Annotated in this window: 54 protein-coding genes, 1 tRNA gene and 1 pseudogene (1 of these 56 running past the window's edge); 32 read left to right on the forward strand and 24 right to left on the reverse strand. The window is 51.7% G+C overall.

Features of this window, described 5'->3' with window-relative positions:
* Positions 1-204 precede the first annotated feature (204 nt).
* From ABLU88_RS16890 to ABLU88_RS16905, 4 genes are read left to right on the forward strand one after another with little or no spacing between them, the layout of a single operon-like run.
* On the forward strand, positions 205-1,014 hold the full coding sequence (locus ABLU88_RS16890) for an ABC transporter substrate-binding protein (RefSeq protein WP_004099328.1): 810 nt from the start codon (positions 205-207) through the stop codon (positions 1,012-1,014).
* 13 nt (positions 1,015-1,027) lie between these two features.
* Positions 1,028-1,846, forward strand: coding sequence for an amino acid ABC transporter ATP-binding protein (locus ABLU88_RS16895; protein ID WP_014837542.1), 819 nt, complete (start codon positions 1,028-1,030; stop codon positions 1,844-1,846).
* The gene (locus ABLU88_RS16900; RefSeq protein WP_014228108.1) at positions 1,843-2,595 is read left to right on the forward strand and encodes an amino acid ABC transporter permease; all 753 of its coding nucleotides are present in this window, start codon (positions 1,843-1,845) and stop codon (positions 2,593-2,595) included. Before ABLU88_RS16895 ends, ABLU88_RS16900 begins: the two co-directional genes overlap by 4 nt.
* The gene (locus ABLU88_RS16905; protein WP_025107213.1) at positions 2,585-3,268 is read left to right on the forward strand and encodes an amino acid ABC transporter permease; all 684 of its coding nucleotides are present in this window, start codon (positions 2,585-2,587) and stop codon (positions 3,266-3,268) included. Before ABLU88_RS16900 ends, ABLU88_RS16905 begins: the two co-directional genes overlap by 11 nt.
* A gap of 27 nt (positions 3,269-3,295) precedes the next feature.
* Here the strand turns inward: ABLU88_RS16905 and ABLU88_RS16910 are convergent, their stop codons facing one another.
* The 6 genes from ABLU88_RS16910 to ABLU88_RS16935 form a co-directional block, all read right to left on the reverse strand.
* Positions 3,296-4,000: a fimbria/pilus periplasmic chaperone gene (locus ABLU88_RS16910; protein WP_014837540.1), complete on the reverse strand. Its 705-nt coding sequence runs from the start codon at positions 3,998-4,000 to the stop codon at positions 3,296-3,298.
* A complete protein-coding gene (locus ABLU88_RS16915) occupies positions 3,969-5,582 on the reverse strand; it encodes a hypothetical protein (protein ID WP_241010109.1) in 1,614 nt (537 codons plus the stop codon). Before ABLU88_RS16915 ends, ABLU88_RS16910 begins: the two co-directional genes overlap by 32 nt.
* Before the next feature lie 19 nt (positions 5,583-5,601).
* A complete protein-coding gene (locus ABLU88_RS16920) occupies positions 5,602-8,127 on the reverse strand; it encodes a fimbrial biogenesis outer membrane usher protein (RefSeq protein ID WP_032693219.1) in 2,526 nt (841 codons plus the stop codon).
* Positions 8,128-8,152: 25 nt separating this feature from the next.
* Entirely contained in the window at positions 8,153-8,821 is a 669-nt protein-coding gene (locus tag ABLU88_RS16925; protein ID WP_014228103.1) for a hypothetical protein, read from the reverse strand.
* A 59-nt stretch (positions 8,822-8,880) separates the two neighbouring features.
* Positions 8,881-9,468 (reverse strand): common pilus major fimbrillin subunit EcpA, encoded by a 588-nt coding sequence (locus ABLU88_RS16930; protein ID WP_064405131.1) that lies wholly within the window; start codon positions 9,466-9,468, stop codon positions 8,881-8,883.
* A gap of 153 nt (positions 9,469-9,621) precedes the next feature.
* Positions 9,622-10,164 (reverse strand): helix-turn-helix transcriptional regulator, encoded by a 543-nt coding sequence (locus ABLU88_RS16935; protein ID WP_014228101.1) that lies wholly within the window; start codon positions 10,162-10,164, stop codon positions 9,622-9,624.
* 926 nt (positions 10,165-11,090) lie between these two features.
* On the opposite strand from ABLU88_RS16935, the gene phnC reads away from it, so the two are divergent.
* The 4 genes from phnC to phnE (ABLU88_RS16955) all read left to right on the forward strand — a co-directional run bounded on the left by phnC (position 11,091) and on the right by phnE (ABLU88_RS16955) (position 14,717).
* Positions 11,091-11,933 carry a phosphonate ABC transporter ATP-binding protein gene (gene phnC / locus ABLU88_RS16940; protein ID WP_014228100.1) on the forward strand — a complete coding sequence of 281 codons (843 nt, stop codon included), beginning with the start codon at positions 11,091-11,093 and terminating at the stop codon, positions 11,931-11,933.
* Positions 11,934-11,956: 23 nt separating this feature from the next.
* Positions 11,957-12,898, forward strand: coding sequence for a phosphonate ABC transporter substrate-binding protein (gene phnD / locus ABLU88_RS16945; protein WP_009654530.1), 942 nt, complete (start codon positions 11,957-11,959; stop codon positions 12,896-12,898).
* A gap of 68 nt (positions 12,899-12,966) precedes the next feature.
* The gene (gene phnE / locus ABLU88_RS16950) at positions 12,967-13,839 is read left to right on the forward strand and encodes a phosphonate ABC transporter, permease protein PhnE (RefSeq protein ID WP_064358636.1); all 873 of its coding nucleotides are present in this window, start codon (positions 12,967-12,969) and stop codon (positions 13,837-13,839) included.
* Positions 13,836-14,717 (forward strand): phosphonate ABC transporter, permease protein PhnE, encoded by an 882-nt coding sequence (gene phnE, locus ABLU88_RS16955; protein ID WP_032748154.1) that lies wholly within the window; start codon positions 13,836-13,838, stop codon positions 14,715-14,717. The genes phnE (ABLU88_RS16950) and phnE (ABLU88_RS16955) overlap by 4 nt, the downstream gene beginning before the upstream one ends.
* 100 nt (positions 14,718-14,817) lie before the next feature.
* On the opposite strand, the gene ABLU88_RS16960 is transcribed toward phnE (ABLU88_RS16955), so the two are convergent.
* On the reverse strand, positions 14,818-15,480 hold the full coding sequence (locus ABLU88_RS16960; RefSeq protein ID WP_348837221.1) for an HAD family hydrolase: 663 nt from the start codon (positions 15,478-15,480) through the stop codon (positions 14,818-14,820).
* Positions 15,481-15,590: 110 nt separating this feature from the next.
* On the reverse strand, positions 15,591-16,400 hold the full coding sequence (locus ABLU88_RS16965) for a sulfite exporter TauE/SafE family protein (RefSeq protein WP_047724339.1): 810 nt from the start codon (positions 16,398-16,400) through the stop codon (positions 15,591-15,593).
* A gap of 100 nt (positions 16,401-16,500) precedes the next feature.
* Between ABLU88_RS16965 and ABLU88_RS16970 the strand changes: the two genes are divergently transcribed.
* Positions 16,501-17,298 (forward strand): helix-turn-helix transcriptional regulator, encoded by a 798-nt coding sequence (locus ABLU88_RS16970; RefSeq protein ID WP_348837224.1) that lies wholly within the window; start codon positions 16,501-16,503, stop codon positions 17,296-17,298.
* Between the two features lie 7 nt (positions 17,299-17,305).
* Here ABLU88_RS16970 and ABLU88_RS16975 read toward each other — a convergent pair whose 3' ends face one another.
* From ABLU88_RS16975 to ABLU88_RS16985, 3 genes are read right to left on the reverse strand one after another with little or no spacing between them, the layout of a single operon-like run.
* A complete protein-coding gene (locus ABLU88_RS16975; protein WP_348837227.1) occupies positions 17,306-19,093 on the reverse strand; it encodes an aryl-sulfate sulfotransferase in 1,788 nt (595 codons plus the stop codon).
* Positions 19,094-19,116: 23 nt separating this feature from the next.
* A complete protein-coding gene (locus tag ABLU88_RS16980; protein ID WP_047724342.1) occupies positions 19,117-19,860 on the reverse strand; it encodes an ABC transporter ATP-binding protein in 744 nt (247 codons plus the stop codon).
* Positions 19,857-21,425: an ABC transporter permease gene (locus ABLU88_RS16985; protein ID WP_014837529.1), complete on the reverse strand. Its 1,569-nt coding sequence runs from the start codon at positions 21,423-21,425 to the stop codon at positions 19,857-19,859. Before ABLU88_RS16985 ends, ABLU88_RS16980 begins: the two co-directional genes overlap by 4 nt.
* A 222-nt stretch (positions 21,426-21,647) precedes the next feature.
* On the opposite strand from ABLU88_RS16985, the gene ABLU88_RS16990 reads away from it, so the two are divergent.
* Positions 21,648-22,715 carry an ABC transporter substrate-binding protein gene (locus tag ABLU88_RS16990; protein WP_348837230.1) on the forward strand — a complete coding sequence of 356 codons (1,068 nt, stop codon included), beginning with the start codon at positions 21,648-21,650 and terminating at the stop codon, positions 22,713-22,715.
* Here ABLU88_RS16990 and ABLU88_RS16995 read toward each other — a convergent pair.
* Positions 22,712-23,656 (reverse strand): LysR family transcriptional regulator, encoded by a 945-nt coding sequence (locus tag ABLU88_RS16995; protein WP_348837233.1) that lies wholly within the window; start codon positions 23,654-23,656, stop codon positions 22,712-22,714. The two genes, ABLU88_RS16990 and ABLU88_RS16995, sit on opposite strands and share 4 nt — an antisense overlap.
* A 330-nt stretch (positions 23,657-23,986) precedes the next feature.
* Here ABLU88_RS16995 and ABLU88_RS17000 point away from each other — a divergent pair, with 330 nt between their 5' ends.
* Positions 23,987-24,550: an NlpC/P60 family protein gene (locus ABLU88_RS17000; RefSeq protein WP_025107227.1), complete on the forward strand. Its 564-nt coding sequence runs from the start codon at positions 23,987-23,989 to the stop codon at positions 24,548-24,550.
* 61 nt (positions 24,551-24,611) lie between these two features.
* On the opposite strand, the gene phoE is transcribed toward ABLU88_RS17000, so the two are convergent.
* A complete protein-coding gene (phoE, locus tag ABLU88_RS17005) occupies positions 24,612-25,664 on the reverse strand; it encodes a phosphoporin PhoE (RefSeq protein ID WP_046877031.1) in 1,053 nt (350 codons plus the stop codon).
* A 290-nt stretch (positions 25,665-25,954) separates the two neighbouring features.
* Between phoE and proB the strand changes: the two genes are divergently transcribed.
* The 12 genes from proB (at position 25,955) to ABLU88_RS17065 (ending at position 35,429) form a co-directional block, all read left to right on the forward strand.
* Positions 25,955-27,058, forward strand: coding sequence for a glutamate 5-kinase (gene proB, locus ABLU88_RS17010; protein WP_004848066.1), 1,104 nt, complete (start codon positions 25,955-25,957; stop codon positions 27,056-27,058).
* Between the two features lie 10 nt (positions 27,059-27,068).
* Positions 27,069-28,322 (forward strand): glutamate-5-semialdehyde dehydrogenase, encoded by a 1,254-nt coding sequence (gene proA / locus ABLU88_RS17015; protein ID WP_348837237.1) that lies wholly within the window; start codon positions 27,069-27,071, stop codon positions 28,320-28,322.
* Positions 28,323-28,434: 112 nt separating this feature from the next.
* Positions 28,435-28,510: transfer RNA gene (locus ABLU88_RS17020), tRNA-Thr, on the forward strand.
* Between the two features lie 175 nt (positions 28,511-28,685).
* Positions 28,686-29,900: an integrase arm-type DNA-binding domain-containing protein gene (locus ABLU88_RS17025; protein WP_348837239.1), complete on the forward strand. Its 1,215-nt coding sequence runs from the start codon at positions 28,686-28,688 to the stop codon at positions 29,898-29,900.
* A gap of 326 nt (positions 29,901-30,226) precedes the next feature.
* Positions 30,227-30,427 (forward strand): AlpA family transcriptional regulator, encoded by a 201-nt coding sequence (locus ABLU88_RS17030; protein ID WP_000213227.1) that lies wholly within the window; start codon positions 30,227-30,229, stop codon positions 30,425-30,427.
* A 122-nt stretch (positions 30,428-30,549) separates the two neighbouring features.
* A complete protein-coding gene (locus ABLU88_RS17035) occupies positions 30,550-30,825 on the forward strand; it encodes a hypothetical protein (protein ID WP_348837243.1) in 276 nt (91 codons plus the stop codon).
* A gap of 1,286 nt (positions 30,826-32,111) precedes the next feature.
* Positions 32,112-32,399 carry a hypothetical protein gene (locus ABLU88_RS17040; RefSeq protein ID WP_112074898.1) on the forward strand — a complete coding sequence of 96 codons (288 nt, stop codon included), beginning with the start codon at positions 32,112-32,114 and terminating at the stop codon, positions 32,397-32,399.
* A gap of 11 nt (positions 32,400-32,410) precedes the next feature.
* Positions 32,411-32,686 (forward strand): hypothetical protein, encoded by a 276-nt coding sequence (locus ABLU88_RS17045; protein ID WP_348837246.1) that lies wholly within the window; start codon positions 32,411-32,413, stop codon positions 32,684-32,686.
* Between the two features lie 474 nt (positions 32,687-33,160).
* Complete coding sequence (locus tag ABLU88_RS17050) at positions 33,161-33,337, forward strand: hypothetical protein (protein WP_348837249.1); 177 nt, start codon at positions 33,161-33,163, stop codon at positions 33,335-33,337.
* On the forward strand, positions 33,334-33,594 hold the full coding sequence (locus ABLU88_RS17055; protein ID WP_348837252.1) for a hypothetical protein: 261 nt from the start codon (positions 33,334-33,336) through the stop codon (positions 33,592-33,594). The genes ABLU88_RS17050 and ABLU88_RS17055 overlap by 4 nt, the downstream gene beginning before the upstream one ends.
* A 6-nt stretch (positions 33,595-33,600) precedes the next feature.
* Entirely contained in the window at positions 33,601-33,969 is a 369-nt protein-coding gene (gene mobC / locus ABLU88_RS17060; protein ID WP_348837255.1) for a plasmid mobilization relaxosome protein MobC, read from the forward strand.
* A complete protein-coding gene (locus ABLU88_RS17065) occupies positions 33,966-35,429 on the forward strand; it encodes a relaxase/mobilization nuclease domain-containing protein (RefSeq protein WP_348837257.1) in 1,464 nt (487 codons plus the stop codon). Before mobC ends, ABLU88_RS17065 begins: the two co-directional genes overlap by 4 nt.
* 204 nt (positions 35,430-35,633) lie before the next feature.
* Here the strand turns inward: ABLU88_RS17065 and ABLU88_RS17070 are convergent, their stop codons facing one another.
* Both ABLU88_RS17070 and ABLU88_RS17075 read right to left on the reverse strand, forming a co-directional pair.
* A complete protein-coding gene (locus ABLU88_RS17070; protein WP_348837260.1) occupies positions 35,634-36,263 on the reverse strand; it encodes a hypothetical protein in 630 nt (209 codons plus the stop codon).
* Positions 36,264-36,541: 278 nt separating this feature from the next.
* A complete protein-coding gene (locus ABLU88_RS17075; protein WP_348837262.1) occupies positions 36,542-38,362 on the reverse strand; it encodes a DUF4365 domain-containing protein in 1,821 nt (606 codons plus the stop codon).
* A gap of 1,180 nt (positions 38,363-39,542) precedes the next feature.
* On the opposite strand from ABLU88_RS17075, the gene ABLU88_RS17080 reads away from it, so the two are divergent.
* Both ABLU88_RS17080 and ABLU88_RS17085 read left to right on the forward strand, forming a co-directional pair.
* On the forward strand, positions 39,543-40,181 hold the full coding sequence (locus tag ABLU88_RS17080; protein WP_049071843.1) for a DUF4145 domain-containing protein: 639 nt from the start codon (positions 39,543-39,545) through the stop codon (positions 40,179-40,181).
* A gap of 41 nt (positions 40,182-40,222) precedes the next feature.
* On the forward strand, positions 40,223-40,495 hold the full coding sequence (locus ABLU88_RS17085) for a hypothetical protein (RefSeq protein ID WP_049071841.1): 273 nt from the start codon (positions 40,223-40,225) through the stop codon (positions 40,493-40,495).
* A gap of 35 nt (positions 40,496-40,530) precedes the next feature.
* Here the strand turns inward: ABLU88_RS17085 and ABLU88_RS17090 are convergent, their stop codons facing one another.
* Both ABLU88_RS17090 and ABLU88_RS17095 read right to left on the reverse strand, forming a co-directional pair.
* Complete coding sequence (locus ABLU88_RS17090) at positions 40,531-41,325, reverse strand: hypothetical protein (RefSeq protein WP_348837266.1); 795 nt, start codon at positions 41,323-41,325, stop codon at positions 40,531-40,533.
* A gap of 148 nt (positions 41,326-41,473) precedes the next feature.
* Positions 41,474-41,686: pseudogene (locus tag ABLU88_RS17095) on the reverse strand (IS3 family transposase); the annotation flags it as partial.
* 581 nt (positions 41,687-42,267) lie between these two features.
* Between ABLU88_RS17095 and ABLU88_RS17100 the strand changes: the two are divergent.
* Complete coding sequence (locus ABLU88_RS17100) at positions 42,268-42,831, forward strand: SLATT domain-containing protein (protein ID WP_134899154.1); 564 nt, start codon at positions 42,268-42,270, stop codon at positions 42,829-42,831.
* Positions 42,828-44,168 carry a reverse transcriptase domain-containing protein gene (locus tag ABLU88_RS17105; protein WP_348837268.1) on the forward strand — a complete coding sequence of 447 codons (1,341 nt, stop codon included), beginning with the start codon at positions 42,828-42,830 and terminating at the stop codon, positions 44,166-44,168. Before ABLU88_RS17100 ends, ABLU88_RS17105 begins: the two co-directional genes overlap by 4 nt.
* 396 nt (positions 44,169-44,564) lie before the next feature.
* Here the strand turns inward: ABLU88_RS17105 and ABLU88_RS17110 are convergent, their stop codons facing one another.
* From ABLU88_RS17110 to hutU, 6 genes are all read right to left on the reverse strand, one after another.
* Positions 44,565-45,467, reverse strand: a complete 903-nt coding sequence (locus tag ABLU88_RS17110; protein ID WP_049070918.1) for a DapH/DapD/GlmU-related protein — start codon at positions 45,465-45,467, stop codon at positions 44,565-44,567.
* Positions 45,464-45,733, reverse strand: a complete 270-nt coding sequence (locus ABLU88_RS17115; protein WP_348837272.1) for a hypothetical protein — start codon at positions 45,731-45,733, stop codon at positions 45,464-45,466. The genes ABLU88_RS17110 and ABLU88_RS17115 overlap by 4 nt, the downstream gene beginning before the upstream one ends.
* A gap of 531 nt (positions 45,734-46,264) precedes the next feature.
* A complete protein-coding gene (gene hutG, locus ABLU88_RS17120) occupies positions 46,265-47,074 on the reverse strand; it encodes an N-formylglutamate deformylase (protein ID WP_025107233.1) in 810 nt (269 codons plus the stop codon).
* Positions 47,067-48,275 carry an imidazolonepropionase gene (gene hutI / locus ABLU88_RS17125; RefSeq protein WP_348837275.1) on the reverse strand — a complete coding sequence of 403 codons (1,209 nt, stop codon included), beginning with the start codon at positions 48,273-48,275 and terminating at the stop codon, positions 47,067-47,069. The genes hutG and hutI overlap by 8 nt, the downstream gene beginning before the upstream one ends.
* A gap of 11 nt (positions 48,276-48,286) precedes the next feature.
* Positions 48,287-49,681 carry a cytosine permease gene (locus ABLU88_RS17130; protein ID WP_348837278.1) on the reverse strand — a complete coding sequence of 465 codons (1,395 nt, stop codon included), beginning with the start codon at positions 49,679-49,681 and terminating at the stop codon, positions 48,287-48,289.
* A gap of 52 nt (positions 49,682-49,733) precedes the next feature.
* Entirely contained in the window at positions 49,734-51,410 is a 1,677-nt protein-coding gene (hutU, locus tag ABLU88_RS17135; protein ID WP_348837280.1) for a urocanate hydratase, read from the reverse strand.
* Between the two features lie 507 nt (positions 51,411-51,917).
* On the opposite strand from hutU, the gene ABLU88_RS17140 reads away from it, so the two are divergent.
* Genes ABLU88_RS17140 through ABLU88_RS17160 form a run of 5 tightly spaced genes read left to right on the forward strand, consistent with a single transcriptional unit; the run spans position 51,918 to position 56,788 of the window.
* On the forward strand, positions 51,918-53,015 hold the full coding sequence (locus ABLU88_RS17140) for an ATP-binding cassette domain-containing protein (protein WP_109241007.1): 1,098 nt from the start codon (positions 51,918-51,920) through the stop codon (positions 53,013-53,015).
* Positions 53,012-53,656, forward strand: coding sequence for an ABC transporter permease subunit (locus ABLU88_RS17145; RefSeq protein WP_004848024.1), 645 nt, complete (start codon positions 53,012-53,014; stop codon positions 53,654-53,656). Before ABLU88_RS17140 ends, ABLU88_RS17145 begins: the two co-directional genes overlap by 4 nt.
* Positions 53,657-53,658: 2 nt before the next feature.
* Positions 53,659-54,339 carry an ABC transporter permease gene (locus tag ABLU88_RS17150; protein ID WP_064405198.1) on the forward strand — a complete coding sequence of 227 codons (681 nt, stop codon included), beginning with the start codon at positions 53,659-53,661 and terminating at the stop codon, positions 54,337-54,339.
* A 30-nt stretch (positions 54,340-54,369) separates the two neighbouring features.
* The gene (locus tag ABLU88_RS17155; RefSeq protein ID WP_023329014.1) at positions 54,370-55,245 is read left to right on the forward strand and encodes an ABC transporter substrate-binding protein; all 876 of its coding nucleotides are present in this window, start codon (positions 54,370-54,372) and stop codon (positions 55,243-55,245) included.
* A gap of 10 nt (positions 55,246-55,255) precedes the next feature.
* Complete coding sequence (locus ABLU88_RS17160; RefSeq protein ID WP_049080080.1) at positions 55,256-56,788, forward strand: aromatic amino acid ammonia-lyase; 1,533 nt, start codon at positions 55,256-55,258, stop codon at positions 56,786-56,788.
* 33 nt (positions 56,789-56,821) lie between these two features.
* Here ABLU88_RS17160 and ABLU88_RS17165 read toward each other — a convergent pair whose 3' ends face one another.
* Positions 56,822-56,981 carry the end of a HutD family protein gene (locus tag ABLU88_RS17165; RefSeq protein ID WP_348837286.1) on the reverse strand. It continues 398 nt past the right edge of the window, so the window shows 160 of its 558 coding nt (coding positions 399-558); the start codon falls outside the window, past its right edge; the stop codon is at positions 56,822-56,824.

Raw genomic sequence — 56,981 nt, forward strand, 5'->3', positions numbered from 1 at the left:
CTGCGAGTCTTGTGATTTCAGAAAGATACCAATAGCTGACGGAATGTCTCCCCAGTTTGGTAGCACAGAGCCGGGTAAACAATATCCACAACTTTGTTAAGTTCTTTTTCGTTATAGATAAGAACTTTTTCTTCTTTGCCGCCGACGGGCGATTTGTGGGAGCGTGATAAACACAAAACAAAACAGGGATTCAGGGGAATAACAATGCGCATTGCAAAAACAAAAATCGCGCTGGCGCTGGGCATGCTGGTGCTCGCCGCGCAGGCTCAGGCCGATCAATTAGCCGATATCAAAGCCGCCGGTGTGGTCAAAGTCGCCACCTTCGACGCCAACCCGCCGTTCGGCTCGGTAGACCCGAAAACGCATAAAATCGTCGGCTACGACGTGGACTTCGCCGAAGCGCTGGCAAAATCGCTCGGCGTCAAGCTGGAGCTGGTCGCCACCAACCCGGCCAACCGCATTCCGCTGCTGCAATCCGGTAAGGCCGACCTGATCGTCGCCGATATTACCATCACCCCGGAACGCGCCCAGGTGATTGATTTCTCAACGCCTTACTTCGTGACCGGCCAGCAGTTCCTCGTCCCGGCAAAATCGCCGGATAAGCTCGATGATTACAGCAAAGCGCGCATCGGCGCGGTAAAAGGCACCACCGGCGAACAGGCGCTGCATCAGCGTTTCCCGCAGTCGCGCGTGCTCTCTTATGACGATATTCCGCTGGCGCTGACCGCCCTGCGCAACGGCAACGTGCAGGCCATCACTCAGGACAGCACCATCCTCGCCGGACTGCTGGCGGAAGCGCCGGACAAGGCGAACTTCAAAATCATCCCCGACCTGCTGAGCAAAGAAGAGATTGGCGTCGGCGTGAAGAAAGGCGAACCGGCCCTGCTGAAAGCGGTCAATGACGAGCTGGTCAAGCTGGAGAAATCCGGTGAAGCGGCCAAAATTTACGACGTCTGGTTTGGCCCGAGCACCAAAACCCCGCAGCCGCGCGCCTTTACTATCGAAGCGAAATAAGCAGAGAAAGATGATGTTATCGGCTCTATTTTCACGCTCCGCGGCATCGTCCGCGGATTTTTCGCATCTGCAGCGCGCCAGCATTGAGTTTCGCGATGTCGCCAAAAGCTACGGCGACCATCGGGTGCTGAACGGCGTAAATTTACAGGTTGAACCCGGCGAAGTAGTGGCGATCCTCGGCCCTTCGGGATCGGGCAAATCAACCCTGATCCGCCTGATCAATCAGCTGGAATCCCTTAGCGGCGGCGAGATTCTGATCGACGGCAAACCGACGCGCCAGCTTACCGGCAGCGCCCTGCGCCAGCTGCGCAGCCGGGTCGGCTTCGTTTTTCAGCAGTTTAATCTCTACGCCCACCTGACGGCGCAGGAGAATATTACCCTCGCGCTGGAACGCGTTCACGGCTGGAGCAAAAGCGCCGCCCGCGAGCGCTCGCTGGCGCTGCTCAGCCAGGTTGGCCTGGCGGATAAAGCCCGGCAGATGCCTGCCCAGCTCTCGGGCGGTCAGCAGCAGCGGGTGGCGATCGCCCGCGCCCTCGCCTCCTCGCCGCAAATCATTCTGTTCGATGAACCCACGTCGGCGCTGGACCCGGAGATGATCGGCGAAGTGCTGCAGGTCATGAAAACCCTCGCCCACAGCGGGATCACCATGGTGGTGGTGACCCACGAGATGCAGTTCGCCCGCGAGATTGCCGATCGGGTGGTGTTTATCGATGGCGGCGATATTCTCGAAGTCGCGCCGCCGGCCGAGTTTTTCGCCCGGCCGCAGCACGCCCGCACCCGCCGTTTCCTGCAGAAGGTGCTCGATCCGCTGCACCAGGAGAGTGAGGCGTGATCCCACATCTCGACTGGCATGGCGTGCTGAGCGGGCAGCCGCTGCAGTGGATCATCTCCGGTTTTCTCACCACCGTCTGGGTCAGCGTCGCGGGGATGATTCTGGCGACCGTGCTGGCCGTCCTGCTGCTGGCGCTGCGTCTCGGGGGCGGAAGGCCCGGCCGCTGGCTGGTGGCGGCCTGGGTTTCACTGTTCCGCAATACGCCGCTGCTGGTCCAGCTGCTGTTCTGGTATTTTGCCGCCTGGAATCTGCTGCCGCTGGGGGCGCGAGATTTTATCAACGACGACCACAGCTGGTCGATTCTGCCGGGCAACGTCTGGTGGCTGACGCCGGAGTTTCTCTGCTCAATGTGGGGACTCGGGGTCTTTACTTCGGCGTTTCTGATCGAAGAGATCGCCTCCGGGCTGCGCGCCGTTAGCCACGGCCAGCGGGAAGCGGCGCTGTCGCAGGGGTTTACGCCGTGGCAGGAGCTGCGCCACATTCTGCTGCCGCAGGGGCTGGCTAACGCCTGGCAGCCGATTATCGGCCAGTATCTGAACCTGATGAAGCTCTCCTCGCTGGCGAGCGGTATCGGCTTCGCCGAACTGACCTATCAGGTGCGGCAAATCGAGAGCTACAACGCGCATGCGCTGGAGGCGTTTGCCGTCGGCACCGCGCTGTATCTGGCGCTTGGGGTGCTCATGGGCGTGGCGCTGACGCGTCTCGGTCCGGGAAGGGATCAGCAAAGGAGAGCCGGCTATGAACGCTAACCTGGCGGTTATCGTTGATAACCTCGATTATCTGCTGTGGGGACGGCTGGCGGACGGTATTCCCGGCGGCGTGGTGCTGACGCTGCTGATGGCAGTCGGCGCCGCCGCGCTGGCGCTGCCGGGGGGCGTGCTGCTGGCGGCCATCGCCTGGCGCTACGACGGGATCGTGCGGCGGCTGCTCTTCCTGTGGGCGGAGATTATTCGCGGCATCCCGCTGATCTTCGTCATTTTCTGGCTGTGGTATCTGCTCCCCATGCTCACCGGCAGCGACCTGCCGGGCGCGGTCACCGTCACGGTGGCGCTGGCGTGGTTTACCGCCGCGTCGGTGATGCACTCGGTGCTGGCGGGCCTGCAATCGCTGCCCCGCGGGCAGTACGAAGCGGCGCTGACCCAGGGTTTTGCCCCCGGACAGACGCTGCGCCTTATTCTGCTGCCGCAGGCTCTGCGCAACGTTCAGCCCTCGCTGGTAGGGATATTTATCGGGCTGCTCAAAGACACGTCGCTGGCGTTTATCGTCAACGTGCCGGAACTGACCACCGTCGCCGGGCAGGTCAATAACCGGGTGCAGATTTACCCGCTGGCGATATTTGTCTTTACCGGCGCGGTTTATTATCTGCTGTGCTGCGGCCTGAGCCTGCTGGCGAACCGCCGCTATGCCGGGCGTACGGTTTAGCGACGAAGCGCGAAAAAAGCTGCCCGGTTAGTTCACCGGGCAGTCTTTGGTCATTTTTATAAATTTATCGTTATAGATGATGTAGTGGTTCCCCGGTTGGCGCAGCGAGGCCTGGCGAACAACGTCCCCGGGCCGTAAATACCATGCATCCCCTTCCTCTTCCGTCGTATCGCACCCGGGCTTGATCAGCAGCTTAAACCAGGTATTCCCGGTATTGCTGACGGTGCCCGCCGCCCGATCGTAGGCCCACTTGAACCGTACCTCGCGCGGGCGCACAACCAGAATCGTGTCCATCACCACCACCGGATCCATACTCACCTCGGTACCGCTTTTATTGCGCATCACGTAATTGCGGGTGGGTATTTCACGAAAGGAGACCCGGTAATAGCGCTCACGGTCATCTTTCGGGCCGTGGTAGTAAAACTTAAAATACTCGCTCTCCCCCGCCTGCAGGGTAAGCTGACGCGGGGCAAACAGCAGCTCGCCGTCCGCCGGGCGAGAACGCACCTCTTTGCCGCCGGGGCGGTCGATAGCGACAATAGAAACCCGATACAGTCGGGCGCTTTTATTGTTATTAATCACCCGTTTAGACGCGAAGTTATCTTCCGCCGCCAGCGAGAAAGTTAAATTACCCACCGAGATGGCCTGCGCCGCGGTCGCGAAGCCGAGCGACAGCAGGCAGATAAGCATCCGCAGCAAATTAGTTAATGTTACGCCACGTCGCCTGAACATGAATTTCTCCTGAAGCACTCACTTCACCAAACCAGCCGTTATCTTCCACCGTGCGCAGCGATATCGGGTTATCCATCGGAATGGAAAACGTCACCGTCGTTTTGTCCATCTGACCGACGTCGCCGGAAATATCCGTCCACGGCGTGGTTAACCACAGGGCGTCGGTCATATCGCGCCAGGTATCATCGCATCCGGCATCGTAGGTTTTGATGGTCCCGGTCTGGGTGGTAAACGCCAGCGTCGCCGGGAACGGTACTCTCGACGTGCCGTCGGGTGAACTAAAAATACAGTATGAACGTCCGCCGATCGCCTGCGTTGGCCCGGTCACTTTAATGAGCACTTCATCGGCGGCGGTTTTGCCGCTGGTGGTGACAATATAGCCAAAGTCCAGCGACGGCTCGCCGCTGCCCACGTAGCCTTCGCGCATCGGCGCCGAAATGTACTCATCGGAAATAATGCTGATGCTGAAGTCGCGCGGTTTAATAATCAGCGTGTTGGAGGTCGAAAACTCGTACCAGCCTGACTCCGGCGAGGTGGTGTTATAGAAACGGAAATTAAACAGATCTTTAGTGTTCACGTCGCTGATGCCCAGCGTGACCATCTGCTTAAAAAAGTTGCTCGAGAAAAAGACGTAAACCGAGTCAGATGATTTCATCTCATTAAACGTATAGTACTGGGAGATGCCGCTCACCGGCTTCCATGAATTCCCATCCAGGCTGAACTGCATATCATAACTTCCGACCGCGGAAGCCAGCGCCGAGTTGCTGATTGCCGGAAAAATATGAATTGAGGTATTACTCAGGCCATTATGCTGCAAATTGTAGTTCACCATTTTGCAGCTCAGACCGGAACGGGAGCCGATAGTCTGGGTGCGGCAGTCGGCGTTCCCCTCGCCCAGCGTCGGGACCCCGTCGCTGTTGATAAAGACTTCCGCCAGCGCATGGGTGTTAATCAGCTTAAGGTTTGCCGCTTTAGTATGGGTGACTTTGCGCACGTACCAGTAACCCGAAGCCTGATCTTTACAGCGCGCGCCGCTGCTGGCGTCGTAGCTCACCGACGTCATGCAGGAGTTGATGGTCATCGAGAAGCTGCTGCCCACCGACATCTGCTGCAGATACTGGTAGAAAGCGTCGGACATCATGCCGTGCATCCACTTTTGTCCGCCGGAGGTCACCGTCGCGCCGTAGAAGCCGCTGGCATCGCTGGTTTGCGGCAGAATCAGGCTGGTGGCCATATCGCAGCCCGCATACCAGTTGATACAGCGCAGCCCCTGTAACGGATGAGATGCGGGAGAGTTATCCAGCCACATATCGAAGAACCAGTTGGCGTACAGACCGGTGTTATAGCCATTGTCGATATAGCCCAGGCTCTGCTGATAAATGGTGCCCGAGCCGTTATATTTCAGCCCGGTCCAGCGGTTAGCCCCGGTCATTCGCGGGTCCAGCGCGCCGCCCGGGGTGACAAAGAAGTTATCGTCCGAGTTGTTTTCCACGAAAACAAACTGCATGGCCGCCGCATCCGGCCAGGTGGTTTTGGTGACCGCGGCGTTGACCCGCGTCACGCACAGCGCCGCCGTGAACATCACTAAACATGCCAGCCATTTAGCTTTCATTACCTTCTCCTGTCTGCTGCGTGCGGGCATAGGTGGAGAGGCCGCTACAGACCACATCGCCCACCCACACCGCGCCGCGCGCCTGGCTCAGCTCCAGCGCCACTTCGCAGCTCTGGTTTTTACCGTAACTGAAATCGATGGTGGGATATTTTTTATCCACGTCCATCACAAACTCACCGTTCTCATCGGTGCGGGTACGACCGATATGGTTATTAATCCGCGCGTTAGCCAGCAGCGTGCCGTCTTCCGCGCGGATACGCCCGGAGACCGTCACCATCTGCTTCACTTCCGGCTCAATCACCGCCACGTTGCCCGGATAAAGGGTCAACTGACTCTTACGCCCGGTCACGATATCGTAGCTATCGAGCGAGTTTTTACTGTTCTGCAGCTCCACTTCATAACGGCTGTACGGCGACAGCGGCAGGTAATTACGGTTGCCGGAGAGCTGTACAATACGGCCGTTAACCTTGGCGCTGAGCTTGCCGTCATCCTCAAGGCCGGTTTTGAAAATCACGCCGGCGTTGCCGTCGGTGCGGCCGCTGGCGGCGATATTTTTCCCCTGCCAGCCCACGCTGCCGTTGGCGGTCAGGTTGGTGTTCACATAGCCATCCACGCCGCTGTTCACATTCAGCGTGCCGGTGGAGTAGCGGGTATCAAACTGGGCATATGCGCCGCCGCTGAGGGTTTTGTCATCGCCGGTATCGCCGGAAATGGCGCGCGAAACGTTCGCGCCGATGGTGCGAATACTGCCTTCATCAAACTGTTTACGCGCCGACAGGTTGGCCATGGTGTAACCGTTCTGGTGCGTCATCCCGGCGCTGAACCAGTTGCCGAGCGGCAGCGAGAAATCGAGCGCAATATATTTCCCGGTGCTGGCGCTGCTGTCGCCGTTATTAAAGCGCTGTACGCCCGCGCGCAGGCCCAGCGATCCCCATGAGCCGGTGTAAAGCGTCTGGTAGTAATCCGCCGTGTAGTAATGGCTGTTATAGCGGCGGTCGTCGTTATAGCTGATGCTGAAGGTACCCAGCTTTGACCAGAGTGAATTGAGGTTCAGCGTGCCGCCGATGGCCCGGTTGTCGGCATTACTGCGCCGTATCCGGTCGCCAATCTGCGTTTTTTCCTGGTTGACCCACACCGAACTAAAGCCGCCGGGCAGCGTGGCGCTGATGCTGCCGATGCTGCTCCAGGAGCTGTCGCTGGCCAGCATATTCTGCAGGTTCACGTTAATGGACTCGGTGATCGGCAGGGTCAGGCGCGTCTCGGCGACGGCGTTGTTATCATAGCCGTAGCCGGTGGCCGCCCAGCTTAAGGTACTGAACGACCCGGAGGCCGAGGCCCCCGCCAGCCAGCTATCTTTTGCCGGAAGCGTTTTTTTACCGCTTTCGGACCAGCGATCCATATGGAAGCTGCCGCCCCAGAATTGCCAGGCCAGCGGCGCGCCAGCGCCGCGTCCGCGGCTGAACAATTTATTGACCCGCTGGGTGCGTTTGCTGACCACCCGGCCGTTCACAATCACTTCAACATCGACATCATAAATCCCGTACGGCAGGCCGCGGGTGTCGACCTCATGGTTACCCATGGCAAAGTTCTGCACGCTCATCAGGCGTCCGTCGCGGGTCAGATGGACTTCCCCAGCGGCGGGTAAAAAGGCGACCACCGGGGTGGCCGACTGGGTGTTATCGAACACCGTCGAACTGGCCTGGTTGCCCCAGGAAGCGCCGTAGATCTTCCCTGCCGAAACGGCGGTCATCGGGCCAAGGGACTGTAAATTCCAGGTATCCAGCATCCCGCCCGCAAAGCGGTGACCGGCAAAGTCGCGTTCATACATCGCTTTATAGACGTCGCTGTCCTGATTGCCGGAGCCAATACCGTAAAGCGAGCCGTCCAGCACCACGTGGTGCTCGCGCAGCGCGGTAACGTTGTTCAGCGACAGATAGCTGGAGGTATTATTGCCGCCGTTGCGCATCTGGTTGTTATAGACCCCGAGGTTATAGTTCAGGGTGCTGCTAAGGGTGTTGACGCTGGACTGACCGATATCTTCGCTGCGCGAGCGCAGCACCGTACCCAGCGCCTCTTTTTTTACCACCAGCTGCAGAAGCAGCTGGCGCAGGCTGAGCTGTAGCCGGGCGTCATCCGTCAGGCTAATGTTAAGATCTTTGCTGAAAGCTTCATTGGCCAGCGCGGTCAGCTGTTTGCGGGTCTGCTCGCTGACGGTGGCGTTATTATCGTTTTCTTCCAGCTGAATCTGCCGAACGCGCAGAACGCCATTATCCAGCCAGATAAAGGCATTGCCGATCCGCTGATCGTCCTGGGTACCGGTGCTGCCTTCAAGATGAATAAACAGTGGGATGCTCATTCCGTCCTGCAGCGCCTGGCTGAAGGCCTGAGGGATAATCACGCCGCCGATTTGCTGTACTTTATCGGTGGCGGCAGTGACGCTAAACGGAACCAGCAAAATGACCATGCCGGAGGCAAGGAGTGTTTTTAATCCTGGAGCGTTCCCTGGTAGAGCCATAATGTTGATCCGTCAGAAGAAATGTCTATTTCACGGGAACAAACTGCTCGCCCTGCCAGAGCGCGACCCGTCCTTTTTTATCCGCCACATTCACGCGCGTGAAGCGCCGTTCTTTTCCCGGCATCAGGAAATAATTTTCCTTGCACTCTTTACCGTCAGCCGGCTTCAGACACGGGCCGTAGGCAAGAATACGTAACGTCGCGTTACCGGTATTGACCAGCGTGCCGTTGGCGTACTGATAGCGGAAGTTGGCTTTTCTTGGCGCGACCACCAGGATGGTGCCGATACGCGCCGAGGCCGTCGCTACCGCGCTGCGGGTCGAGCCATTGCGCTGAGCATCGCTGAGCGCCTGATCGAACCAGACAATGCGGTAATAGCGTTCTTTATCGTCCGCCGGGCCTTTGTAGAAAAAGCGGATCACGTCGCTGGCTTTCGCGGGCAGCAGCAGACTGGCGGGGGTCAGTAAAATCTCGTCCTGCTTATCCATCGGGATCACCTTGCCACCGTCCAGCGGCGAAGAGAGGCGTTCCATATGGATGTTAATTAAGCGACCGCTGTCGGTCGTGTTCTTGATCTCTTTGCTCAGCGTGCTGCTGCCGCTGTTCATAAATGAAGAGATATCGCCCACATCCAGCGCCAGGGCTGGCGTCATTGTGCTGAGCAACAGGCCGATGGCCAGAATGTGTTTTTTCATATGAATTCAATCCGTGAAATAAGGCAGGGGGAGCCCCCCTGCCTGGTGCTACGAGAGGATCAGCTGGTCCAGGTCGCGTCGAACTGTACGCTGACGTCACCGCTCCAGATACCTTCCGGCAGAGCGCTGTAGTCGGTCACATCTGTCGTGCCATCAGCGGTGCCGCTGATGATGGAGAACGTGAAGCCGTCCTGAGCGGTAGTACGACCCGCGACGTTATAGCCGTTAGACAGCGCGCTGAGGTTGCCGCCCAGGATGCCCGCCGCGGTGTCGATCATGGTGGTGTCAGCCGTTTTTTCGACCGCAGCGCCGTTGTAGTCAACGCCCACGCTCAGGGTGGAACCAGAGGTATCCAGCTGAGTCAGGGTGTTGGTGATCAGACGAGAGGTCAGTTTGAATGCGGTCGCGGTGGCGTCGCCTTCGATAGCCACATCAAACAGGCCTTTCTGTGAGTTAAAGCCTTTAATCCCTTCGGCATACTGGAAAGCCAGGCTGCCCAGCGGAGTCACCACCAGCTTGCTGGTAGTGTCTTTTTTGGCGGTTGCGGACCAGGTAGCGACTGCCTGAGCAGTAACGTCAGCTGCCTGAGCGACACCCATACCGGCAAACGCGGTTACCAGAGCAATTGCAAGAACCTTTTTTTTCATAGCTTTTTCATCCTGAGTTTATTAAGGGACCTGATGTCCCACGTCTGTGTGCATTCCCGCCATAGTTCAGGCCGCATCATTATTATCTGCGACGCAAATTATTTTGGGCGTTACGACCTGGTGCACAATTTTAAAAACAACGTTTATTACTAATTACAGCGCTAACTTATATATCTTTGAATACAGTTTGGCCTCGGCATTTCGCCGATGGGTATAAACCGTTTTCACACTACAATTTTCAATCTTGGCAATAGATTTCGGGTGCATTCCCTGTGCCGTCATCCGAATTATTTGCATTTCCCTGTTGGTAATTTTGTCTTTCTTTATATCTTTACGTAGAAAACGGCCGTTGATAACGTATGCCAGCTCCTGACGAATATCCTTGGCTAAGTCCACATAGACCACGCCACGAATAGCACCATTGTAATACCAGTAGTTGGCCAGCGCTTCCGAGCGCCTCGCGGCAATTAATACAATTTGCTTGCCTTTCATTTCAGCCAGCCACTCGCTATCGCGGCGGATAAAATAATTCAGCGAACTGGCGCTAAGATTAATAAATACAAACTCCCGGCGTACCTTTTCAAGCGACAGGTAAATCAGGTCATCAATATCAATAATTAGCTCAGCGAGTCCTTTTAAAAAATAGCTGTCATGCGCTGGCCAGATACACTGGTCCAAAGAATATTTATAATCCATATAAAGTTAAACCCCATAGTCCTGGAAATCTTGAACGTATCACAACACTGCTGATAGCCCAGGCCTGCAAAGTCTAAGTCAGCAAATTCCCTCTTTAATATATTCAATCAAAATTCAAAATAGTATTGCTAGAGATAAAGAGCACTAAATGACTTGCTTGTTTCTTGTGTTACCAAATTTAGGATTTTTCTCCATGTGTGTCAATAAGTGCGCAAAGGGCTAATTACCGACCAGGTCAATTTAAGTCAGAAGAATAAAAATAAGGATATTGAGTTAAACACAAAAATCATTGGTTTTCATACGGTTATTGGTGGGATATGCGTAGATTCTTAAGTGAATATTATATGTTCCAGGATCTTAGCCATTAGTTGTTAAGACTATTCTTAACCTCACTTTTATTTAAAAAAGCGAAAAAACCGAATAAATTCAAAAAATAAGAACATAAAACCAATAAACAACACAAAATCAGTGGTTAATTTCATTAATTAGCGTAAATAATGGAATTACACGCCGCACAAAAGGGATAGTCACCGACTAAAAATTTTCCGCCGCGAATCGTAATCCAGTACCTGAAGATTATCCACTCGGTTAAACCGACTCAGATATAAGAATTGCACGAGCGTCCAAAGTCGTCCCGTTGTACCCGCGGCGATAGCATTCCCCGGCTAATGTCGCATAAAACGCGTCATCTTTATCAGATGAAATACGTATCATTATTAATCTCATGCGCTATCGCGTATTAAAGGTAGGCAGAGTATTCTCAGATGCCCGATTGCTGATGCAAAAGTGTGATCTATGACGAACTTTTTTCCAACAAATAGGCCAGCTTTCGCATCCGTTCACTATTTGTTCGCCTTACTGTCATCCGGCAGTCATATAAAACACCATTAATAGTGCCCAGTTTACTGACGAACCTGGACGCATTTATGAACAGTTCCCTGGCTGCGGTGGCAGAAACCGATTATCAACCGTTTACGCCGCCCTTTATCGACCGGCAGCGTAAGGTCCTGAGCGTACGCAACCTGAGCAAATCCTACAGCGCGCAGCAAACCGTACTGGACGGCATCAGTTTCGATCTTCATGCGGGCGAGCTGGTTGGCGTCATTGGCCGCTCCGGCGCCGGAAAGTCAACGCTTCTGCACGTACTGAACGGTACCCACAGCGCCAGCGGCGGCGAGATCCTCAGCTATCCGGAAGTGGGTACGCCGCAGGACGTATCAAAGCTGTCGGGCCGCGCGCTAAACGCCTGGCGCAGCCAGTGCGGCATGATCTTTCAGGATTTCTGCCTGGTCCCGCGTCTCGACGTTTTGACCAACGTGCTGCTGGGTCGCCTGAGCCAGACCTCCACCCTGAAATCATTATTCAAAGTTTTCCCCGACGCGGACCGCGCCCGCGCCATCTCCCTGCTGGAATGGATGAATATGCTGCCGCATGCGCTACAGCGGGCGGAAAACCTCTCCGGCGGCCAGATGCAGCGCGTGGCGATTTGCCGGGCGCTGATGCAAAACCCGGGTATTTTGCTGGCCGATGAACCGGTCGCTTCCCTCGACCCGAAAAATACGCAGCGGATTATGAATGTCCTGCGCGAAATTAGCGAACAGGGTATCAGCGTGATGGTAAACCTGCATTCGGTGGAGCTGGTGCGTGAATATTGCACGCGGGTCATCGGCGTAGCCAAGGGCAAGATTATTTTTGACGATCATCCCACGCAGCTGAATCAGGATATTCTGCATCGGCTGTACGGCGATGAAATTAGCCAATTGCATTAAATTTCACTCACACGGGCAAAATAATGAAAAAGTACATCACTGGCGCAGTTCGTTTATCCGCAGCGGTTGCAGGCATTATGATGGCGTGGCAGGCAAGCGCTGCTGAACAACCGAAGGAATTAAATCTTGGCATCCTTGGCGGTCAGAACGCAACCCAACAAATTGGTGATAACCAGTGCGTTAAACAGTTTCTTGATAAGGAGCTGAAGGTCGATACAAAATTACGTAACTCTTCCGACTATTCCGGCGTGATTCAGGGATTGCTGGGCGGAAAAGTTGACGTGGTCTTAAGTATGTCGCCGTCATCATACGCTTCCGTTTATATTAACAACCCTAAAGCCGTCGATATTGTCGGGATTGCCGTAGATGATAAAGATCAATCCCGCGGCTATCACTCGGTGGTGATTGTCAAAGCCGACAGTCCATATAAAAAGTTAGAAGATCTGAAAGGCAAAGCGTTTGGCTTCGCCGATCCGGACTCCACTTCCGGCTTTTTAATTCCCAACCACGCCTTTAAACAGCAGTTCGGCGGCACGTCGGATAATAAATATAATAACTTCTTCTCCAGCGTGACCTTCTCCGGCGGCCATGAGCAGGATATTCTGGGCGTGCTGAACGGTCAGTTTGCCGGCGCGGTGACCTGGACCTCGATGGTGGGTGATTATAATAGCGGCTACAGCGTCGGCGCCTTCAACCGACTGATTCGCATGGATCACCCGGATTTGATGAAGCAAATCCGCATTATATGGCAATCGCCGCTGATCCCGAACGGCCCAATCCTGGTCAGCAATTCCCTGCCTGCTGACTTTAAGGCCAAAGTCGTCACCGCGATTAAAAAGCTGGATACCGACGATCACGCCTGCTTTATCAAAGCGATGGGCGGCACGCAGCATATCGGCCCGGGCAGCGTAGCCGATTTCCAGCAGATCATTGATATGAAACGCGAACTGGTTACCGCGCGTTAATCCCGCCCTGGCGCCGTCGCCCGGCCAGTCTCGCGGGCGGCGGCGACTCGTTGAAGACACAGCGACGCATGAATAATACCCATACCGAATTCGAACGCTATTACCAGCAGATCCGCTCGCGGCAAAAGCGCGACACCTTTAGCTGGTCACTGCTGCTGCTGGCGCTCTATTTTGCCGCCGGCAGTATGGCCGAGTTTAATCTCTTTACTATCTGGCACTCGCTGCCCAATTTTCTCGATTACATGTTTGAGACGCTGCCGACACTGCACGTCGCCGACCTGTTTGCCGATTCGCACACTAAAGGCTCTCTGGCTTACTGGGGCTATCGTCTGCCCATTCAGCTGCCCCTTATCTGGGAAACGCTGCAGCTGGCGCTGGCGTCCACGCTGGTGGCGGTGGCGATTGCCACCCTGCTGGCGTTCGTTGCGGCCAACAATGCATGGTCCCCTGCCCCGCTGCGTTTTGCCGTCCGCGTGCTGGTGGCTTTTCTGCGCACCATGCCGGAGCTGGCGTGGGCGGTGATTTTCGTGATGGCTTTTGGTATCGGGGCGATCCCCGGCTTTCTGGCATTAATGCTCCACACCATCGGCAGCCTGACCAAGCTGTTCTATGAAGCGGTAGAGAGCGCCCAGGATAAACCGGTACGCGGCCTGGCCGCCTGCGGCGCGTCGCATCTGCAGCGTATCCGCTTTGCCCTGTGGCCGCAGGTGAAACCCATCTTTCTCTCCTACGGCTTTATGCGCCTCGAAATTAACTTCCGCTCCTCAACGATCCTCGGGCTGGTGGGCGCGGGCGGCATCGGCCAGGAGCTGATGACCAATATCAAACTGGACCGGTACGATCAGGTCAGCATCACGCTGCTGTTGATTATTATCGTGGTATCGCTGCTGGATATGCTATCCGGCCGCCTGCGGCAGTGGGTTCTGGAGGGGAAAAAATGAGTCAGTGGCAAAATCAACCGGATATCGCCGCCAGCCGTCGCCAGCATCGGCATTTATACCAGGCCCAGGGGCGCTATTTGCGCTACGTCGGCCTGCTGACGCTGGCCAGCGCCCTCTACTATGTCTGGTTCTTTATGCAGTTCGGCATCAGCGGCGAGCAGCTCGCCACGGGGCTGCAGCAAATCAGCCGCTATCTGCTACGGATGTTCGTCTGGCACGATTTTTTCAACTGGCCGTTTCGCTATTACTTCACGCAAATCGCCATTACCCTGGCGATTGTTTTCGCCGGGACGCTTACCGCGACGGTCATCGCCCTGCTGCTCTCGTTTCTGGCGGCGCGGAATATTATGCGCGGCGTGATTCCGGGAACGATCGCCCTGCTGATGCGCCGGTTGTTCGACGTGCTGCGCGGTATCGATATGGCTATCTGGGGGCTGATTTTTGTCCGCGCCGTGGGGCTCGGGCCGCTGGCCGGGGTGCTGGCGATAATAATGCAGGATACCGGGCTGCTGGGCCGACTGTACGCAGAGGGACACGAGGCGGTTGATCGCTCGCCGGGACGCGGCCTGACGGCGGTGGGGGCGAACGGTTTGCAGAAGCACCGTTTCAGCATTTTTACCCAGTCTTTCCCGACGTTCCTGGCGCTGAGCCTGTATCAGATTGAATCGAATACCCGTTCCGCCGCGGTGCTCGGCTTTGTCGGCGCGGGAGGCATTGGCCTGATTTATGCGGAAAATATGCGTCTGTGGAACTGGGACGTAGTGATGTTTATTACCCTGCTGCTGGTGGCGGTGGTGATGGCGATGGATACGCTGTCCGCCTGGCTGCGCCGCCGCTATATCGGCGGCAGCGCGGTGCCGCTGTTTAAAGCTGATTAGTTTTTCCCGGGAGGCGGTGCTGTGCACCTGTCCGGGGCTACCCAAACGGCACGAAAAAGTAGCCCGGGTAAGGCGTTTACGCCGCGACCCGGGGGAAAAATCACAGCCGCCACGCCAGCACCGGCCACTGGTGCTGCGCGTTCGCCGCCGCCAGCTGCGGGCACGGATTGACCAGCCGTACGCGATCGGCATGCAGGCACAGCGGCAGGTCGTTGATCGAGTCGGTGTAGAAGGTCACCTCCCCCGAGTATTCAGGATGCGCCTGTTGCCACTGCGCCAGGCGCACCACCTTCCCCTGCTGATAGCTCGACGTACCGGCAATCACGCCGCTATAGCCGCCGTCGGCCATCTCAACGTCAATCCCCAGCGCCTGTTCGATACCCAGCTGCGCCGCCACCGCCTGCACCAGCAGGCTGACCGAGGCCGAAATCACCAGCATCTGCTCGCCTTTAGCCTGTAAAGTCCGAATCAGATCCCACGCCTGGGGATACACGCGCGGCATAATTTCGTCGCGCACGCAGCGCGCCAGCAGCGCATCCACGTCCCGCTTTGCGACGCCAATCAGCGGCGCCTGAATCAGAGCCACATAATCGGCGATATTCATTTCGCCGCGGTCGTAGTCGTCCATCAGCATCGCTTCCCGCGCCAGGTAATCGGGATCGTTTACCCAGCCTTCGCGCACCATAAAGCGGCTCCACAGCGTACTGCTGTCGCCCTTAATTAACGTATTATCCAGATCGAAAATGGTCAGCGTTTTACCCATCGTTTATTTTCCTTTATCGGCCACGGCGTCTCGCGAGAGCATGCGCAAGAAAAATGACAGCAGAATGACCCGGACTACTCTCGGATGGATGCGCAGCGCCGCGTCCCTCATTATCCCCACACGCTCATCACCAGCAGCACGGCAATCAGCAATAGCGGATAAATTCGCACATGCCAGCGGTCCGGTAAACGCGCCAGCCAGCGGGAGGCGATTTTTAACCCCAGCCAGCTTCCCGCCACCAGCTGCGCCGCCGCCGACAGCCAGATGTTGCCGACAAACCCATTCGGTAACGCCACCGGCGAGAGCCAGGCCATCAACAGCCAGGTTAGCGTCGCCGTTGCCGCCAGCGGCAGCGTTAGCACGTTGGCCATCCCCGCCGCTTCAGCCATCAGCACGCCGCGACGGCGCATCAGAGGGACGGTCATCACGCTTCCACCCACGCCGAGAAAAGAGGCGATCAGGCCAATGATCCCCCCTACCGTTAGCTCATGCGGCACCGTCGGTATCACCCGGCGGGATGGCGGGGTCATAAATCCGGCGCGAAGGTAGCAATCGGCAACGGTTGCCAGCAGATAGATAACGAACAGCCAGCGGATCCACGCCCCGCTCGCCTCAAGCGCCAGCAGCGCGCCGGCCGTTCCACCAACGGCAATGCCGGTGAGCATGGCCCATAAGCGGCGCCAGCGGAGGGTACCGGTACGCGCGTGTCGCCAGCTCGCCAGCAGCGCGGAGCAAAGCATGACCAGCGCCGAGGTGGCGACGGCGATGTGCATCGCCTGTTGCCCGACGACGCTTTGCGCGCCCCACGCGCCGGTCACCAGGAAATAAAGCAGCGGGACGGTGACGAAACCGCCGCCGAAGCCAAAGAGCCAGGTGGTCACGCCGGAAAGTATGCCGCACAGAAAAAGCCAGTCGCTCATTCGCACTCCTTCACAAAAGGAGGTAACGATATAGAATAACGCCGTGGCCGGCTTACGCTTTAAAGCCAATCTATTACGAATTTCAGCCAGGGCTATCTTCATGCGCAACGTTGCGATTAATGACGTCGACCATCTTCCTCGCCGGGTGCTGGCGCTGGGCAGCGACTATCCGCCCAACACGCTTCTGGAGCGACATAGCCACCGCCGGGCGCAGTTTCTGTACGCCATGCACGGATTAATGAAGGTCGAAACGGATGACGGCCAGTGGCTGGTGCCGCCGTTCAGCGGGGTCTGGATCCCGGCGACGAAACCGCATCGCGTCTGGATGCCCGGCGTCAGCACCCACAGCCTGTATATTGACGCGCGGGACGCCCCGCGTGATAGCGAGCGCTGCGAAGTCCTACAGGTTTCTCCGCTGACCCATCAGCTGCTGCTGGCCGCCTGTCAGCTACCGCTGCTGTATGACGAGAGCGGGCGCGATGCCGCCCTGATTGCGCTGCTGCTCCATGAACTGCGCGCCGCCGCGCCGCTGCCGATGTTTACGCCGCTTCCGCAGAACAGCCACCTCGCGGCGCTATGCGGCGATTTTCAGCGCCAGCCGAGCATCCGCAGTACGCCGCAGCAGTGGGCGCAAAAACTGAGTAAAAGCGTACGCACGTTTAATCGTCTGTTTCGCCGGGAGACCGGGATGGCGTTTTGCGACTGGCGCCAGCAGGCATGCCTGATGTACGCCATGACGGCGCTGCGTGAGGGGCGTTCGGTTACCGAAGTCGCGCTCAGTCTGGGCTATGAGTATCCGGCCGCCTTTACCGCGATGTTCCGCAAAGCGATGGGCTATTCGCCGATGGCGTTTATCCGCCAGATAAACGGCGGACCGGCACACGCCAGCCCGCCGTAGTCGCGGATTACCCGGCTGCGCGATGCAGCCAGTCGAGCAGCGCGTCCACCGAGAGCTGCGCAGGCGCGCGCGATGCTGGCTGCCCCGGTTTAATCAGCAGCAGCGTCGGCAGGCCGCGCACGCCGAGGTCGCTCGCCAGATCCTGATGCCGGTCGGCATCCAGATAGCGCGTATCCAGCTGAGCAAGCCGCGGGCTGAGCTTTTCATGCGCCAGCAGCTGCCAGAGCTTGCGGCAGTGCACGCAGCGTTCCGCGCCGACGAACAGCAGCACGGGCCGTTCGCTCTCCAGCTCGCCCGCCGCGCTTATCGGCGTGAACGCGCTTTCCGCGACGCGGAACAGCTTCGGACTGCGGCGCAGGGTATCGTTATCGGTCGCCACGCACAGCGCATCAGCGCTTTTACTGTACGGCTGTACGCCCGCCACCCGCACCACGCTCTGCGCCGGACCGGCCGCCGCCGCGCCGGGCTGGCGCAGAGTACGCACGTCCACCGCCGCAATCGGCGTCTCCTGCGGCTGCGCCAGCTGCGGGATCCAGCCGTAGGGAATGCGGTAGGCGCGATAGACCATATTGTTGTTCAGGGTCTTGCCCCAGAACGGCGAAATATATTCCCAGACAATTTCGTGGTCGCGGGTCACTTCAAAAATGCGCCCGTTCGATCCTTCGTTAATCAGGGTATTGCCGTTTTCCAGGCGCTGCATATTGCTGATGTAGGGGCTGTAAAAGCGGTACGAATCGGTTGGCTGCGGCAGATCCGCTTCATAGGGCGAGTAGCGCCATTCGATATCGAGGGTCAGCGGGTTGATCTCCAGGATCCGTGAATAATCGCGCCATGCGTTTTTCACCCCATCCGCCGACGCCGGATTCGGCGCGCCGTATCCGGCCCAGCCGCCGTTATCGAAAATCAGGATATTGCCCGCGCCCGGCAGCCCCTGCGGGATCATATGCGCATGGTGCTGGCCGATGATCCAGCCGATGTGCTTCAGCTCCGGTTTGCTGTAGTCCGGGCCCAGCTGCCAGACGATCTTGCCGCTCTGTTTGTCGATAATGGCAATAATGTTGGATTCGCGGGCGTCCCAGATAATGTTGTCGGGATGAAAACGCGTATCGCCGGCGTCGTACCACTTATTCGGCCCCAGCGCCGACATCGAGTTGATATGCATCCAGTCGCCCATTCCGCCGCCGCTGGCGCGCATATTCGGTTTTTTGTAGAGCGCGGTGCGCGCCGCATCGTCGAAGCCCAGCTCGTGAAAATGGTCGCTGCAGCGCCACTCCCATACCACGTTACCTTGCCAGTCGACTTCAATAATGGTGTCGTCCAGCAGCAGCTTGTCGGAGATCGCTTCATTCACCAGATTGGTGTGGGCAAGGATCAGGGTATTGCCGCCATCCACCTGCGGCTCCAGCCCCGGCGCGTAATAGCCCACCGGGTTGCCCGCCCGCTGATAGTCATGATGCGCGCGCGCCATCCAGCGCGTGGCGTTGCCGGGATCGCTCACCTGCTCGTAGCGGTCGAATTTCCAGGTGACGTTGCCTTCCCAGTCCACCTGGATCAGATCGAGCATATCCTGCATGCCGTAGCGCGGGTCGCGCTCGCCGCTGTGGCCAAGGATGGCGCCGCCGGGCAGGATTTTATTGGGAAACCCGTGCAGTTCAGGCCATTCGCGCACCACGCGGCCGTTCATGTCCACCAGCACCGCGCCGTGTTCGGTGGCCTGGAAAAGGGTATAGCCGCTCCAGGCGCGCTGCGGATCGTAGAGGGTGGCGCCGGTCGGGTAGACGGAAGGATGTCCCATATGTTGCTCCTTAAATAATAGAATCAGGCAGAAGTAATCAGGTTGCGAATCTGGCGGCAGGCTGCGATAAACGCGGCATCATCGCGCTGGCGCGAATGGGGCAGCGCCAGGCTTACCACTTCCCGTATCCGCCCCGGACGCGGCGAAAGCACGACGACGCGATCGGCCAGGGCGACGGCTTCTTCCACATCGTGCGTCACCAGCAGCGTGGTGGTTCCCGCGCGCTGGTGGATCTGTAAAAGTTCCTGCTGCAGGGTGTGGCGCGTCAGGGCATCCAGCGCGCCGAAAGGCTCGTCGAGCATCAGGATCTGCGGACGGGCCACCAGGCCGCGGGCAATAGCCACCCGCTGGGCCATGCCGCCGGAGAGCTGCGAGGGCAGCGCGTTGACGAATTCGCTGAGCTGCACGCGCTCCAGCATTTCCAGCGCCCGCTGGCGCTTCGCCGCCCGGCTGAGCTTTTCATCCGCCAGGCCGAGCATCACGTTGTCGAGCACGTTAAGCCAGGGAAACAGGCGCGGCTCCTGAAACACAATGCCGCGCTCTTTGCCCACGCCGGTGACCGGCTCGCCGTTAATGCAAATATCGCCCTGGGTCGCTGATTCAAGGCCTACCAGCATCCGCAGCAGCGTCGATTTACCGCAGCCGCTGCTGCCCACCAGCGCCACCAGTTCACCGGCGGCGATATCCAGGCTGAAATTCTGTAGCGCCGTCACCTGTTGCCAGGATTTACGCACGTGGCGAAAAGAGACCAGGGTTGAAGAGGTCATAGCTGCTCCTGTTGACGCCAGCGGGTGGCGCGCATTTCCAGTAAACGTCCGGCTTTATCCAGCGCCGCGCCGGTAATACCGACCAGCACCATGCCGCAGAGAATGGTGGGCATATCCAGCAGCTGCTGGGCATTGATCATCAGGCTGCCGATGCCGACGCCGGAGGACATGAAATATTCCGCGCCGATATTGCCAAGCCAGGCGTAAATCAGCGCCAGCCGCAGACCGGCGAAGATCCCCGGCGCCGCGCCGGGAAGAATAACCCTGCGCAGGCGCGCTAACTCGCCCAGGCGCAGTACCCTGGCGACTTCGTCGAGCTGCGGGTTACGCTGAAGCACGGCCTGCAGGGTGCTGAAGAACATCGGAAAGAACGACGCCAGCGCGATAAAAACGATTTTGCCGCCGTTATCGTTGCCCACCCATGCGGTCAGCAGCGGCAGCCAGGCAAACAGGGCGATATGGCGCAGCACGTTGAGCGTGGGCGTGAAGATTTGCCCGGCGCGCGGGCGCAGCGCCAGCAGCAGTCCGCAGAGCAGGCCCCCCGCAATCCCCAGCGCGCCGCCGACAAAGGCTCGCCCGAGGCTTGCCAGCATCGCCGCGGTCAGCTCCCCGCTCAGGGCGCCCTGAATAAAACGCGTCGCCACCGCCAGCGGCGAAGAGAACAGCGCACCATCGATCCAGCCCCACGAGCTTGCCAGCTGCCACAGCGCCAGCAGGACCAGCGGCAGCTGCAGCGCCCGCCAGCTGGCCTGCGGTTTCCACGCCAGGCGTCCGGCGGCAGGCTGCGGCCAGAACACCAGACGGGCACAGGCGCGGTTCGCCGCCCACTCCATCAGCATGCCGCTCAGCCCCACGACCGCAATGGTGACGAAGACGATATCCAGCTGAAACAGCTGGCGGCCCCAGACCATCAGGTAGCCAATGCCTTCTGAAGAGGCCAGCAGTTCGACGACGATAAGCGACACCCAGGCCTGCGATAGCGCCAGACGCAGGCCGGTAAACCAGCCCGGCAGGCTTGCGGGGATCACCAGCCAGCGCAGCCGCTGCCAGCGGGAAAAGTTCATCACCTTTGCGGCTTCACTCAGGGTCAGCGGCACGCCGGCCACCGCCTGCTGCGTGTTAATGGTCATCGGCACTACGGTGGTTTTGATGATAACCGCCAGCTTGAGGCCGTTATCAATCCCGAACAGCACCATAAACAGCGGGATCCAGCCGAGCGTCGGGATTTGCGCCAGCGCGTAGAACAGCGGTTCCACCCGCTGCGCGGCGGCCGGCACCAGGCCGAACAGCGCGCCGAGCAGCGTCCCAGCAATGGCGCCCAGCAGCAGGCCAAGCGCCAGATGCTGAAGGCTGAATCCCCACTGCGCCAGCAGATCCCCGCTCAGCAGCGATAGCGCGGTATCGGCAACCACCGACGGCGCGGGCAAAATTTGCTCCGGCATCCATCGTTCGCGGGCGGCGATGTACCACAGCAGCAGCAGTAGCGCAGGCAGCAGCCACGGCCAGCCGTTAAGCCTGAAGCCCGGCCTGCCTGGGGCATCGGTTCTTAAGATCATCTGCGACATATCGGTCCACTTTTCGGCAAGTTATGCCGCTATCAAAACGTGACTTCTCCTTCGCCGCCATTGCGTAAGGCGAATAATCCCGATGCATCAAATGCATTTCAGCCTGGCAGGCACGCGGCTTCTGATTTAGCTTTTTTTCGGCAATGCTTGGCGAATAAAAGCATTTAACACGTTACCCGTCGGCTCTTTAGGGTGAGAAAAAACTCAAGGGAGCAACACGTTATGATGAAAGCAATATTCAACCGCACCGTGCTGGCGCTGGTGGCGGTTATCGGCCTGGCGGCCAACGTCCAGGCCGAAACGCTACGCACTATCCGCATCGGCGTGCCGGACCAGAGCGCGGGGAGCAAGCCGTTTATTGAGGGGCCGGTCGGCATGGCGTTTATCCGCCATCAGCTGGAAGAGGCGTTTAAACCGCAGGGTGTGGAAGTGCAGTGGCAGTTTTTCAAAGGCGCGGGCCCGGCGGTAAATGAAGCCTTAGCCAACCGCCAGCTGGATTTTGTCTACCTCGGCGATCTGGCGGCGATCATCGGTAAAGCCAACGGGCTGCCGACGCGCCTGCTGCTGGGCAGCCGCGGCTCGGAATCCTGGCTCGCGGTAACCAAAGCCTCGGGGATTAAAACGCTGGCCGATCTGAAAGGCAAACGGGTCGCGGTATATCGCGGCACGGCGGACCAGCTGGCCTTTGACCGGGCGCTGCAAACCGTCGGCCTCAATGAGCGCAGTTTGCAGACGATCAACCTTGACTGGAACGCCGGCAAAGCGGCGCTGGCGGCCGGTCGCGTCGATGCGGTGTGGGGCGGCGTTTCGCTGCTGGCGCTGCGCGGCGATAAGATTGATGTGGTCGTCAAAAGCGGTGACTCCGGCCGCCAGAACACGACTCAGGCGGGGTTCCTCGGCACGCAGGCGTTTATTGACGCCTGGCCGCAGGCGACCCAGCAGATCGTTAACGTGCTGGTGAAGAACGCCGCGGAAATCAGCGACCCGGCCAATCGCGACGCCTGGTCCGCCGAGATGGCGCAGCAGAGCCAGATCCCGCAGGCGCTGTTTCTCGAAGAGATGCAGCCGCAGGATCTGAACTTTACCACCTCGCCGCGTATCGACCCGTTCCTGACCGACAGCTTTAGCAATAGCGTCGAACAGGCTAAATCCGGGCGGCTAATCCGCAGCGCTTTTGACGTCAGCCAGTGGGTAGACGGCCAGTTTGTCGAGCAGGCGCTGAAAGCCCAGGGGCTGGAAAACCGCTGGCCGCAGTACGATGCCAAAGGCCAGGCGAAAAACGCCGGTTAACCCCTCTCCTCCTGCGCCAGCAGCTGAAGCTGATGCTGACGATCGGTATGAAGGATAATCTCAATCAGCTTCTCCACCAGCGGCGGCTGGGCCGCGTGAACCGGAGAGATAATGGCAAACCGGGTCTGCATCAGCCGCCACTCCTCAGGCAGATCGCTGAGCTCCAGCTTAACCAGCCGATGGCTGTGCTGGCATAGCACGAAGCCGTCCTCGCTGGCGAAGCTAATCGCGTTGGTCTGCGCGAGGGTGGCAAGCAGCGCGTAGATATGATCGCACTGAATCGCCGGGGTAAAGTCCTGCTGCTGGCTGAGGGTCGCCAGCACCTTGCGCACGCCCGGCGGCAGATAGGGGGCGGCAAAGGGGTAGCGCAGCATCGCCTGGATAGAGACCGGCCCCTGTTTGGCCAGCGGATGATCGGCATGGCAGACGAAAAAGCAGCGCTGCGGGCTGAGCGGCTGCACGCGCAGCTGCGGGTCGAGCTCGGCCTGCCAGCTGTCGGCGACCACAAAAGGGTAGAGCTGAGAGGTCAGCGCCTGATGCAGCGCCAGCCAGTTATCAATCTGAAAGCGCACCCTCGCCTGCGGCAAAAGGCGATGAAACTCGCCGACGGCGGCCGGAATCAGCCTTGCGGCAGGGGCCGGGCCGCAGCCAAAAGCGACCTCGCCGTTTTGCGCATCGTCCGCTTCGCGCAGCTGGCTGCTGAGCTCCACGTTCAGCTCCTGAAAGCGGCGGGCGTAGGGCAGCAGCTTTTGCCCGTGCAGGGTGAGCGTCGGTAGCTTGCTCTGGCGATCGAATAACGGATGGCCGACGCTCTGCTCCAGCGCCTGAATGCTGCGGCTGAACGCCGACTGCGACAGGCACACCGCCTCCGCCGCGCGATTAAAACTGCCGTATTCAACTAACGCGACAAAGTTGCGCAGTTGGCGAAAATCCAGATGCATTAGCCCGCCCCACTCTCTCTTTTAGTCTACAAAAGTACTGGAGGGCAGCGTGGCGGCGCAATGGCGGGATGATGAGGATCTTTCACCTTGCGCTGAAGCGGAACAGACGCACGACATGTGGATATTTGTGAAATATTGTTTCACGGAGAAAAAATTTATTAATGAAAAATGAGGCGCTCCCGGCGAAAATAAAGACCGCCGATGTTCACCGCGTATCCGACCTATATTATTTACGTAAGGTTTCGTAAATTTTGCTTTTGGTCATTCTGAGGCCGTAGCGAATCGGCTATAAAATATCACGGCCCGTTTTCAGTGACGAAAAACAATGATATGAAGCCCAGACTCTCTCACGCGCTATTATTTGTTCCTTTTTTGCTTTTGGCAGGATGTTCATCCTCATCGAAACCGCATAAAACCGCCGCCCAGAGTAGCCACGCGACCATCGACGGAGGTTCTGACGATCTGATCCCGGTGATCGCCGCGCTGCACGATCAGATGCATACCTGGGAGGGAACGCCCTACGAATGGGGCGGGACGGAGCAAAGCGGGGTCGACTGCTCCGGGTTTGTCTGGCGTACGCTCAAAGATCGCTTCAACCTGCCGATGGAGCGCATCACCACCCGCGAACTGCTGCATATGGGAGAACGCGTGAGCCCGCGGCAGCTGCGGCCGGGAGATTTGGTTTTCTTCCGCATTAAAGGCGGCATGCACGTCGGCTTCTATGATACCGACCGTAATTTCCTCCATGCCTCCACCAGCCAGGGCGTGATGCGCTCTTCGCTGGATAATCCGTACTGGCAATCGGTATTTTATCAGGCGCGCCGCCTGCCGAAGGAATATAACGCGCAGATCACGATGAATAACGATAATCTGCATCTGGCGAAAAACCGTTAATCAGCAAAAATAAAGCCGCCCTGTCACCACGGCGGCTTTATTGTTTTTTACCGGCGACGGCTTAGAACTGGTAGGTCATACCGACAGCGACGATATCGTCATCGTTGATCCCGAGCTTATTATCGCTCTTCAGCTGGTTGATTTTGTAATCCACAAAGGCGTTCATGTTTTTGTTGAAGTAATAGGTCACGCCAACGTCAATGTAGTTGACCAGGTCTTCGCTCCCCACGCCCTCAATATCCTTGCCTTTTGACAGCACGTAGCCCAGGGACGGACGCAGGCCGAAATCGAACTGGTACTGCGCCACGGCTTCAAAGTTCTGCGCTTTATTGGCAAAACCGCCGCTGATTGGCGTCATTTTGCGGGTTTCTGAGTACATGGTCGCCAGGTAGATATTATTGGCGTCATATTTCAGGCCGGTCGCCCAGGCTTCCGCTTTTTTACCCGTGCCGCGGGCCAGCAGGTTCTGATCGTTCGTGCGATCGGAGCTGGTGTAGGCCGCGCTGATGGCGAAGTCGCTGCCGCCGAAGTCGTAGCTTAAGGCGGTACCGAAGCCGTCGCCGTTCTGTTTCTTGGCTTCACGGCCTTCGTTTTTCCCCTGATATTGCAGGGTCAGGTCCAGGCCATCCACCACGCCGAAGAAGTCGGTATTGCGGTAGGTTGCCAGGCCGCTGGCGCGTTTGGTCATAAAGTTATCGGTCTGCGCGGAAGAGTCGCCGCCGAATTCCGGGAACATATCGGTCCAGGCTTCAACGTCGTACAGCGCGCCGAGGTTACGACCATAGTCAAATGAACCGTAGTTTTTGACTTTCACGCCGGCGAACGCCAGACGCGTTTTCTGCGAAGAGTCGCTTTCAGTTTTGTTGCCGGAGAACTCCGATTCCCAGCGGCCGTAGCCGGTCAGATCGTCGTTAATCTGCGTTTCGCCTTTGATGCCGAAACGAACGTAGGTCTGGTCGCCATCTTTGCTGTCATAGTCGCTCATATAGTGCATCGCTTTGACTTTGCCGTAGACGTCCAGTTTATTGCCGTTTTTATTATAAACTTCTGCCGCCTGCGTAGCCGAAGAAGCAATAAGACCCATCATCATTAATGCCAGTGAGCTCTTTTTCATTATTCAGTCCTGGTGATTTATTTATACGCGCTAATCAATTCCGGGCGGAAGCCCCGTCAAAAACTGCAGGTTTTTTAACGCTCTAATATTAAAAATTTATGACAATATGGAACTTTTTCTAAAAAAGGGTATTAAATTATTTCCGTCATGAATGTGTCACACTTCCCCGCCAGAATGCCCGATCCGCGCAATGAAGTGGTTCGTCCACCACGCCAGGTGTTGGCAAGCGGGCTGACTCCTGTTACAACATCAACTCGATATCGAAACTCCTTTTTGAACGGCAGAGAATCATGAGTGATAGCCAGACGCTGGTGGTAAAACTGGGCACCAGTGTTTTAACGGGCGGATCCCGCCGCCTGAACCGCGCCCATATCGTTGAATTAGTGCGCCAGTGCGCGCAGCTGCACGCGATGGGTCATCGAATTGTGATAGTCACCTCCGGGGCGATCGCCGCCGGACGTGAGCACCTCGGCTACCCGGAACTGCCTGCGACCATTGCGTCGAAACAGCTGCTGGCGGCGGTCGGCCAGAGCCGTCTTATCCAGCTGTGGGAACAGCTGTTTTCTATTTATGGTATTCACGTCGGCCAGATGCTGCTGACCCGCGCCGATATGGAAGACCGCGAGCGTTTTCTCAACGCCCGCGATACCCTGCGCGCGCTGCTGGATAACAATATCGTGCCGGTCATTAATGAAAATGACGCCGTGGCGACCGCTGAAATTAAAGTCGGCGATAACGATAATCTTTCGGCGCTGGCGGCAATCCTCGCCGGCGCCGATAAACTGCTGCTGCTGACCGATCAGCAGGGCCTGTTTACCGCCGACCCGCGCAACAACCCGCAGGCCGAGCTAATTAAAGACGTTTACGGCATCGATGACGCCCTGCGCGCCGTCGCGGGCGATAGCGTGTCCGGTTTAGGTACCGGCGGTATGGGCACCAAGCTGCAGGCCGCCGACGTTGCCTGCCGCGCGGGCATCGACACTATCATCGCCGCCGGTAGCCGTCCGGGGGTGATTGGCGACGTGATGGAGGGCATCTCCGTCGGGACCCGCTTCCACGCCCAGGAATCGCCGCTGGAAAACCGTAAGCGCTGGATTTTCGGCGCGCCGCCGGCGGGCGAAATTACCGTGGACGCCGGCGCGACCCAGGCAATTCTCGAACGCGGCAGCTCCCTGCTGCCGAAAGGGATTAAAACCATCACCGGCAACTTCTCGCGCGGTGAAGTGATCCGCATTCGCAGCCTTGAAGGCCGCGATATCGCCCACGGCGTCAGCCGCTATAACAGCGATGCGCTGCGCCGCATCGCCGGGCAGCACTCGCAGCAGATCGATGCCATTCTGGGCTATGAATACGGCCCGGTCGCCGTCCACCGTGACGACATGATTATCCGTTAAGGAGCTGAAAATGCTGGAACAAATGGGCATTGCTGCCAAAGCGGCCTCGTACAAACTCGCGCAGCTTTCCAGCCGCGAAAAGAACCGGGTGCTGGAAAAGATTGCCGACTATCTTGAAGCGCAGACCGACGCGATCCTGCGGGCTAACGCTGAGGATCTGGCGGAAGCGCGCGCCAACGGTTTGAGCGAGGCGCTACTTGACCGCCTGGCGCTCAACCCGACGCGCCTGAGCGGAATTGCTAACGATGTTCGTCAGGTCTGCAGCCTGGCGGACCCGGTCGGTCAGATAATCGACGGCGGTCTGCTGGACAGCGGCCTGCGCATTGAGCGTCGCCGCGTGCCGCTGGGCGTGGTGGGCGTAATTTATGAAGCCCGTCCGAACGTGACCGTCGACGTCGCCTCTTTGTGCCTGAAAACCGGCAACGCGGCGATTCTGCGCGGCGGTAAAGAGACCTGGCGCACCAACGCCGCCACGGTGAAAGTGATTCAGCAGGCGCTGCAGGAGTGCGGCTTACCGGCGGCCACCGTGCAGGCGATTGAGAGCCCGGATCGCGCGCTGGTCGGCGAGATGCTGAAGATGGATAAGTATATCGATATGCTGATCCCGCGCGGCGGCGCAGGTTTGCATAAGCTGTGCCGCGAGCAGTCGACGATCCCGGTGATCACCGGCGGTATCGGCGTCTGCCATATTTATATCGACCACTCCGCCGACGTTGCCGAAGCGCTGAAGGTTATCGTTAACGCCAAAGTGCAGCGCCCGAGCGCCTGTAACTCGGTCGAAACGCTGCTGGTGCATCAGGATATCGCCGAACGCTTCCTGCCCGCGCTGAGCAAGCAGATGGCGGAAAGCGGCGTCAGCCTGCACGCCGATGCGGCCTCCCTGCCCGCGCTGCAAAACGGCCCGGCCAGCGTAGAGCCGGTGAAAGCGGAGCAGTATGACAATGAGTATCTGTCGCTGGATCTGAACGTGAAGGTGGTGGCCGATCAGGATGAAGCGGTAGCGCATATTCGCGAGCATGGCACCCAGCATTCTGACGCCATCCTGACGCGCACCCTGGGCAACGCCAACCGCTTTATCAACGAGGTGGATTCCTCGGCGGTGTACGTCAACGCCTCTACCCGCTTTACCGACGGCGGCCAGTTTGGCCTCGGCGCGGAAGTGGCGGTCAGCACCCAGAAGCTGCACGCGCGCGGCCCGATGGGCCTGGAAGCCCTGACGACCTATAAGTGGATTGGCTTCGGCGACGATACCATTCGTGCTTAATGCTAATTGGGTGATGCAAAAGTAGCCGTTTGATTCGCAAGGGCATTGACGCATCACCCACTTAGTTTTAACCTTCTATCCCGTGCTTACGCTCGTCAGCACGTCTTGCAGGGCCGATATAGCTCAGTTGGTAGAGCAGCGCATTCGTAATGCGAAGGTCGTAGGTTCGACTCCTATTATCGGCACCATCCTACCTATTTTAACGTCTCCCTAAGTCTACTCAAACACCCTTTAAACCCTTATAATACGCGGTTTCACGGCCCTTATTGTCTCTGCTCGTCTACTCACGTTCACAGAAATCTACGGTGAGTTGGGGGTATCAATGGGGGTATTCGCTGTTCGGTCTAAAGGAGATACCCCCAGATGAAGCTCAATGCCAGACAGGTCGAGACTGCCAAGCCCAAAGATAAACCCTACAAGATGGCTGATGGTGGTGGCCTCTACTTATTGGTTAAAACTAACGGGTCACGCTACTGGCGTTTAAAGTATCGTATCGATGGAAAGGAAAAGTTATTGGCGCTGGGGGTATATCCCGATGTGTCTTTGGCTGATGCCAGAGCAAAACGTGATGAAGCTCGAAAAGGTATCGCTGGGGGTATCGATCCTTTAGAACTTAAGAAAGAACATAAAGCTGAGCGTGAAGCGCAGGTCAAAAACACCTTTCAGCAAATTGCGCTCGAATGGCACAGCATGAAAGTGAAAAAATGGTCAGTTGGGTATGCCTCTGACATTCTCGAAGCTTTTAATAAAGATATTTTTCCTTTTCTTGGTCAACGGCCTGTTGCGGACATTAAGCCATTAGAGCTTCTTAATGTGCTTAAAAAAATCGAAGCCAGAGGTGCAACAGAGAAAGCAAAGAAAGTGCGCCAACGATGTGGTGAAGTGTTTCGCTATGCCATCGTGACAGGCAGAGCCGAGTATAATCCTGCGCCTGATCTCACAAGTGCCATGCAGGGGCATGAATCTACACATTACCCGTTCCTGACCACCGAAGAGCTTCCTGCCTTCTTTAAAGCCCTTGCTGGCTACTCTGGTAGTGAATTGATGGTGTTGGCAGCGAGATTGTTGATCCTTACTGGCCTAAGAACAGGTGAATTGCGTGGTGCCTTATGGTCGGAAATCGATTCCGAGAAAGCGCTATGGGAAATTTCTGCTGAACGCATGAAAATGCGCCGTCCTCATATCATCCCGCTATCCACCCAAGCGTTAGCCATTATCGAACAGATCAGAGCAATGACGGGACAATTCCCTTTGCTGTTTCCGGGCCGCAATGATCCAAGTAAGACCATGAGCGAAGCCAGTATCAATCAGGTATTTAAGCGAATCGGCTATACAGGACGGGTTACGGGTCACGGCTTCCGTCATACCATGAGCACCGTTCTTCATGAACAGGGCTACAACACTGCATGGATTGAAACCCAACTAGCCCATGTTGATAAGAATGCTATCCGTGGCACCTACAACCATGCGCAATATCTCGATGGCAGACGCGAGATGCTGCAATGGTATGCCAACTACATGGTAAGCCTTGAGAAAGGCGGTAATGTAGTACAGGGAACGTTTAATCGGCGTGGGTAAGGATAACTGCTGATGAATGAAGGGTTATGTCTTAACGGACATAGCCCTTTTTCTTGGCTAATGCAGATAAGAATTAAGTCAGAATTTAAACTGATGTTTGTTAACTAATTGATTAATATAAAAATTATAAAATATCTTAAAACAGGAAAATAAATAGCACTTATTGCTAAATCGCTCTACACCCCGCCCAGTGACAGCTCTTCCGCCATTTCATCTGTTTTTGTATGAAAAACACTCAATCCGAGTTCAATTCTGATTTTCCGAGGGTTGAACGTCATAAGCGATCTGCAGATACTACATTCATCAAAACAACAACGGAGAAATATATGACAACAAGAAAACTTATTCGCTTGCCAGAAGTGATGAATAAAACAGGATTTAGCAAAGCATGGATCTATAGACTTATTAGTAAGGGTGATTTTCCTAAGCCGATTAAGATTGGAATAAGAGCCTGTGCCTTTGTTGAAAGTGAGATTGATGAATGGATTGAACAACTGATCTATTCATCACGCAATACAGCAGCATAATAATATATGGGTAGTATGTGAAAGCAATATAAACATATATTTATAAAATACAACAATCCCTTTTAAATAATACATGAAAGTGTAGGGGGATATTTACTTAACGATTAAATAAGGAACCAAAAATGAAAAAAGAAAATAAGTGTAATAGTCAGAACTCAGCAGAACTTACAGCATTGTTAGAATACTCTCGCTTTACCAAGAAAGTGCTTGCGAAGCCTGCTAATGAAATATTCGATCTATTTACTGACAAGTATTATATGGAAACTGTTTACGATGATATTATTGATAAAACGAAGAAAAGTATTGATCAAAGTCAGCATAGATTCATAGATTTTGAAGAGGTTAGAATAAATATAATGTGCATGCATACAGAAGCCATTATGATTTGTTATATGTGAAAATAAAATAGCTCAAAATGGATTGTTTAGCGTTTAGAGATTTTATATGAGTAATATAGATATCATAAGCAAAAGGTCAGAGATATATCTGACCTTTATTAGGCTTGCTATCATTAATCAATAATGATTTTGTGAAATATTTTCTTTATTTCTATTGACTATTAAAATATAAGTTTTATAAAAAGTAAAGATACAAAAAAAGCCAGATGATAAATCTGACTTTTTAAGGACTAAAAAAGTTTTCGCTGACTTTTTTAAGTCTTGTAATCAGTTAGAGGAATAACGCGATTACAAATATAATAAAGTATTAAATAATCTTTTCATATTTGTCAAATCTAAATCTGAGCTTTTTACAAGTCTTTTAAATACCACTACCAGAATCTTTAATGTCCTCGAAAGCAATCAAATTATAAACCTTTGTATCAGGTCTGCATATGTGGAGCAATTGAGCGCGAGTCGCTAATAAGAGATGTCCGTATGTTTTGTTGGTTGTAGGTATAGAAGGGGAAGCGACGTAATACCAACCCGAAGCGAAGTTCTAAACAGATAAGTGAAGTTGTATATGGAATAGCTATGAGAAAGCCCTACCTTTGTTGACAGCATAAATAGGGGATAACAATACATTAATCTGCATGAACGAATCTGGGGGTGTCGTAGGGTGTCCTACATTGGAAACGATGTAGAGCTTTAAGCCAGATCAACTTGGGTGAAGTCATATTTTTCATCTTGGTTTTCGCCAATCTTGATACATTTTCAACAAAATAAGTTGAAAATTTCAGGAGGCGAAGCCTTGGATGAAGTCCCCTTTTCGGGGGCGAACACAAGGCAGTATATAACTCTCAGTAAGGTTGTTTATGTTTATAGCAAAGGTGCCTTGTTTTATGGCACCAATAAAATATAAAGTAGAACTAGATCTAAAAAATATATAGGGCGAAGCCTAATAAAGTAAAAAAAACCATATCTAAAAAAATAAAAACCAGTCTCGCGCCAGATATCCCACTATAGAACTTTTCCCGCTGTTGTCCGTTCAAGATCCAAATCCTTAACAGGAATAGATCGGTATAAAAGATCGATATGTAAATATTGATAGGTTTTAACAATCAAAAAGCATTAAATCGATCGTTATTAATTGATTTAAACGATCGGTTGTTTGATTTCGATAGTTTTTATCTATCGCAATTTGTTTTTTCGATCGGTACAAACGATATGACTAGACATGAAAATAATTGAATCCTAAGGCGTTTACAGGTCAATCGTAGATCTGTGCTATTGGTGAAGGAAAAGGTATGCGGAAATTTATGTCAGTAGCAGGTCTTGCCGTCCTGCTAGCAGGGTGTGGCGATGATGGCATCTATGGCAACTATGTTAATCAACAGTTCGGCGTCAGGCTTGATATTCAGAAAGATGTGATCAAGTTTCGCGATGGTGTTTTTACCGTTAAAAGCTGGGATGAAAGCAAGAAACCCATATATATCGCCAAAACGCAAAACAAAAATCTCGGATCTTGGACTTTTAAAATCGAAAAAGTCAAAGATGGAGTTGTTTACCAAGGTGCGGTTTTTAAGAAAGATTAGAGGAGTAGGAAATGGAAAATAATACCATTCAATGCCCATACTGTCTAAAAGAAAGCCCGAAAGGGGTTCACGTATGCACTGGATGTCAAGCAACTGTTTTATACGGTGCTCCGCCGGGTTGGTGTGTATTTTTAATAGTATTCAGCACCTTAATATTATCAGTTTTGATCGGTATGAGTTCAGGAATAATGGCTGGTAATATTAGTTTGTTTGTCATTGCGATTGTTGGGTTTATTATTAGCAAGTTGGCTTTTTCTGACAGGATTTCTTTCAGAAGGAGAATGTAAAATACGTCTTCCAAGGTGATGGCTCGAAGTGTCGAACCATCACCCATATAAATTTTATTTCCTCATCTATATCATCAAGCACTAAATCGGAACCCGCAAGCGGGACCCCACGATTTAGCCCTTGACGATTTCCCCCCAAAGTTGCCATAAAGACAATATATTATTTACCCTATCTTTTATTTGCATTTTATTTATCGTGCAGTGTAATTATTTATGTAGCCGCTATTGACTAGTTTTTTAGATCGGTTATTTATTTAAATATAAGTTGGGTTCAGCTTTTATTTTTTAGCTTTCGGAAACTGAGGCAAGGTGTAATAGCGTATCCGCTATTTACCCAATCCTTCGGATTGCCCTATCTCGCTTTGCTCGTAGGGTTGAAAAAGATCTACCCTTCCGCCTATTCCCCTTGTCAAAGTGGAGGCGGTAAAAACTGATGGTTTTACATTTAGTATTATAAGTATAGGAGAAGAAAATATGATGGTCGTATCAGTTGGAATTATGCTTCTTTGTATTATTTTGGGCGCTTTTATGATTAGAAGTTGCACAGCAAAAACAAACTCTTCAAGCGAAGCAAAACAAGCAATATCAGATGTTAGGAAAATGATAGATAAAAAAGCCCTTATAAAATACAAAAGGAGCAATAGAATATGATTGATGATGACATAGAAAAGCAAATGAGTTTAAAAATGAAGTTTGAGTTATTAGCAAGGTTTTTTTATTACATAGAACAAGATAAAGATATACCATTTTGTGAAATAAATAGTGATGAACAAAGATTATGTTATTTCGTTTCTCATAGATATATACAAGAAAATAAAGCTGATGTTCTTCTAAAATCGTTGATTGATGAAAATGATGAAGACTATATAAAATCTATAAGGGATTATATGTTTACTACAGGGGGATAATAAAATATGGATACAGACAGAAAAAGAGGTCGTATAGAATTAAATCACGAAGAACGCAGAGATATATCTATACAGTTTAGAGTAAACAAAGCAGAGTTTGAATATTTAAAATCATTAGTGGAAGCCTCCGGCCTTGAAAGAGGCCATTACATTAGAAAAGAAATTTTAAAGGCCGAACCAGTGATAAAAAGAAAAATGCCTGAGTTTGAGCAATCATTATATAGAGAAATACAGCATCAAGGTAATAATGTAAATCAGATTGCTAAAAGACTACATACAAACGAAGACTTTAAACAGTCTGTAGCCTCAGAAGCTAACTTTGCTATAAAGCAACTTATGAAAAGAATATTAAAAGCTTGTGAGGTTTATGTATGAAAGGCAATGTGGCTAAAGCAGGTAGATCATTTAAAAACAGAGTTAAGTATATATTAAAAGATGATCACGATTTCATATGTAGCAATATGGCAAGTGATTTTAATAATGTTAGTGATTTAACTGATGAGTTTAAGACTGTAAGCAGCTTTAGACAAGATATAAAAAAACCTGTTTTTCATGCGTTTTTATCTCTTCCAAAAGATGAGAAGCTAACAGATGAAAAATGGCAAGAGATAGCAAAAGACTATTTGAAAGAAATGAATATAGACAAACACCAATATATTTGTGTGCGCCATAAAGATACTGATAAAGACCATATCCATATTGTAGCAAATCGCATTGGTTTGGACGGTTCAGTCTGGCATGGTCAGCACTCAGCATTTAATACAATAGCGGCTTGTGAGCGTTTAGAAGTGAAGCACAATCTAACGATTACTAAAGGCTTACAAGGTCAAAAATCAGAGGTATCAGCACCAACCAAGAATGAGATCGAGATGGCATTGAGGACAGGAGAAAAGCCAGCTCGTTTAGTGCTTCAAGCCTCTCTACAAGCAGCTATGACAGGAAAACCAGACCTTGAGACGTTCGTAGAACGTCTGCAGGCCGTAGGCATTGAACCAATGTTCAATGTTGCCAGCAGCACTGGCAACGTGGCGGGGGTTTCATTCAGTGTGAATGACATAACATTTAAGGGATCTTCATTAGGTAAAAAATTTAGTTGGAACACTATTAAAGGTAAGGTGAAATATGACAAAGATAGAGATGATGAAATCATTAGAAGATTCTCAGCAAGAAAAACAGATGACGAAAATCGTTTTGGACGATCACTTGTTGAACCAGATTTCAACAGTGATAGAGCCTCTGACAGAATCGATGATGATATTATCAGAATCAGTCAGTACAGCATTAAATCAGACGCAGCTAGTATTAGAGAGGACAGAGAGAACAGCCTCAGCAACATCATCAATACTAAATTTATCGAGAAACACGATAGACAAACAAATCGACGACTTAGAAATACAAAACAGAAAAATACACAAAATCTCAATAGACTTAAAAAACAATACAATCAACAACCAAACAAAATTAATATTCAAGGTCGCTTCAATCGTTGGCATGGTAAATCTGATAGCAGTTCTATCAGTAGGATACTTGATCATGCAGAAACAGCTACCACAGCCACAGATAAATTTAGACTCAAAAAGCGTGGCAACATCAATAGTAGAGCAACTAAGATCGAAGAAATGAGAAAACGCTTAGGAATCAGCAAACCCATTTTAGCCGTTAAATATAAAGAGAAAATAATTCATGATAATATAAAGAAAAAACTAGCTAATTTGGCTGGAAATGAAAGTAGATTTAAATCGAAATTGAAAGAAAGGATGGGAGTTGAAAGATTAAAATCATCACAACAAGAAGATGAAAAGATTATTGAACGCCAAGTTTTCAAACCAAGATAAAAGATATGTCATTTGATTCTTATGAGTATTAGAGTAGATAAATTGTATTAGCTCAGACTTAAACTGAAAATTTTATCTGGCAGCAGACTATCAAATCTGACAGTCTGCTTTGAGCGAGAAGTCGACTCTTATCTTGCGAACATAATGCAGAACATCCTACTTTTTAGAATAAAAGTCTATGGGACATCCGGCCTTATGGAAGGTTTATTTTTTGATGAATGCGAAATCTGTCTTCCCGGCAATACCGCCGAGCCTTAGTTGCTCCTCTAAATCCGGATTGCACAACTTTTCATATTCAATATCCATTGCTAATATAAGTTCCTCAAGAAATGAAATTCCACTTTTGATTATTTTCGTCATATAAATAAGAAAGCGTTTATTGTCTGGGGGGTAATCCAGTGCCGTTTCACTACCAAATATTTTATGTTTCCCATTCGAATCAACGTAACTATTTATAGCTGTTTCAAGAATCCACATATTATAAAAACCCATCACGTGGATATCTGATGTTTTATTCAGGAAGAAACGTATCTCTGGGCGCCACTCTAGGGCTTTCTCTAAGAGTTCTGGCTTAATATGTCCAACAAATTTGTTGCGAAGATATTTGGCGAAATCAAATTCGGCTGAGAACTGACGGTAATACTGAGAGAGTTCCGGATGTTCTTTGTACACCATTCTAATGGTGTGTTCAAAATCGACAAGATTGGCAATCGATATTAGCGCCTGTTTAAACAATACCATCGTAAAAAGGCTGCCAAAGCCTTTTTCTTCGAACTCTCGGTCAATTTCTTTCAGATCGGCCTGAATAAGTCGAGCTTTGATTAGATTAATCACGTTGTTCTATACCAGTTAAAATCATTCCGTCATTGCAAAACAGAGTATTGCATACAAATTTGCAGGTTTACTAGATCTTTTTAAGGTTTTACCGAATTCATTAAGATAATGTAAGCAAATTATTAATGTCCGCTTCTGGCGCAGGGTGGACTGTCAGCTTAGGTTAAGCTTTCTGCAGTAAAAGTGCCAGATCAAGTTTGAGCTAATACAGATAAATACATTTTAAGTGGCCTATACCCGGTAGCCACTTAATCTGAAATATAAACAATGGTAGGTAATTAAAATCTATACTTCTTAAGAAGATCTTTATGACGTTCTACTTCTTTTGAATACCATTTGAGACTCCATGACCAGCCATCCTCTCTGGGTTTACAATCCGTGCATTTATCACAATTTGATTGTTTGAAACTATTACCGAAATCATAGCTGCCAGTACTATCATATAATTGACTTAATAAATTTCCGGTTCCTTGTGCATGTCTGTGCTTTAAGCAGATCAAAAGATGCATGCCACCTAGAGAGTGCATTCTCAATGATTGGGCAAATATTCCTCCGGGACGATAATGAACAAATAAATGCTCACAATTTTTCATTATATTTGTGGGGTCATAATTAGCAAATCCAATTTTAAGGAATTCATGATGTTCTCCTTGTGGGTCATCAGGATCCATTCCTAGATTTTTAGCCATACTCAAGAAGTATTCTTTTTGCTCTTCAGTTGTAAGGTCATAAAAATCTTTTTGACTGTCAAGACTGATAACATGATTCTCTATTTCTGTTAGGGCTTCCTCAAAATCAGGAAAAGTTGAAAGAATCATCTTCCGATGGGGTTGGGTTGCTTTAGGATTTTCTTTTAGCAAGGTGGCAGTAAGGAAGTATAATTTTTCAATTTTTTCAATATCTTTTGATAATACACAATATGTCATTACTAATAATGACATTCTTTCATACCAATCATCTAGAAAATCAATTGTTTCCTTCGAACCCCGTGCTTCATGGATTCCTTTGAATATTAAAATCGACGCATAGATATCAACAAAAAAATCTGCAAGTATGTGATATTGCTCGTTTCTTGTCATCCTATTACATAACTCAATGATCTTTTGTAGGGATATGCAGCAATCTCTATACATTATTTGAGTTTGATCATTGAAAATATAACGCTCTAAAGATTCTTCTTCAAAGTGATTGACGGAATGATGGGTCGCATGAAGCTGATCCAACTGAGCCTTAAATTTTGCTTTCCGTGATTTACCAAAAGCAATTAATCTGTGAATCCGGCTTTTTTGCTCTCTAGCTAATAATATTAAATGTTGGCAAATATAAAAATTTTCTCTGTAAACTTCTCTTTTAATATTAGTATAAGGAGAGATTTGGAATGCTTGTAAGTAATATAAAACTGCTATAAATCTATCTTTTGCAGGAACTATTGGTGAATGGCTTATTTCGTTAGATCGTTCAAAAACAGCATCATATTTTCTTTCAGATAAAAGATTATCCAACTGCTGATGATACGCTTTATATAATGCTTCACCTATATCTTCAATTTTCTTATCGAGAGTTGAAGGGCTAATTATTGGATATCTGACAACAGAATCTTTAAGCCCCTTAATGTTCAAGTAATCCCAACAATCTATGGCAGCGTCTAATATTTTATTTGCTGATGCTATGTCTTTTCTGATCAGTGTATTTTCAATTGGGATATGAACTTGAACTGTATCATTTTGATTAGATTTTGATGCCTTTTCTCTTAATGTTTCATTGTTTGTTATTGGGAGCCAAAATATTTTCTCTGATGTGATCTCTACCACAACTAAAATAACAGGTACTTTAAATTCAAAGTAATATCTCAAACGCTCTGTTTTGAGAGTAAATGATAATAAGCTATTGTCATGAATATAGGTTGATTTCTCTTCACCCTTAATCTGAACTTTGAAAACACTCTCTTTCCCAAGAGCTTTGCCACTACCATCTTTGAGTTCAATTTCTCCATCAATACCAAAATCATTTTGATCCTCTTGACTTCGGAAAATCCAATGGCTTGGTAAGTTGTATTCAAAAATACGCCCGGCTTCAGTTCCAATCTCTCCTGCGTTCATCAGGCCCCTCAATCTTGTTTTTTTCTTGTGGTCTTATAATACCATGCTCATACAATAAAACAGTATCTCAACTGTAGCCATTGCTCTTACCTCCACTAAGACAATGCGGATGGTAGCAATATCAATCCAGTGTTAGGCTCATGCTTCTGTTGGGCACGCCACTGCTAGACACAATCCGCTATTGTGCGGCGTGTTCAAAAGGAGCTCTCGGCAAGTAATAATCTCCCACTACGAACACAAAAAATCCATTGGGGGTATCTTTGGGGGTATCAACAAAGCTGAAACAGTTAATTCTTATTAGTAATCAATAAAATAGTGTATAGGTATTGTTCCTATTATCGCACTCTCTAATAAAATCAATGAATTATGTTAAAATACCCAAGAAATTGTATCTTCTTAAATCACATCCTAACGCCTGTGTGTTGTACTGGCTTTGGTATCGTACAACATATGGGCAGGTAGTTACCAGGCTCAACCCTGTACAGATTTTCCTTTGAAGCCAGAAGACGCCGCCAGCGTCTCTAATCCTCATACCGAAACCCTTAGCAAAGTTCCGTGCTTCATGCGGCGCATCAATGATGCAACACGTCGAGATGACGTTGCAGAGAATAAACAGGCATAATTGTTGGGAAGACTAACCGGATCGGGAGAGAATCCGGCTCTGCCACGGTTTCGATCATCGGAGTATAACGATCACCTGATAAGAAAACGTGCTAAGGCTTTATCCTCCCTGTGAAGGGAGCATATTACCTGCGGATGTCGCTCCGCCCTTTCTTATGTGCCCAACACGGCACGTAATGGTCACATATTACCTTTTGATGTCGAACCCGTTGTATCTTTACTTGTAACTTGGATGTTTCTTAATCTGCCTTTGTAACCCACAGGAGGCGCAATCATGAACAAATCAGCGTCAACTAAGCGCAACAATCGCAAGATCCATGCTCGTAAGCTTCTGGCAACACCACAGGGCAAAGCATTGCTCGAACGCAAGAGAGGCTGAGTTGAAACTTGTTTCTGGTGCAAGAAAATTTATCTAACGGGGCTTTATGGCTTGTATTGTCCAAAATCTGTTAGTTGCATAAAAGATGGGCGAAAGATAACCTTAGTAGCATTCAGTTTACTCTTCCTGTTGTGATCAGAAACATCACAAAATGACAATACTTTTAAGGGGTTGAAATAAATGGCTGAGTATTATCCTGCAGAATACGGAAAAAAAGAGTTTAACTGCCCTTGTTGTAATGTATTTGCTCATCAAGATTTTTTTCCATTGGTTTATAAACCCTACAGTTACTCTAACGAAACGAGATCTGGAAATGTGGTTGTATCACTGTGTAGCCACTGTAACAAACTAGCACATTGGTATAATGAATCTTTGATTATTCCTGCATCTGGTACTGTAGAGATGCCAAACCCCGATATGCCAGAGGACTGTAAGTCTGACTATATGGAAGCCAGAAGTATCGTCAATTTATCTCCTAAGGGGGCTGCTGCACTTCTGCGCTTGAGTCTTCAGAAGTTAATGGTCCACCTAGGTGAACCAGGAAAACACATCGATACGGACATTAAGTCACTTGTAGCTAAAGGCCTGTCTCCACTAGTTCAGAAAGCCGCTGATATATGTAGAATAGTAGGTAATCAGGCAGTCCATCCGGGCGAAATTAATCTGGATGACGACCCGCAATTGGCTCATGGTCTCTTCAGATTGCTCAACATCATAGTTACTGAGCAGATTACTAGGCCAAAAGAGGTTGAGGCTATGTTTAACAGCATGCCGGAACGGGCAAGAAAGGGTATCGAAAACAGAGATAAACAAATATAACCCTAGAGTAATTGAAATATAACACACAGCAAGGAATTAAAATGTCTGATAAGAAAATTATCAAAATAAAATACTTCCATCATGGGATATGGAAAGAGGAGGATTATGAATCTGACGGGTATGATCAGATTAATGGAGTTTTAGAGGGGTTAGCGTCACGTTATGTTCCCGCATCCTCAATACCTCGTGGAGTATTTCCTAAACCAGATTTTCCTAAGCGAGATCTTACTAAACAGGGGATCACTAAGGTATATGTTATGTTCGAAGATAGTGATTGGTTAGAAATAGATTCTAAAGATCTGTTTGAGGTTTGAACTGAGGGGCATCATGCCCCTTTCATGTGGTATTGTCATTCTGAACGATTAAGCCAGAACTCAGGCCTACGTAATTCTTTATTCTCAAGGAAATATCCTATATCCTCCCAAAGTTCTTGATTGTTTATCCAGAACAAGGTTTTTTCTTCCTGTGTTAATGAAACACTTCTATCAACTAAATTTTGAATAGAATGATATATTTTTTGGTGATTACTTTCCTTTAAAATAGAATGTAAATTTTCTATCTCAAGATCTACTTTTCTTAAATCCTCAAACATCTCGTTTTGTTTTATCAAGTCTGAAATAGTCTCCCCTCCAACCCATTCATCATATTTTCTTTGGGATTCAGTACGATGTGCATAAAGTTTCTGTGAGATTTCACTAACGAGAATATTACACATATCAAACATAGTATAGTGAAACCAATCTTTTTTTATCTTATTAATGTCATGTTCAGTAACACCAATCTTTTTCAGTTCTTTAGATATTGAACTAACTAATGTGTAAAGTTCTTTATTGGGTGTAGCTGTGCCCCAGCGTCCAGTTCTGGCGGCTAAAGAAATAGAAACTTCAGATATTGGTATTGATATATTCCTCAGGCTTTCAAGAACTGTCTCTGCATCATTAATTGTATTTCTTAGCTTTGCTTCTAAACCAAGAACTTTAATTTCCCCCCAATCAAACTGAGTGAGTATTATTAATCCGAAGCCCGTTATTATTATAATTGCCCCGCGAGTGGAATCTAAGCTAAAAGTTGTATACACACCAAATAAAATAAAAGCTAACGCAATGAAAAGAAAAGAACTCTTAATCCAGACACTCTTTAGCATAACTCTATACTCATTGAGATAACGTAGAGATACTATACATTAAAAAAACGCTCTAATTATACTCAGTAAGTCAATTGTACTTCGCATTTATTTCAGTATCGAAAGCCTTCACGCTCGGACAGCGGTAGCCTTTCGGGACTGCTTACACATCCGTCAGGCGTGCCGCACCATAGCGCTGTTTTGCGTCACTGAATGCCTCCCGGACGAGGTTATCACAGACAAGGCGGAACTGCTGACGCCGGTTTATCTGATGACGACGCTGATGCCAGATGTACCAACCGCTATGGGCAATTTGAAGTACACGGCACATAGCTTTGATGCTGAACTCAGCCTGATGTTTTTCGATGAAGACATACTTCATTAGAACTCTTACTGGCCGCCAAAGAGAGCAAGTGAACGGTTCGCCGGGAGTAACAAAATTTTCCCGGCTTCGGTTCATTAAATTTCAGTTTCTTAAGAGAAAATGTGTATAAAAATCAGATTGGTAATTTTTACGTGTGTCGTTAGTTATCATGAATAATCCCACTTAAAATTTTATATCCCTTTACTATCAATAAGTTAAATCAAGCGATGGAGATGTTGGAGTAAAGCTGAACTGAAAAAAACTGAAATTCTTTTCACTCTTTTCAGTTCCCTGCTCGCTGTATATCCCCTGTTGTGGCGCGGTCTGGCGTTATCATTTGTAAAAAATCCCAACTGAAAAATTTTGCGATCTGAAAACCGCAGACGGGTGCAGTCTAGTGCGATTTTGGTCGTTTGAAGTTTCTTTTTGTAATAAAAAATAGTACATTTCCTCTGAGGCGTATCGTAGGTGATTCACCTGCGATCATCCATACCAAATGGGTGCAACTAATTTTGGGAGGCTTAGCCTCTAGTCTGACTAGTCTGTTTACAGGCGTTACTTATTACTACCTTTGGCGCCTCACATTAATTAGGGATTATATGATGAGCGATTTATCTGATAAAATTTGGTGGACAAGAAAAGCAAAAATAAAATCTGAGCGACGCCTTCTTAATTTTGATTACTATTCTCAACTTCTGTTGCTTTGGTATTCAACTTTTTTAGTGTGTTATTCTATTTACACCTTAGTAAAACCTGCTCAAAAGATAGAAGAAGCAGCGATAATGGTTTCTTTGTCAGTGTTAATTTTAGTGTTGACTCTTTTCATCAATAATATGAATTTCAAAGGGCGCGCATTATTAATTAAACAGTGTTACGAACGATTGAGTGTAATACATACAGCATCACTTTCCCATACAAATTCTGCCGAGTTGGATAAAGAATATCAAGCAGTGTTAGGTTCGTCAGAAAACCATTTAGAAAAAGATTTTGCGAAAGCCATAGTTGACGAATATTTTAATACGAATGATAAAAGGCTTTTAACGAAAAAACCTACTTTTATCCATTTCTCCATGATAGCTATGCTTTTTCTTCGTAATGTAGCATCATTTATTTTTCTGTTTCTTTTCCCTTTTATTATCTTGTTTTCATTGAGAGCCGCATGATGAGTGCATATGATATATTTCTCAAGCATTTTCAATTATCTAATTTAAAAAGAATTTACAAAGAAGTGGTTCTGTTATCAGCGGCAACAGGTGTCGATAATATGTCTCATGAAGTTTTTTGGCGCTTTCATGATCACGAAATAGAAACAATTAGAAGAAAGTGTTTGGCTGGTACATATCGCTTCAACAAATACAAACTAAAGCTTATAAGTAAAGGTAAAGGAAAGGCTCCAAGAGAAATTTCAATCCCTACAATTAGAGACCGAATCGCCTTAAGAGCTATTTGTGATTTCTTGCAAGAGGTTTACGCATTTGATTTAAGTTTTGAGTTGCCACAGAATATGGTGGTTAAAGTTAATAATATTATTTTGAGTGAGCAGTATGATTATTTTATGAAGTTTGATGTGGCAAATTTTTATCCGTCAATACGACATAATAAGCTAATATCAAGGCTTAGATCAAAAATTAGAGATAAAAATATATTATCCCTAATAGGTAAAGCAATTAGTTCACCAACGGTTTCTAAGCCTAATGCAAGTGATAAACCTAATGAATGTGGTGTACCTCAAGGATTATCAATTTCAAATATATTGGCAGCAATATACTTGATGAATATTGATAAACATTTTTCATCAAGAGACGATGTTTCATACTTTCGATATGTTGATGACCTAATGATCCTTTGTCGTTCAGATAAGGCAGTATCTTTGATAGAAAGTGTTCTTGTAAAGTTCAGAAGGTTAGGACTTAAAATCTATGATCCTATCAAGAATCCAGAAAAATCTAGTATGGGTTTATTAAATGAAAGTAAGTTTGGTTACTTGGGATATTATTTTAGCGAGGGAGGTAAGGTTTCAGCACGTGATGGTTCTGTTGATAACTTGCGACAATCTATATTATCGATCTTTACAGGGTTTAAACACTCCAGTATTAAAAGTCAGGAGTTTTTAACGTGGCGTATAAATTTGAGGATTACTGGATGTGTATTCCAATCAAAATCAAAAGGATGGTTATACTTTTTCTCAGAAATTAATGATATAACGTTGCTTCATTCTCTAGATGATTTCATTGCTAGACTCTGTAAACGATATAATGTTAACTTGCAATTAAAGTCATTTGTACGTGCTCACTATCAAATTAAACATAAAAGGCGTGAAACCAAATATGTTCCTAATTTTGACAAATATAATCTAGATCAAAAAACTTATGTATTAAATAATTATTTTAATAAAAGCACTGAAAACTTAACGGATGAAGAAATCGAGTATAATTTTAATAAAAGAATAGCTAAACAAGTTAAGGATATTGAAACAGATGTTAAAGATGCTGGCTACTGATATTAATCATCATTAATTTCATCTGATGCTCAGGGATATGATGAGATATAATATTCCCCCTGTTATTGCGCTTCAGCTTTTATTCTTTCGAGAACAAGGTAGCGGGGATAATCAATGGCGAGCCAGGACTACATTATTGCGGGCGGTAAGTATGGCACTTACAACCATTATCAGTTACTGCTGTAAAAGCTGAACCAGGCAAGGCCGGCTATTCAGATATCGGTGCTGAAATTCGGCGGCTGTGAGGTCATCAGTCAGATACCCCGCTACGAAATCGTATGCCGCGGCCGGGAAAGTCCTGGTTTAACAGGCGTGGGCAACTTAACACTTCTTTGCCCTACTTTCCCCGTCGCACCACTAACCAGTGCGACGCGGTCTGCGGAAGTATTGAGGGCGTCAGTCGTTCTGGTGAAGAACGGCATTAACTCCTCCCCATACACTGCTGTTAGTTGTCAGCACTTCAACACTACCAGTCACGCTGTTACGTCGGAATAGAAGATTGTTTTTGCCTGACAAATTGCGAGCATAATCGACAGAACCGTCCGGCAGCGTCACTTTCGTCCCTGACGTCACATATAACCCGGCCTCTACAATGCAGGAATCTCCCAGAGAGATCCCTATCCCTGCATTAGCCCCCAGTAATGAGCCTTTACCTATCTGATTTTTCTGTTTACCGCCACCGGACAGGGTTCCCATTATTGAGGCACCTGCCCCGACATCACTTCCATCACCGACAGTTACCCCCGGGGTGATCCTCCCCTCAACCATGCATTGTCCTAACGTACCTGCATTAAAGTTGATAAAACCTTCATGCATAACAGTCGTTCCCTGAGAAATGTAGGCACCCAGACGAACGCGGTCAGCATCAGCTATACGCACGCCAGAAGGTATAGTGTAGTCAACCATCCTTGGAAATTTATCAACGCTGAATACGGTAAGCTGATGATAATCATCCGCAATAAGGTGACGTAAACGTTGTACATCTTCCGGGAATACTGGGCCTGCACTCGTCCAGGCTACATTTGGCAGGTGCTGAAAAATTCCTTCCAGATTTATTTCATTCGGTTTGTATTCACGGGATGAAAGAAGATGTAAACGGAGATAAGCATCTTCTGTTGACATGATATCCTTTGATATGTCTGTCTCAATTTCGAAGGATTCGCAGCCGATAATTTTATATTTAACGGCAAGACAGGACCGCTTATTCATGTCTCCATTTGGATAATAAGCATCAATTGTCTTGCCGCTGCTGATATCAATGTACCGATTACCCGTTCTCTTGATGATATACGTACTCATTTTTTTGCCTCTGATGTTGTTCTGATAACCGTTCCTTTTTGTATATCAAAGTGATTACCATTACCAACAATCATTTTGTTAACCAGAACTGATACATCGTCCCCTGTTTTATCGGAATTCACCTGATTATAGCGAGAGTTTACATCAATAAAGCGCATTACAAATGCGCGACGTGATAACTGAGGACCCGGTAAAAATCGATTACTTTTATGGAATACGTCTTTATCGAATGCAATTGCATCCCCGGGAGCAAGGCGGTAACGCACCGACTCACAGTCGAATAAGTTACGTGCAAGCCCTGAAATATAAAGAGATTCACTGAACAGATGTGGGATCTTTTCCTGAATAAATGGATAAAGCTCTTTAAATTTTTCTGTTCCTCAGTTCTGAATCTCGATCCAGGAACGGTTTTAAATATGGCAGGAGTCTTATACTTTCTCTCAGTAAGCGATTTGGTTACTTTGGATTGTAATTTATAAAACTCATGACCAGAGAATGCTTGTGTTGAAAGCAGATTCATCTCGCCATTCTGCTTTTCTGGATCAACATCATCAATTGCAATGGCCCGTGCAGGTGAAAGTGCTGACACAACGATCGCATAGCGTTAGTGCTGAAGCAGGATCCCCGCCCTGAAAGACGGGGATATAAGGGGGTTCCGCTAACGGCCCGCATTCCCCCTCTCTTCAGAAGAAGCCAGGCAGGCGGTAAGGCGTCGCTTTATTTGACCTTTCTTATCGCCTTCGGCTGTTTTACAGACTTTTCGGATGCCTGTGTCTTCAGCTTTTCAATATACGCGTTCACATTCCGGGCTCGCCGTACTGCTCTCGTCCCCACTGCAACGCAGTATTAATCAACCTCTCCAGCAGTTGTTGCGCCTGCTGCCCTTTCTCCGGAAGATAAGCAAAGCTCTCCTCATCCATATAGCAGCACTGGGCCATTTCTAGCTGAACAGCATGAATATGGTTGGCGGGATCGCCATAGTGACGGGTGATATATCCGCCCTTAAAGCGGCCATTGAGTATCCGGCTATACTGCGGGAACGCATTGCAGCTTGCCAGCAGCGCCTGGCTGAGCTGCGTCGAACAGCTGGCGCCGTCCGCCGTACCAAAGTTCAGATCCGGCAGCCGCCCTTCAAACAAGCGCGGCACCACGGATTTGATCGAGTGCGCATCCCACAACAGCGCATAGCCAAATTTCTCACGCAGGCGTGCCAGTTCAGCGGCAAGCGCCTGGTGATAAGGCTGCCAGACCTGTTTTAGGATCGCGTCCTTCGCCGCCGCGTCAGGCGCACCGCCCGGCACGAACAGGGCTTCTCCGTCAAAAAAGATATCGGTAAACAGCCCGGTTGTCGCCGTGCTGTAAAGCGGTTTATCATCCGCCGGGCGATTGATATCCACCACATAGCGGGAATAACGGGCGCATAACGTGCTGGCTCCCATGTCCGCGATGGTCTGATAGAGCAAGGGAATATGCCAGTCGGTATCTTCCAGACGCTTCGCCCTCGGCGTGAGCCCCTGGTCGACTTCGGGGGTTAATAACGTTCCCGGGTGGGGCATACTGACCAGAAGCGGCAGGTTCCCCTGCTGCAAATCAAACGCCTTAATCACAATAAACCTCCTTACCTTGATAAATCATCTGTTTCGAAAGGGAGCCTCCCAGCCAGTAGCTTAGCTCCGCCGGATGAGCGATATCCCACGCCACGAAGCTGGCCTCTTTTCCGGCTTCCAGAGAACCACAAACTGTATCCAGCCCCAGCGCCTTCGCGCCGTTAAGCGTCACGCCAGCCAACGCCTCTTCCGGCGTCATGCGGAATAGCGTACAGGCCATATTCATCATCAGACGCAGGGACAACACCGGCGAGGTGCCGGGATTTAAATCGCTGGCGAGGGCAATCGGCACCCGGTACTGACGCAGCAGATCCAGCGGCGGTAGCTGTTTCTCACGCAGGAAGTAATAGGCGCCCGGCAGCAGCACCGCCACTGTCCCATGGCGTGCCATTGCGGCGATATCTTCTTCGCACAAATATTCCAGATGATCCGCCGACAGCGCATGGTAGCGAGCGGCCAACGCCGCCCCATGCTGTAGCGTTAGCTGTTCAGCATGGAGCTTCACTGGCAGCCCCAGTTCCCGGGCCTTCTGAAAGACCCGCTCCACTTGCGAGGGCGAAAATGCCAGGTGTTCGCAGAACGCATCTACCGCATCCACCAGCCCTTCCTGATGCAGTTCCGGCAGCAGTCGTTCGCAAATATAGTCAATCCAGGCATCCGCCCGCTCCTGATACTCGACGGGCACCGCATGGGCCGCCAGGCAGGTACTGCGCACGGTCAGCGGCAATATGTCGCCTAAACGGCGGATCACCCGCAGCATTTTACGTTCGTTAGCCAGATCCAGGCCGTAGCCGGATTTGATCTCCAGCGCCGTTACGCCGTCCCGGCACAGCTCCCGGATACGCTGCCGCGCGCTCTCCAGCAACTGGCTTTCGCTGGCCTGTCGCGTGGCGTTGACTGTACTGGCGATCCCGCCGCCGCCAGCCGCGATCTCCGCATAGCTCGCCCCGTTGAGACGCATTTCAAATTCCCGGGCCCGGTCGCCGCCAAACACCGCGTGGCTATGACAATCCACCAGTCCCGGCGTGACCACCCTGCCCTGTAAATCCACCCGCTGCGCAACGGGTAAGTCCGGCAATTCTGCCCAGTTCCCGACCCATAACAGCACTGCGCCGTCGGTCAGCATCGCGCCATCGTCAAGCAACTGATAATGCCCAGCGGCCATGGTGGCGATCCGGCAGTGGTGCCAAAGGGTATACATGACGCTCTCCTTTAACGACTGATGGCGGCGCCAGCCGCCGCTGCGGACTGCGCTTTGCGCAGGACATAGTAGAGCCCCGCCGGTAGCGCCAGCCCAATGAGCCAGGAGATATCGATACCGCCCAGCATCTTCACAAATGGGCCGGAATAGAATCCACTATCAATAAACGGCGTCTGTACCGCCACTCCAACGAGATAAACCCCGAGCCCCGTCACATTCCACGCCCGATATTTCCCGTTCGGATCGTTCAGCGCCTCCATGTCTATCGCCTGATGGTTGAAGAAATAGTAATCCACCAGGTTAATCGCGCTCCACGGTGTAAAGAAAGTCAACAGGAACAACAGGAAGGATTTAAAAGCCGACAGGAAAGAGTGTTGCCCGATAATCGCGATAGCGGTCGCCAGGGTAATAATCATCGCCAGCACCAGCAGACGTACCGACTGGCTTATGCGCACTCGCTGCTTCCCGCAGCTGTACACCGTCGCCAGGCACATCAGGCTGCCGTAGGCATTCAGGGTATTGATCGTCAGTTTACCAAACGCGATGCTCAGATATAACAGCGTGGCAATCGCGCCGGTGCCGCCCAGGCCGACGATATAGTCCACCTCATGACCGACCAGTTTTCCCTGAGAGAGAGCGGCAGCCAGCACCCCGACGGTCATGGCGGTTTGCGCACCAATCACCGAACCGCTCCCGACGGCGAAAAAGACCTTCCCGGGAGAGGTGCTGCGCGGCAGATAGCGGGAATAATCGGCAACATAGGGGCCAAAGGTGATCTGCCAGGAAGCCGCAAGGCCGGTGGCGGTTAAAAACGTACTCCAGCTAAAGGGTCGGATACTCAGCAGGTCGCCAATAGCCGGAAAGGAACTGATTTTCCACAGCAGGTAGATAAACGCGATAATCCCCACCAGGCTCGCCAGCTTACCCAACAGGTGGATCAACCGATAGCCGACATAGGCGATAACCAGTGTGGCGGCAGCAAAAAGCAGAATGCCGCTGGTTTCCGTAGTATGGAAAACCGCTGAGATCGCCTGGCCGGACAGCACCGCCCCGGTGGCGATAAAGCCAAGGTACATCAGGCAGACCAGCAGAATCGGCAGGCAGGCGCCGTAGACGCCGAACTGTACCCGGCTGCTGATCATCTGTGGTATCCCCAGCTGCGGCCCTTGCGCGGCATGCAATGCCATCACAATCCCACCGGCAATCTGCCCCAGCATAAGACCGGCCAGCGACCAGAAAACATCCCCGCCGAATACAATAGTTAATGCGCCAGTGACCATGGCGGTGATTTGCAGGTTAGCCCCCAGCCACAGGGTGAACTGGCTAAAAATGCTACCGTGGCGTTCACCGTCAGGGATGGGTTCAATAGAACGTGTTTCGATGTATGTTGTGTTGTTATTATTCATGGCAGCACTCCGGTGAGGCGAAGGGGATACATTGTCCCCTTCGCCGGAGAAATTAGTCCGCAATCATTGGCAAGTTGAGTCCTTGCTCTCTGGCGCATTCAATCGCGATGTCATAACCCGCATCCGCATGGCGCATCACACCGGTGGCCGGGTCGTTGCTCAGCACCCGGGCGATGCGCTCCGCCGCTTCATCGCTGCCGTCGCATACAATGACGACGCCGGAGTGCTGGGAGAAGCCCATCCCTACGCCGCCGCCATGGTGCAGGGAAACCCAGGTCGCGCCACTGGCGGTATTCAGCAGCGCGTTCAGCAACGGCCAGTCGGAGACCGCGTCGGAGCCGTCCTGCATCGCTTCCGTTTCGCGGTTAGGGCTGGCAACAGAGCCGGAGTCAAGATGATCGCGGCCGATCACGATCGGTGCCGACAGCTCGCCGCTGCGGACCATTTCGTTAAACGCCAGGCCCAGCCGGGCGCGCTGTCCCAGGCCGACCCAGCAGATCCGGGCCGGCAGCCCCTGGAAGCTGATGCGCTCTCTGGCCATATCCAGCCAGTGGTGGAGGTGTTCATCATCGGGTATCAGCGCTTTAACTTTCGCGTCGGTGCGGTAGATATCCTGCGGATCGCCGGAAAGCGCCGCCCAGCGGAATGGGCCAATCCCCCGGCAGAACAGCGGACGAATATAGGCGGGAACAAAGCCTGGGAAGTCAAAAGCGTTTTCCACCCCCATCTCTTTCGCCATCTGGCGGATGTTGTTGCCGTAATCGAAGGTGGGAATGCCCTGCTGCCTGAAGGCGAGCATGGCTTTAACGTGTTCGGCCATTGAGGATTTCGCCGCGTTGATCGTCTCCACCGGGTGGGACTGCGCGCGAGCGCGGTAGTCTTCCCAGCTCATGCCCAGCGGCAGATAACCGTTGAGGGGATCGTGTGCGCTGGTCTGGTCGGTCACCATATCCGGGCGCACGCCGCGTCTTACCAGCTCCGGTAAAATTTCCGCCGCGTTGCCATGTAGCGCGATGGATACCGCTTCTCCTTTTGCGGTATAGCGGGCGATGCGGGCCAGGGCGTCATCCAGATCGCTGGCCTGCTCATCGACATAGCCGGTACGCAGACGGAAGTCGATACGCGACTGCTGGCATTCAATATTCAGCGAACAGGCTCCCGCCAGGGTTGCGGCCAGCGGCTGAGCGCCGCCCATCCCCCCCAGGCCCGCTGTCAGCACCCAGCGTCCGCGCAGGCTACCGTTATAGTGCTGGCGCCCGGCTTCCACAAACGTTTCGTAAGTGCCCTGAACAATGCCCTGGCTGCCGATGTAGATCCATGAGCCGGCCGTCATTTGCCCGTACATCGCCAGACCTTGTGCATCAAGCTCGTTGAAGTGCTCCCAGTTTGCCCAGTGCGGTACGAGGTTGGAGTTGGCGATCAGCACCCGCGGGGCGTTGTCGTGGGTTTTGAAAACCCCCACCGGTTTACCGGACTGGATCAGCAGCGTTTCATCATCATCGAGCTGCTTCAGGGTCTCAACGATCTTGTCGTAGCATTCCCAGTTTCGGGCCGCCCGGCCAATACCGCCGTACACCACCAGCTCTTTTGGATTTTCGGCGACATCAGGATCCAGGTTGTTCATCAGCATGCGCAGCGGCGCCTCTGTGAACCAACTTTTTGCGTTCAGCTTAGTGCCTCGCGGGGCTCTGATTTCAACATCGCGAAAACGGGTTGCTTGTTTACTCATGCGCTTTACCTTCTTATCCGTTACCTGTCATATGTTAATTAATTGTTAGTTTTGTTATTTGCATTTTAATTGTATATACATGATAAGCATATTGGATGCCAGGTTAGAAATTAATTTATAAAACCAATAAAATTCAACAAATTAACATAAAAACAGAAGGACATACTGCGCTATACACTCGTGAACACACCGTGATGATGGGCCATTTTGGTGCAAAAATACAGCTCTTCGCCTTATTTTTGTGCACTAAAACATCACAAAAAGATAACACTAGTGCATTTTCTATCTCGTCATGACTTCTTATCTCGCCATAGACGGCAGTGCCAGATAACGCAAATAGACTATAAGCAATTGTTTTAAATTAACTAAATAACCATCTCATTGCATATCCCTCTGGCAGTGGCACAAGTTTTGCTAGTTGTACATACAAGATTATACATAGCAGCATTTTGTCGCGTGACTCCCCTGCATTCGGGAACACCACACACAACAATCAGAGGCGTGAAGATGATTACCTTCCAGAATGTGACTAAGCACTACGACAACGGTTCGGTCGTAGTAGATGGCCTTAGCCTGGTAGCGCCGGGTGGCAAAATTACGGTATTTGTCGGCCCTTCGGGCTGTGGAAAAACCACCTCACTGCGGATGATTAACCGGTTAGTGGAACCGTCATCGGGCCGGATCCTGCTTAACGGCGAAGCCACCGAGCAAATGGATATCGTGCAACTGCGCCGCCGTATTGGCTATGTCATTCAAAATGCAGGTTTATTCCCCCACAAAAACATTATCGACAACATTGCCACCACCGCGATTCTCAACGGCGCCGCCAAAAGTAAAGCCAGAGCAAGGGCCGGGGAATTACTGGAAGTCGTCGGTCTGGATCCGCAAATCGCCAAACGCTTCCCCTGGCAGCTTTCCGGAGGCCAGCAGCAGCGCGTGGGCGTTGCCCGCGCCCTGGCGGCAGACCCGGAGTTTATGTTGATGGACGAACCGTTCAGCGCGGTCGACCCGGTGGTCCGCGAACAGCTGCAGGAAGAGTTTTTGCGTATTCAGAAAGAGGTGAGCAAAACCATCATTATGGTCACTCACGATATTGATGAAGCCATGAAGCTCGGCGACCTGGTCGCGGTACTTAAACCTGGCGGCAAGCTGGCGCAGATGGCCTCTCCAGGCGAACTGCTCAATACGCCGCAAAACGCCTTTGTGGCGGACTTTATCGGCAAAGACAGAGGCTATCGCAAACTGAGTTTCCACGCCGCCGACACAGAAACCGGGTTACGCGACGAGCCCTATGCCGAGCTGGATTGTTCCTTCGAGCAGGCCAAAGAGATGGCCATCGACCGCTGGCTGCTGGTTACCCAAAACGGCAAAGCGTTTGGCTGGTTCGACACCCATCAGCCGGCAACAGCAATTACCCACGACAACATCAATCTGGGGGCGACGTTCCACCAGCAGGGGAGCCCGTTGCGCCATTTGCTGGACGCTGCGCTGAGCTCGCCCAACCACCGGGCCGTGATCGTCGATGAACGGCAAATCCCGCAGGGGACCATCCACCTCGATCAAGTACTCGACATGTGTAAATCCACGCACCAGGAGGGAGCATGAGATTCGATTGGCTATGGGCGCAGAGCGATAAAATCTTCAACCTGTTTCTCTGGCACAGCTATCTCGCAATTGTGCCGGTAGTGATAGGGTTAATTCTGGCGATCCCTGTAGGCTGGGGCATTCACCACCTGCCATCGGTCAAGTCGGCGATCGTTAACCTGTTTGGCCTACTCTATACCATTCCCTCCCTGGCGCTGTTTGTGCTGCTGCCCCCGCTGCTCCACACGCAGATTCTGGACCCCATTAATGTTGTGGTCGCACTGACCATCTACAGCTTTGCGCTACTGGTTCGCACCGTCTGCGACGGGCTGGACTCCGTATCGGCCGATACCCGTCAGTCCGCGGCAGCGCTCGGGTATAAACCCGCTCAGCAGTTTTTCCAGATCGACCTGCCGCTGGCCGTGCCGGTGATTGGTTCCGGCCTGCGCGTTGCCGTGGTGTCTAACGTCAGTATCGTTTCCGTCGCGGCATTAATTGGCGCACCGCAGCTCGGCTCGCTGTTTACCCTGGGCTTCCAGCTGCAATTTCTGACGCCCATCATCGCCGGGATCGCGCTCAGCATCATTCTGGCGCTGCTGCTGGATATGCTGGTGGTTTACGCCACTCGTCAACTCAGCCGCTGGCAACCTCAGAGAGGATAATTATGCTTACCTGGTTTATGGATCCCATCCACTGGTTTGGTGAGGGCGGCATTTTCCCCCTTCTGGCGCAGCACATCAGCTATAGCGCTGTCGCTCTGGCGATCGCCTTTATCATCGCGTTTCCCGTCGGCTGCTACACCGGCCATACCGGCAAAGGGGAAGGCCTGCTCATCGGTACCACCAACGCCCTGCGCTCCCTGCCCTCATTTGGGCTGATTATTCTGCTGGTGATTTTACTTTCCGGCGAGTTTGAGTCCGATATGGCCTTTATTCTGCCCTGTATTCTGGTGCTGGTGGCGCTGGCGCTCCCGCCGATTGCGCTGGGTGTGCATGCGGGTATTCGCGCGCTCGATCCCTATGTCCTTGATGCCGCTCGCGGCATGGGGATGACGCGGCTGCAGATCCTGCTACAGGTGGAGTTGCCCTGCGCGCTTCCGCTGATCCTCTCCGGCGTGCGCAGCGCCACGTTGCAGATTATTTCCACCGCCACCATCGCAGCCTATGTCTCGCTGGGGGGATTCGGACGTCTGATTATTGACGGACGCGCGGCGAACGATTTCAGCCAGATGATCGCCGGCGCCATGCTGGTGGCGCTACTGGCTTTACTGATCGACTGCTTGTTCTCTGTCTCGCAAAAAATAGTCGTTTCACCCGGTATTACCCGGCGTATTAAAAACCCATAACCTCATTCCACTGCTCAAAAGGATACCTCAATGAATATGAAAAAACGTATTTTGACGCTGTGTTCAGCGCTGCTGCTGTCGGCGACCTCATCGGCCTGGGCCGCGCCGAAAGTCATTGTCGGTTCTGCAGACTTCCCGGAAAGCCAACTGCTGGGCACCATTTATGCGGGTGCGTTAGAAGCGCAAAATATCCCGGTGGAGAAAAAGCTGAACATCGGCAGCCGCGAAGTGTATATCCCGGCGCTGCTGGACGGTTCCATCACGCTGATCCCGGAATACAGCGGCGCGCTGTTGAGCTATCTGGATGCGAAAAATGCGGCACACGGTAGTGAGGATGTCGCCAGAGAGCTGGCCGCTAAGCTGCCGGAGAAAGTTAAAATGCTGCAGATCTCCCAGGCTCAGGATATCGACGTTCTGGCCGTGACGCAGAAAACCGCCGATAAATATAAACTGAAAACCATCGCCGATTTACAGCCTGTTGCCAGCCAACTGGTGCTGGGCGGCCCGGCGGAATGGAAAACCCGCCATGAGGGGCTCTCCGGCCTGCGCGACGTGTACGGGCTGAACTTTAAGAGTTTTAAAGTGCTGGACGTCGGCGGGCCGCTGACGCTCAGCGCCATGAAAAATAACCAGGTCCAGGTCGCCGATCTGCTTTCAACCTCGCCAGCAATCAAAAAAGATCGCCTTGTCGTGCTGGAAGACACAAAACATCTGTTCGCGGCGCAAAATATTGTGCCAATCGTCGCCAGTGAAGCGCTGAATGACGCCGTGACCACCACGCTGAATAAAGTCTCTGCTCAGCTAACGACTGAAGATCTGATCGACATGAACGAGAAAATTGCCGAATTTGTCAGCATCGACGATATCGCGCATCAGTGGCTGGTAAAACACGGATTTAGCCAATAAGGTCGCAGACATGACAACTCCTCTGAACGGCAGCATTACCCTCGGGCAGGCACCGGGTACTGTGGATGAGATAGTGCGGATTGCCGACGGCGCGCCGATCGCGCTGGAGAAGGCCGCGCTGGATAATATGGCGCGGGTCAGCAGCCGTATTCAGCGCGCCATTGAACAAGGCCAGGTAATCTACGGGCTGACGACCGGCGTCGGCGATCTGGTCACCACCCGGCTGTCCCCGGACAGGATGACGGATACTCAGCTGAATATGCTGCGCAGCCACGCCTGCGGAGTCGGTCCGGACCTGACGGTGCGTGAAGTGCGGGCCATGATGGCGGTGACGTTAAAATCCCTGCTGCAGGGATACAGCGGCGTTACCCCGGCGCTGGCGCAGCGTATCGCCGATATGTTGAACCGTCAGGTCACGCCGTGGTCACCCGCCGGCGGCTCCGTCGGTTATCTGATTGCCACCGCCCATATCGGCCTTGCGGTCTTCGGCGAGGGCAAATGCTGGTATCAGGGAGAACTGCTGCCGGCGCAACAGGCGCTGACGCGGGCGGGTATCCCGCCCTATGTTCCCGGTCCCAGAGAGGGTCACGCGTTGGTCGGCGGTACCTATGAGATCACCGCGCTGGGCTGCCTGGCCGTGGCGGATTTCCAGCGTCTGCTCCCCGTCGCCGATATGGCGGGCGGGATGTGCCTCGAGGCCATGCGGGGCAATACGCGCGGCTACGATGCCCGCCTGCACGCCCTGCGCCCTCATCCCGGACAGCAGGAAACCGCGCAAAACCTGCGCCGCCTGCTAAAAGGCAGCGAGATCCTGGCGCGTTATCGCGACCACCGGGTTCAGGACGCGCTTAGTTTACGCTGTATCCCCCAGATCCACGGCGCGGTGCGCGACCAGCTGGCCCACTGTCGGCAGATTATGACCATCGAACTCAATTCGGTGACCGATAACCCGCTGTTTCTGGTAGAAGAAGACAGGCTTATCGTGATGCCAGGGGGCAACGGTCACGGTGCGCCAACGGCGCTGGCGCTGGATGCGCTGGCCGTTGCGATTGCCCAGTTGAGCACCGCTTCCCAGGCCCGTTGCGACCGAATAACCAATACGCATCTCAGCGGGCTGCCGGCCTTTCTTATCTCGCCGGATTCGGGGTACTCCGGGATGATGATCCCACCCTACGTCGCCGCTGCGCTGGCGGGCGATAACCGCAGTCTGGCCGGCCCGGCCAGTATCCACACGGTATCCACCTGCGCCGGTCAGGAAGATCATGTCAGCATGGGAGTTGCCGCCGCACGTAAAGCGCTTAAGGCGGTAGAAAACGCCGTGGACATCGTCGCCATCGAACTGCTGTGCGCCTGTCAGGCGCTGGAGTTCCATCGCCCGCTGCGTGCCGCCGTGGGCAGCGAGGCGACGCTGGAGAGAGTGCGTCAGGCGGTGCCGTTCCGGGATAAAGATACGCTGCTCTACCCCGATATACATGCGCTACGCGCCCTGATTAATCAGGGCGAACTCAGCGCGATGCTGCAGGCATTGTGCGAAGAGGAGTGACAACAGGCGCCGCAGGAGGAACCTGCGGCGTGATTAAAGGGGAATCAGCGTGATGCGGGCCAGACGCGCGCCCGGAGAGTCCTGGATAACCAGCGCTACCGCTTCATCCACCAGCAGACTGTCGTAATGTTCCAGTAAATAGCGTTGGTCGCCGATGCTCACCCGCAACGCGGGCCCGGCATTAAACAATATC

Source organism: Klebsiella sp. GW_Kp182 (assembly GCF_040062275.1).
GTDB lineage: Bacteria > Pseudomonadota > Gammaproteobacteria > Enterobacterales > Enterobacteriaceae > Klebsiella > Klebsiella michiganensis.

Excerpts from the sequence above, each read along its gene's own strand:
- ABLU88_RS17065 (WP_348837257.1), top strand. The coding sequence starts at position 33,966 with ATGAAAGGCAATGTGGCTAAAGCAGGTAGATCATTTAAAAACAGAGTT.
- ABLU88_RS16975 (WP_348837227.1), bottom strand. The coding sequence starts at position 19,093 with ATGGGACATCCTTCCGTCTACCCGACCGGCGCCACCCTCTACGATCCG.
- ABLU88_RS16965 (WP_047724339.1), bottom strand. The coding sequence starts at position 16,400 with ATGAGCGACTGGCTTTTTCTGTGCGGCATACTTTCCGGCGTGACCACC.
- ABLU88_RS17130 (WP_348837278.1), bottom strand. The coding sequence starts at position 49,681 with ATGAATAATAACAACACAACATACATCGAAACACGTTCTATTGAACCC.
- ABLU88_RS17035 (WP_348837243.1), top strand. The coding sequence starts at position 30,550 with ATGAAAAAAGAAAATAAGTGTAATAGTCAGAACTCAGCAGAACTTACA.
- ABLU88_RS16970 (WP_348837224.1), top strand. The coding sequence starts at position 16,501 with ATGCGCAACGTTGCGATTAATGACGTCGACCATCTTCCTCGCCGGGTG.
- ABLU88_RS17155 (WP_023329014.1), top strand. The coding sequence starts at position 54,370 with ATGAATATGAAAAAACGTATTTTGACGCTGTGTTCAGCGCTGCTGCTG.
- ABLU88_RS16890 (WP_004099328.1), top strand. The coding sequence starts at position 205 with ATGCGCATTGCAAAAACAAAAATCGCGCTGGCGCTGGGCATGCTGGTG.
- ABLU88_RS17100 (WP_134899154.1), top strand. The coding sequence starts at position 42,268 with ATGATGAGCGATTTATCTGATAAAATTTGGTGGACAAGAAAAGCAAAA.
- mobC (WP_348837255.1), top strand. The coding sequence starts at position 33,601 with ATGGATACAGACAGAAAAAGAGGTCGTATAGAATTAAATCACGAAGAA.
- ABLU88_RS16925 (WP_014228103.1), bottom strand. The coding sequence starts at position 8,821 with ATGAAAAAACACATTCTGGCCATCGGCCTGTTGCTCAGCACAATGACG.
- phnE (WP_032748154.1), top strand. The coding sequence starts at position 13,836 with ATGAGTCAGTGGCAAAATCAACCGGATATCGCCGCCAGCCGTCGCCAG.
- ABLU88_RS16920 (WP_032693219.1), bottom strand. The coding sequence starts at position 8,127 with ATGGCTCTACCAGGGAACGCTCCAGGATTAAAAACACTCCTTGCCTCC.
- ABLU88_RS16985 (WP_014837529.1), bottom strand. The coding sequence starts at position 21,425 with ATGTCGCAGATGATCTTAAGAACCGATGCCCCAGGCAGGCCGGGCTTC.
- ABLU88_RS17075 (WP_348837262.1), bottom strand. The coding sequence starts at position 38,362 with ATGAACGCAGGAGAGATTGGAACTGAAGCCGGGCGTATTTTTGAATAC.
- proB (WP_004848066.1), top strand. The coding sequence starts at position 25,955 with ATGAGTGATAGCCAGACGCTGGTGGTAAAACTGGGCACCAGTGTTTTA.
- ABLU88_RS16960 (WP_348837221.1), bottom strand. The coding sequence starts at position 15,480 with ATGGGTAAAACGCTGACCATTTTCGATCTGGATAATACGTTAATTAAG.
- ABLU88_RS17045 (WP_348837246.1), top strand. The coding sequence starts at position 32,411 with ATGGAAAATAATACCATTCAATGCCCATACTGTCTAAAAGAAAGCCCG.
- phnE (WP_064358636.1), top strand. The coding sequence starts at position 12,967 with ATGAATAATACCCATACCGAATTCGAACGCTATTACCAGCAGATCCGC.
- ABLU88_RS16895 (WP_014837542.1), top strand. The coding sequence starts at position 1,028 with ATGTTATCGGCTCTATTTTCACGCTCCGCGGCATCGTCCGCGGATTTT.
- ABLU88_RS16935 (WP_014228101.1), bottom strand. The coding sequence starts at position 10,164 with ATGGATTATAAATATTCTTTGGACCAGTGTATCTGGCCAGCGCATGAC.
- ABLU88_RS17160 (WP_049080080.1), top strand. The coding sequence starts at position 55,256 with ATGACAACTCCTCTGAACGGCAGCATTACCCTCGGGCAGGCACCGGGT.
- ABLU88_RS16980 (WP_047724342.1), bottom strand. The coding sequence starts at position 19,860 with ATGACCTCTTCAACCCTGGTCTCTTTTCGCCACGTGCGTAAATCCTGG.
- ABLU88_RS17110 (WP_049070918.1), bottom strand. The coding sequence starts at position 45,467 with ATGAGTACGTATATCATCAAGAGAACGGGTAATCGGTACATTGATATC.
- ABLU88_RS17085 (WP_049071841.1), top strand. The coding sequence starts at position 40,223 with ATGTCTGATAAGAAAATTATCAAAATAAAATACTTCCATCATGGGATA.
- ABLU88_RS16995 (WP_348837233.1), bottom strand. The coding sequence starts at position 23,656 with ATGCATCTGGATTTTCGCCAACTGCGCAACTTTGTCGCGTTAGTTGAA.
- ABLU88_RS16905 (WP_025107213.1), top strand. The coding sequence starts at position 2,585 with ATGAACGCTAACCTGGCGGTTATCGTTGATAACCTCGATTATCTGCTG.
- proA (WP_348837237.1), top strand. The coding sequence starts at position 27,069 with ATGCTGGAACAAATGGGCATTGCTGCCAAAGCGGCCTCGTACAAACTC.
- ABLU88_RS17025 (WP_348837239.1), top strand. The coding sequence starts at position 28,686 with ATGAAGCTCAATGCCAGACAGGTCGAGACTGCCAAGCCCAAAGATAAA.
- ABLU88_RS17145 (WP_004848024.1), top strand. The coding sequence starts at position 53,012 with ATGAGATTCGATTGGCTATGGGCGCAGAGCGATAAAATCTTCAACCTG.
- ABLU88_RS16910 (WP_014837540.1), bottom strand. The coding sequence starts at position 4,000 with ATGTTCAGGCGACGTGGCGTAACATTAACTAATTTGCTGCGGATGCTT.
- ABLU88_RS17090 (WP_348837266.1), bottom strand. The coding sequence starts at position 41,325 with ATGCTAAAGAGTGTCTGGATTAAGAGTTCTTTTCTTTTCATTGCGTTA.
- ABLU88_RS17040 (WP_112074898.1), top strand. The coding sequence starts at position 32,112 with ATGCGGAAATTTATGTCAGTAGCAGGTCTTGCCGTCCTGCTAGCAGGG.
- ABLU88_RS17150 (WP_064405198.1), top strand. The coding sequence starts at position 53,659 with ATGCTTACCTGGTTTATGGATCCCATCCACTGGTTTGGTGAGGGCGGC.
- ABLU88_RS17080 (WP_049071843.1), top strand. The coding sequence starts at position 39,543 with ATGGCTGAGTATTATCCTGCAGAATACGGAAAAAAAGAGTTTAACTGC.
- ABLU88_RS16990 (WP_348837230.1), top strand. The coding sequence starts at position 21,648 with ATGATGAAAGCAATATTCAACCGCACCGTGCTGGCGCTGGTGGCGGTT.
- ABLU88_RS17055 (WP_348837252.1), top strand. The coding sequence starts at position 33,334 with ATGATTGATGATGACATAGAAAAGCAAATGAGTTTAAAAATGAAGTTT.
- hutU (WP_348837280.1), bottom strand. The coding sequence starts at position 51,410 with ATGAGTAAACAAGCAACCCGTTTTCGCGATGTTGAAATCAGAGCCCCG.
- ABLU88_RS17140 (WP_109241007.1), top strand. The coding sequence starts at position 51,918 with ATGATTACCTTCCAGAATGTGACTAAGCACTACGACAACGGTTCGGTC.
- hutI (WP_348837275.1), bottom strand. The coding sequence starts at position 48,275 with ATGTATACCCTTTGGCACCACTGCCGGATCGCCACCATGGCCGCTGGG.
- ABLU88_RS17105 (WP_348837268.1), top strand. The coding sequence starts at position 42,828 with ATGATGAGTGCATATGATATATTTCTCAAGCATTTTCAATTATCTAAT.
- phoE (WP_046877031.1), bottom strand. The coding sequence starts at position 25,664 with ATGAAAAAGAGCTCACTGGCATTAATGATGATGGGTCTTATTGCTTCT.
- phnC (WP_014228100.1), top strand. The coding sequence starts at position 11,091 with ATGAACAGTTCCCTGGCTGCGGTGGCAGAAACCGATTATCAACCGTTT.
- ABLU88_RS17030 (WP_000213227.1), top strand. The coding sequence starts at position 30,227 with ATGACAACAAGAAAACTTATTCGCTTGCCAGAAGTGATGAATAAAACA.
- phnD (WP_009654530.1), top strand. The coding sequence starts at position 11,957 with ATGAAAAAGTACATCACTGGCGCAGTTCGTTTATCCGCAGCGGTTGCA.
- ABLU88_RS16930 (WP_064405131.1), bottom strand. The coding sequence starts at position 9,468 with ATGAAAAAAAAGGTTCTTGCAATTGCTCTGGTAACCGCGTTTGCCGGT.
- ABLU88_RS17000 (WP_025107227.1), top strand. The coding sequence starts at position 23,987 with ATGAAGCCCAGACTCTCTCACGCGCTATTATTTGTTCCTTTTTTGCTT.
- ABLU88_RS16915 (WP_241010109.1), bottom strand. The coding sequence starts at position 5,582 with ATGTTCACGGCGGCGCTGTGCGTGACGCGGGTCAACGCCGCGGTCACC.
- ABLU88_RS17050 (WP_348837249.1), top strand. The coding sequence starts at position 33,161 with ATGATGGTCGTATCAGTTGGAATTATGCTTCTTTGTATTATTTTGGGC.